Below are 57,671 nucleotides of genomic sequence, written 5' to 3' on the forward strand. Positions count from 1 at the left end.
AGAGCCTATTAATCATTTTGATTTTAACAATCTTACTTAATGCAACGTTAAGGGTAAATGTATTTAACAATATTTCTTTGTCAGACGATATAAAAGCAACACAATTTGTTAATCAATTAGAATATTTTAAATCTAAAGCGATGCGTAATCATCAATCTATTACATTGTTAATTTCAAAACATTCCTCAATTATAAAAGTAATAGAAGCACATGGTGGTCGGTACAATTACAATATTGAAGATGGAAAAATAGTTGAAGTTAAAAATTTAGGGAAAATTACTTTTAATAAAGAAGGAAGAACAAATCAGTTTGGCTCTTTAATATTGAAAATTAATCAACATCAATATAAATTAATCATTAATATTGAAAAAGGAAGAATTAGATATTTTAAAATTTAAAGCAGTGTTACTCATCGATAGTTTATTTAGCTTATATATATTCACTACTATAGTTTTTACTTTAATTCCACTACTAATCAGTTTGAATCATACATTAAAAAGAGAATACCAAATTGTTGAAATCAAGCAAACCATAATGAGTAGTATCAACCATTATGATAAAAAAACCATTTCAAAAGGTATAAATTTAGGTGATTATCATATTAAACTTTATTCCAATAAAATATGTGGACTTCACAAAGAAACTGAAATCGAATCATGCGTTAAATATTAAATTAAAATCGTTCACTTTAATAGAAATGTTAGTTTCATTATTTTTAACAACAATGATGTTAACATTTTTTCCTCAATTAATTAAATTGACTCATTCCTATTTATACGAGTCATATAATAGTTATCAAACAGAATATGCTTTTTTTCAGACAAATATAACTCAAATTATTTCGAAAAAACATCATGCCCTTATAATTAAGGATAAACATACAATTATCATTGATAATGAATCGTCTAAAGATTATATAGAATTTAAAAACAATAAACTATTTTACAAAATTAATGGAAATGGCAATATCGTTTTACTAAATAACGTCATCAATGCAGAATTTCAAATTTTACCTTCTAACATCATAAAATTAAATCTAAAAATAGGTGATAAAAACGACTACTATGAAAAAAACTTATTTTTATAAAATGAAAGGATATATAAGTAGCTATACATTATTTATTCTTAGTATATATTTGATAATTATATCTACTTATTCTGCTCAATATAGTATAAAATTAAAAACAATACATAATATTCAAATATATTATGATAGTATAATAAGTGATAAACTTAAGAGAGGTGATTAGGATGACTCATTCTTATTTACCACTTATATTAACAGGCTTTATGGGTACTGGTAAAAGTACTATTGGCGAATATTTGGCTTCAAAATTATACTATTCATATATTGATTTAGATACATATATAGAAATGAAAGAATTTAAAACAATACCAGATATTTTTAATGAAATTGGTGAAAAAGGATTTCGTAAGTTAGAGTATAAATATTTAAAGGATTGTATTGGTAAATACGATATTATATCAACGGGGGGAGGAATTATAGAAAACGATGATTCTATCTCACTTTTAAAAAATAAAACAGTTATTTGGTTAGATTGTGATATTGATATTATCTATCATAGAATTGCTAATGATCCACATAGACCAAATGCGAAAAACAAAAGTGAAAAACAATTAAAAGACTTGTATTTATCGAGAGTTTCAAGATATAATGAAATCGCATACACAAAAGTAGATAGTAGTAAAACAATTGAATGTGTATATAAAACAATTTTAAATCATATACCATGCGAATGATCAGTATTAGAGAGAATAACTTGAACTGATTCTATAGTTGTTTTGAAATTATGTCATGTTATCGCCGAAGGTGCAAGTAAACTACGAAACTCTCAGGCAAAAGGATAATACTGTTACGCAGTCCTGGATTTGTTATTTAGACAGGGTAGCTTCTGCTACTCTGCTTTTTTTATAAAAAATAGGGGGTTTTTAAATGACAAGCGAATTAAAAAAGACACCATTATATGAAACTTATGTAAATAGTGGTGCTAAAATAGTTGAATTCGGTGGGTGGGCTATGCCTGTCCAATTTACTAGTATTAAAGAAGAACATAAAGCAGTTAGATACAAAGTGGGTATGTTCGATGTAAGTCATATGGGAGAAATTTTAATTGAAGGTGAAAATGCTAGTAAATTTGTTCAATATTTACTTTCAAATGATACTACTAATTTATCTGAAACTAAAGCTCAATATACAGCTTTATGTAATGATGAGGGTGGTATTGTTGATGATTTAGTAACATATAAAATTGCTGATAACAAATACTTATTAATTGTTAATGCAGCCAATACTGATAAAGATTTCGAATGGATTCAAAAACATCAATCTAAATTTAATGCTGCTGTAACAAATGTGTCTGAACAATATGGTCAATTAGCGATTCAAGGTCCTCAAGCAAGAACTTTAGTAAGTGAACTTGTTGATGTTGATGTAAGTGAAATGAAGCCTTTTGAATTCAAACAAAATGTAACTATCTTTGGAAAAAATGTTATCTTATCTCAATCTGGATATACAGGTGAAGATGGTTTTGAAATTTATTGTAATTCAAATGATACAGTTGACATTTGGAATGGTTTTACTGATAAAGGCGTTGTACCTTGTGGTTTAGGCGCAAGAGATACACTTAGATTAGAAGCTGGTTTACCTCTTCATGGACAAGATCTCACTGAATCAATCACGCCTTATGAAGGTGGAATTGCTTTTGCCGCTAAACCTTTAATTGAAGATGAATTTATTGGTAAATCTGTTTTAAAAGATCAAAAAGAGAATGGGTCAAAACGACGTACTGTGGGTTTAGAACTTATAGATAAAGGCATTGCAAGAACGGGTTATACAGTAATGAATCTTGACGGAAAAGAAATAGGTGAAATTACTTCAGGAACTCAATCACCTTCTTCAGGAAAATCAATTGCTATGGCTATTATTGATCGTGATGAATTTGAGTTAGGTAAAGAATTACTAGTTCAAGTTCGTAAAAGACAATTAAAAGCTAAAATTGTTAAGAAAAACCAAATCGAAAAATAACTAAGGGGTGTGCAGTGTGAGTCATCGTTATATACCATTAACTGATAAAGATAAAAAAGAAATGTTAGAAACAATTGGAGCAAATTCAATTACCGAGCTCTTTGGAGATATTCCAAAAGATATTTTACTTAATAGAGATTTGAATATAGATAGTGCAGAAGCTGAAACTTCACTTTTAAGAAGATTGAATACTATTGCAAATAAAAATATTACTAAAGAAACACATGTGAGTTTTTTAGGTGCAGGAGTATATGATCATTACACACCTGCAGTAGTAGACGCTATGATTTCTCGTTCTGAATTTTATACTGCTTATACACCTTATCAACCTGAAATTTCTCAAGGTGAACTACAAGCAATTTTTGAATTCCAAACATTAATTTGTGAACTTACTCAAATGGATGTCGCAAATTCGTCTATGTATGATGGCATAACTAGCTTTGCCGAAGCTTGTATATTAGCTTTTAATCATACTAAAAAGAACAAAATTGTAGTATCTAAAGGTCTCCATTATCAGGCTCTACAAGTATTAAGAACATATATTAAAGTAAGAAAAGAATTTGAAATTGTTGAAGTTGATTTAAATGGAACGATTACTGACTTAGAAAAATTAGAACAAGCAATTGATGATGATACTGCAGCAGTTGCTGTACAATATCCTAACTTCTATGGATCAATTGAAGATTTAGAAAAAATTCATTCTTATATAGAAAATAAAAAAGCGTTATTCATTGTTTATTCTAATCCATTAGCATTAGGCGTTTTAACACCTCCCGGACAATTTGGAGCAGATATTGTTGTTGGTGATACACAACCATTTGGTATTCCTACTCAATTTGGCGGTCCTCATTGTGGTTACTTTGCTACTACTAAAAAGTTAATGCGTAAAGTTCCTGGCAGATTAGTAGGACAAACGCAAGATGATGAAGGTAATAGAGGATTTGTTCTTACTTTACAAGCTCGCGAACAACATATTCGTCGTGATAAAGCCACATCAAATATTTGTTCAAACCAAGCATTGAATGCTTTAGCATCCTCAATTGCTATGTCAGCTCTTGGTAAACAAGGTATTTATGATATTGCGGTTCAAAACTTAGAACATGCTAATTATGCTAAAAATCAATTTAAAAATAACGATTTTGAAGTCCTAGATGGTACATCTTTTAACGAATTTGTTGTTAAGTTTGATCAATCTATCAAAGATGTAAATAAAAAATTAGCAGAACATGGTTTCATCGGAGGCTTTGACTTAGGTGAAGTTTCATCAGACTTTGACAATCATATGTTAATTGCTGTTACTGAATTAAGAACTAAAGAAGAGATTGATACATTTGTTGAGAAAGCTGGTGAGCTAAATGGTAGTAAGTAAATCTAGTCCATTAATTTTTGAAAGATCTAGAGAAGGTAGATATGCATATTCTTTACCACAAAGTGATATTAAAACAGACTCTGTTGAACGTATTTTAGATGATAAATTTATTCGTAAAAATAAAGCAGAGTTTCCTGAGGTGGCAGAATTAGATTTAGTACGTCATTACACGGAACTTTCGAATAAAAACTTTGGGGTAGATTCTGGATTTTATCCCTTAGGTTCTTGTACTATGAAATATAATCCAAAAATCAACGAAAAAGTTGCTCGTATTTCTGGATTTGCAGAATCTCATCCACTACAAGAGGAAGAACAAATTCAAGGTTCATTAGAAATTATTTATAGTTTACAAGAAGAACTAAAAGAAATTACAGGTATGGATGAAGTAACTCTACAACCAGCAGCAGGCGCTCATGGTGAGTGGACAGCTTTAATGATTTTTAAAGCATATCATATAAAAAATGGTGAGGGCCATCGTAATGAAGTTATTGTTCCAGACTCTGCACATGGTACAAACCCTGCATCAGCTTCATTTGCCGGATTTAAATCAATAACTGTTAAATCTAATGAACGCGGTGAAGTTGATATCGAAGACTTAAAGCGTGTCGTTAATGAAAATACCGCTGCTATTATGTTAACTAATCCAAATACTTTAGGTATCTTTGAGAAAAACATTATGGAGATCCGTGAAATTGTTCATGAAGCAGGTGGGTTACTCTATTACGATGGAGCAAACTTAAATGCTATTATGGATAAAGTTCGTCCTGGAGATATGGGATTTGATGCTGTGCACCTAAACTTGCATAAAACATTCACAGGTCCTCATGGCGGTGGTGGTCCTGGTTCAGGTCCAGTCGGCGTAAAAAAAGAATTAGCAAGTTATTTACCAAAACCAATGGTGATTAAAGACGGTGATACATTTAAATATGATAATGATATAGAAAATTCAATAGGTCGAGTAAAACCATTTTATGGTAACTTTGGTATTTATTTAAGAGCCTATACGTATATTAGAACTATGGGTGCACAAGGATTAAAAGAAGTGTCTGAAGCAGCTGTCTTAAATGCGAACTACATTAAAGCTCGATTAAAAGATCGTTATGAAATCCCTTATGAACAATATTGTAAACATGAATTTGTCTTAAGTGGATCTAAACAAAAAGAATATGGTGTCCGTACTCTGGATATGGCAAAACGTTTACTAGACTTTGGTGTACATCCACCAACAATTTACTTCCCGCTAAATGTGGAAGAGGGTATGATGATTGAACCAACCGAAACTGAATCTAAAGAAACTTTAGACTACTTCATTGATGCAATGCTTCAAATTGCAGACGAAGTTGAAAGTAATCCTGATAACGTATTAGAAGCACCTCATACAACTATCATTGATAGATTGGATGAAACAACTGCAGCTCGTAAACCTATTCTTAAATTTGAAGATTTACATCAAGAAAAACTTTAATATTGTAAATAGTTTAATGGATGATTTAATTTCAGAAATAATAAAACTCTCAAGAAATTTCTTGAGAGTTTTATTTCTGATAATTATTTTTTAGTTTTAATTTTACCAGTCCATTTTTTATAGCCGCCTTTAAGCATGTATAAATCTTTATATCCATTTTTTTTCAAAATGCGAGCAGCACGATAACTGGCAATACCATTTGCATCACAAAGATATACAGGTTGATCTTTACGTAAACCTTGAAATCTTTGTCTAAACATAGATATTGGAATATTGCGAGCACCATTAATATGACCATAATCATAATCAACTTTTTCACGTACATCAATGACTTGGGCTTTTCTTAAACCTTTATGAAATTCGTTTTGATCTAGTTCAGTTACAGCTCGTCGATTAAGAAAGAAATTTCCAACCATGTAAAGGATTATTAAAACTATAATTATTAATGCTATAATCAAAGATACATTCATATTGCATCCTCCCTAATTAACCGATATTATTAATTATAAAGGTGTTAGCTCAATTTATCAAAATTTTTTTATTGTTTCATATTATTGATACATTCTAACGTAATATTAACGTTGAATTTATATAAATTAAGTTGTGATTGGAGTTTTTATATGACTGAAACATGGAATTTTATCAATACTGGAAGCCATGACCCCTATTATAATATGGCGATGGATGAAGCCTTATTAAACTTTGTTTCAAGAGGGGAAATTGATCCTGTAGTTAGATTTTATACTTGGGATCCTGCTACCTTATCTGTAGGTTATTTTCAAAGATTAAAAAAAGAAATTGATATCGATAAAGTGAAAGAAAAAGGATTTGGTTTAGTTCGCCGTCAAACTGGTGGTAGAGGCGTTTTACACGACAAAGAATTAACATATAGTGTTATCGTACCTGAATCTCATCCAAATATGCCTTCTACAATTACTGAAGCTTACCGTGTCATTTCAGAAGGACTTTTAGAAGGCTTTAAATTATTAGGATTTGATGCTTATTTTGCTATTCCACGTTCTAAAGAAGAAAGAGAAAAATTAAAACAACCAAGAAGTGCCGTTTGCTTTGATGCTCCAAGTTGGTATGAACTGGTCGTTGAAGGACGTAAAATTGCAGGTAGTGCACAAACACGTCAAAAGGGCGTTATTCTTCAACACGGATCACTACTTCAAGATGTAGATGTAGACGAATTATTTGATATGTTTATTTTTAAGAATGATCGCTTGAAAGAAAAAATGAAAAAAGCTTTCGTAGATAAAGCTGTAGCAATAAATGATATATCAGATAGACACATCTCTATTGAAGAAATGGAAAAAGCATTTGAAGAAGGGTTTAAAAAAGGATTAAATATTGAATTTAAACCACTATCTCTAACTGAAAATCAATTAGCCGAAGTAAAAGTGCTTGAAGAAAAATATCGTTCAGAAGAGTGGTTATATAAAAAATAGATATAAAACAAGGAGGCTTAAAAGTACTAATACTCTTGAACCTCCTTGTTTTTATTTTCGTTGTCTTTTTTTATATTTTCGAACTGCTCTTCGGTATTTTCTCTGATCTTCTGTAAGGAAGAAAAAATAATAGATAAAGTAAATAATAAGAGCAATCATTATAAGTGTGAAAATTGATTTCATGAACGACATTACAAAAATATTTAGATTTAGCAGTAAACCTATAGTTGCTATAATTAAAACGAAATAAAATATAATATTTTTCAACTAAACAACTCCTATTTTATGAACTACTAGAAACATTAATCTGTGATAACTTCATCTTACCTTGATTTATTTTCTTTTTATTATTAGATTCATAGCCATTTTTAATATCTTTAAAACCAGATTGAAGATTTTTGTTTATTTGTTTAATATTTTTGTCTTCGTTAGTATTATCATTTGATATATTACCTTTATCTGTATCACTTTTATATTTACTGTAGGCATCATCTATATCATTTGATAATGAATTTAGCTTTTCAAGATTTTGATTTTTATCATCTTTTTTAGTTTTATTTAAATCAAGTTGATTAAATTTATCGATAATCTTAGCAATATCTTGATAATAATTTGAAGAAGCTTGTAAAAAATTAGCTTCATTATTATTATCAACAGTTTTAGATACATTCTTTTTATCTTTATTTAATGCTTCTAACTGAGATTTTTGATTATTTATATCTTGATTTAGTTGTTGAATTTTTAATTTTAAATTATGATTCTCATCTCTTAAATTGGTTGTTTTATCTTCTAAAGGTCCTAAATTTTGAGAGCCACAGCCAACCAAAAACAAAGAAGCTCCTAAAATCGTTAATAATCTTTTCATGTAAATCTCCCTAAATCAAAATATCTTTAATATTTTAAGTATGTTATTATTTTAATGTATATAATAAAAATGTACAAACGTTATACAAGGAGTGGGTTAAATGGATAAATTAGCTAAAGTTCGTCATATATTAGAAAGTGAAAATCTTGATGCTCTTGTTATATTATCTGACTATAATAGACGTTATATTTCTGATTTTACCGGAACAAGTGGCGCTTTAATTATTTCTAATAATGAAAATAAGTTGATTACAGATTTTCGTTACATTGAACAAGCCACAAATCAAGCCACTCATTTTGAAATTGTAAATCGACGTAGTGGGATTATTGATGAGATAAAAGAAATTATAAAAAACAAGCAGTATAAAACAGTAGGTTTTGAAGGTCATTTAGTTAGCTATGATACGTTTCGAGAATTAAGCCAAATTGATACGAATTACGTAAGTATAGGCAATGCCATTGAAAAAATTAGAGAAGTTAAATCACCTGAAGAAATCGATAAAATAAAATATGCGGCTAAGATTGTGGATGATACTTATAACTACATTTTAAACATTGCAAAAGTTGGAATGACTGAAAGAGAGTTAAAAGCATTGCTTGAAAGCAAAATGTTAGAACTAGGCGCTGATGGTCCATCATTTGATACAATCGTTGCTTCTGGTTATAGAGGGGCTTTGCCTCATGGAGTTGCTAGCGATAAAGTAATCGAAAAAGGTGACATGATTACTCTTGATTTTGGTGCATATTATAGAGGATACTGTTCAGATATTACTAGAACATTTGCGATTGGTGAACCTGATAAAAAATTGAAAGAAATCTATAATATCGTGCTTCAGTCTCAAATAAAGGCAATTGAAGAAATCAAGTCAGGTATGACAACTAAGGAAGCTGATGCATTATCTAGAGATTATATTAAAGCACATGGTTATGGTAATGAATTTGGTCATTCTTTAGGTCATGGTATTGGTTTAGATATTCATGAAGGTCCAGTATTATCTAAAAACACTAATGATACAGTTCAAGTTAATAATTGTGTTACTATTGAACCAGGTATTTATGTAGATGGTCTTGGTGGAGTGCGTATAGAAGATGACATTTTAATTACTGAAAATGGGTGTGAAGTCTTTACTAAATGCACAAAAGACCTTATTATTTTATAGTAAGCGTATAATTGAGGAGGAAACTGAATGATTTCGGTTAATGATTTTAAAACAGGTTTAACTATTTCAGTAGATAATGGAATTTGGAAAGTAATTGATTTCCAACACGTAAAACCAGGTAAAGGTTCTGCTTTTGTTCGTTCTAAATTACGTAATTTAAGAACAGGCGCTATTCAAGAAAAAACTTTCCGAGCTGGTGAAAAAGTAGAACAAGCGATGATTGAAAATCGTCGTATGCAATATTTATATGCTGATGGAGATACTCATGTCTTCATGGATAATGAAACATTTGATCAAACAGAATTATCTGGCGATTATTTAAAAGATGAATTAAAATATTTAAAAGCGAATATGGAAGTTCAAATTCAGTCATATGAAGGCGAAACGATTGGTATTGAATTACCAAAAACTGTTGAACTTGAAGTTACTGAAACAGAGCCAGGTATTAAAGGTGATACTGCAACTGGTGCTACAAAATCTGCTACAGTTGAAACTGGTTATACTTTAAATGTACCATTATTTGTTAACGAAGGCGATGTGTTAGTTATTAATACAAGCGATGGCAGTTACATTTCAAGAGCATAATTAATAATTTTAAAAATTTAAATTAAAACAGGTTAATGCATATTTAATTATGGATTAACCTGTTTTTATATAAATGATTAAAAAGAATAATCAATATTTTAGTATCTAAGTTTTAATATAAATTTACTATATTATAATTGCTTATATACTTTTTTAATCATAAGTTAGATCTCAGTTAAATGAACACGCTTGAATTGAATTTCACACTCAAGTAAAATAGATGGGTAGATGAAAACTAAGTCGAGGAGTCATTAAATTATGAACTTTAAAGAAATTAAAGAATTAATTCAAATTCTTGATGAATCAAGTTTAACTGAAATTAATATAGAAGATAATAAAGGTAGCGTAGTTAATTTAAAAAAACAAAAAGAAACTGAAATTATTACGCCTCAATATTCACAACAACCAACAGTGATAGCATCTCAACCATCAGTACAAACACCAATGGCAAATGAAATGTCTCAAACTAGTGAAGTAAACCAAGAAAATGAAACGTCAAACTACGAAACAATTAATGCTCCGATGGTCGGGACTTTTTATAAATCCCCATCACCTGAAGAGGAAGCTTATGTACAAGTTGGGGATAAAGTCACTAATGATTCAACTGTATGTATCTTAGAAGCCATGAAATTATTTAATGAAATTCAAGCAGAAGTTACAGGAGAAATCGTTGAAATTTTAGTTGAAGACGGACAAATGGTAGAGTATGGCCAGCCGTTATTTAAGGTGAAATAATGAAAAAAGTATTAATTGCAAATCGTGGTGAGATTGCAGTTAGAATTATTAGAGCTTGCCATGATTTAGGTATTCAAACTGTTGCTATATATTCTGAGGGAGATAAAGATGCATTACATACTCAAATCGCTGATGAAGCATATTGTGTCGGTCCAACTCAGTCTAAAGATTCATATTTAAATATTCCAAACATCCTATCTATAGCAACTTCAACAGGATGTGATGCAATTCATCCAGGTTATGGATTTTTAGCCGAAAATGGGGATTTCGCTGAACTTTGTGAAGCTTGCCAATTAAAATTTATTGGACCAAGTTATCAATCCATTCAAAAAATGGGTATTAAAGATGTAGCTAAAGCTGAAATGATAGCCGCTAACGTGCCTGTAGTACCAGGAAGTGATGGATTAATTGATTCGATTGAAGATGCTAAAAAAGTGGCTAAAAAGATAGGATATCCAGTTATTATTAAAGCTACTGCTGGTGGCGGAGGTAAAGGTATTCGTGTTGCACGAAATGAGAACGATTTAGAAAATGGTTACCGTATGACACAACAAGAAGCTCAAACAGCTTTCGGTAATGGTGGATTATACTTAGAAAAATTCATTGAAAATTTCCGTCATATTGAAATTCAAGTGATTGGTGATCAATTCGGTAATGTCATTCATTTAGGTGAACGTGACTGTACAATTCAAAGACGTATGCAAAAATTAGTAGAAGAGTCACCTTCGCCAATACTTACAGATGAAAAACGTAAAGAGATGGGTAAAGCCGCTATACGAGCAGCTAAAGCAGTGAATTATGAAAATGCTGGTACTATAGAATTCATATATGATTTAAATGAAAATAAATTCTATTTTATGGAAATGAATACACGAATTCAAGTAGAACATCCAGTTACTGAAATGGTAACAGGTGTAGACTTAGTGAAATTGCAATTAAAAGTTGCTATGGGAGAACCGCTACCTTATACGCAAGATGATATTACAATAAATGGCCATGCCATTGAATATAGAATTAATGCTGAAAATCCTTATAAAAATTTTATGCCTTCACCAGGTAAAATCACACAATACCTTGCGCCAGGAGGATACGGAGTAAGAATCGAATCAGCATGTTATACAAACTATACGATTCCTCCTTATTATGACTCAATGGTAGCAAAATTGATTGTGCATGAACCTACCAGAGATGAAGCAATAATGACTGGGATTCGAGCACTAAGTGAATATTTAATTCTAGGAATAGATACAACCATTCCATTCCATCTTAAATTAATGAATAATGATATTTTTAAATCTGGAGATTATAATACAAACTTTTTAGAAAAGTATAATATTATGGCTGAGAGTGAATAGGAGGATAAAACAATGGTAAATGTAGCAGATTATTCACATGCTAATTTAGGTAAAGTAGAAATTGTACCAGAAGTTATTTCAGTAATAGCAAGTATTGCTGTTTCTGAAGTTGAAGGAGTGACTGGGCATTTTTATGAACTAAAAAAGAGTAATATTGAAAAAATAAGTCGTAAAAATTTAAATAAAAATTTAAAAGTTAATACTAAAGATGATGGTATTCATATTGATGTTTATTGCTCTATTAAACATGGAATAAAAATAGCTAAAGTTGCAAGTAAAATTCAAACTTCTATTTTTAATTCCATTAAAACAATGACTGCTATCGAACCCAAAGAAATTAACATTCATATCATGCACATCACAACTGAATAAATTAAAGTTACCATAATACAAAGGAGTTTCTTATGAGTCGCAAAGAATCAAGAAAACAAGCATTTCAGACATTGTTTCAACTAGAAATGAAAAATACAGATTTAACAATCAATGAAGCTATAAATTTTATAAAAGACGATTATCCAGACTTAGATTTTGAGTTTATTCATTGGCTTGTTACAGGAGTGAAAGATCATGAACAAGTTTTAGATCAATCAATTGAACCAAAATTAAAAGACTGGTCTATACAACGATTATTAAAAACGGATCGTATTATTTTAAGAATGGCTACCTTTGAATTGCTTCATAGTGATACGCCTCCTAAAGTCATCATTAATGAAGCAGTAGAGCTAACAAAACAATTTAGTGATGAAGGTCATTATAAATTTATAAACGGTGTCTTAAGTAATATAAAATAAACATATTTGAGTGATGAATCATGTCAGAATATTTAAGTGTCTCTACTTTAACTAAATATATTAAATATAAATTTGATCAAGATCCACACTTGCAATCTATCCTATTAAAAGGTGAACTCTCAAACTTTAAAAAACATTCTAGTGGTCATCTTTATTTTAATGTGAAAGATAAAAATAGTGTGATAAGTGCTATGATGTTTAAGGGAAATGCTTCTAAACTAACATTTGATCCTAAAGAAGGAGACGAAGTTTTATTAGAAGCTCGAGTTTCGGTTTATGAACGTAGAGGAAATTATCAAATTTATGTTAATAAAATGGAAATTGACGGTATAGGAAATTTATACCAAAAGTTAGAGCAATTAAAAGAAAAACTAAATAAACAGGGGATTTTTAATCAAAATCATAAAAAAGCAATCCCTAGATTCCCTAAAAAGATTGCTATTCTTACAGCTGATACTGGAGCAGCAATCAGAGATATTCACACTACTATAGATAGTAGATACCCTCTAGTAGAAAAAATATCAATTAGTACATTAGTACAAGGTATTAATGCTAAAAATGATATTATTGAAAAAATTAAGTATGCAGATACTTTAGGAGTAGATACCATCATTCTAGGTCGTGGAGGCGGCTCTATTGAAGATTTATGGAATTTCAATGAAGAAGAAGTTGTTCGAGCTATATATGAGTGTCATACACCAATTATCTCAGCTGTAGGACATGAAACTGATTTTACTTTAAGTGATTTTGTAGCAGATATGAGAGCAGCAACTCCTACTCAAGCTGCTGTTATCGCTACACCAGATCAGTACGAACTCATTCAGCAAATACATCAGTATCGATTTTCTCTTACTAAAAGTATTAAACAACTAATAGAAAAACAACATAAACAATTAGATTATTTATCATCTTATTATAAATTTAAGCAACCTACGTTGTTATATGAACAACAGATTCAACGAAGAGATGATTTAGAAAAAAAACTAACACAACGTTTAAACTTAAATATTGAAAAAAAAAGAAACAATATCACTGTATTGCGTCAACATTTTAATATAAGAAGATTAAATGATTCAATTGTACAATATCAAAAAATGATCCGTAATAATGAAAATAGATTAATAAATTTAACATATAACTTAATTAATCATAATAAAGCTAATTTAAAGAATAAAATTGAGCAATTAAATCAACTTAGTCCAACTAATACAATGTTAAGAGGATATTCAATTATTAATAAGGACAATAAAGTCATTACAAGCACACACGATTTAAATGAACAAGATGAAATCACATTATCAATGAAAGACGGTAATATAGACGCTATAGTTAAGAAAGTAAGGTGTGAAGATGAGTAAAGAACAACAAAGTTTTGAAGAAATGATGAAAGAATTAGAAAGTATAGTTCAAAAGTTAGATAATGAGACTGTTTCATTAGAAGAATCTCTTGATTTATATCAACGTGGTATGAAATTATCATCTGCTTGTGACAAAACTTTGAAAGATGCTGAAAATAAAGTAAATCAATTAATCAAAGAAGAAGCAAAGGATGAAGATGATGTTGAAGAAATCAATGAATGAATTGATTGAAATTATAAATAATAATCTTGACGGTATTATAAAATCGTCTCCTTTAAATACTAAACTAGAGGAGAGTATGCAATATTCACTTGATGCTGGTGGTAAAAGAATTCGTCCAGTGCTTGTATTACTCACTTTAGAAGTGTTAAATGAAAATTATAAAAAAGGTTTACAAACCGCACTGGCATTAGAAATGATTCATACTTACTCACTTATACATGATGATTTACCTGCAATGGACAATGATGATTTTAGAAGAGGAAAATTAACAAATCATAAAGTGTATGGAGAATGGAAAGCGATTTTAGCGGGAGATGCCTTACTAACAAAAGCATTTGAACTAATTGCAAATGATAAAAATATAGATGCTGAAACAAAAGTAAAAGTTATTTCAAGACTAGCACATGATAGTGGCAATCTCGGCATGGTCGGTGGCCAAACCTTAGATATGGATAGTGAGAATACTCCAATAGAATTACATACTCTAGAGCAAATTCATAAGGCAAAAACTGGGGCTCTTTTAAAATTTTCTATTTTAAGTGCTGCGGATATTGCCAATGTAAACAAAGAAATTTTAAATACATTAGATTGTTTCAGTGAACACTTAGGCCTAATGTTTCAAATAAAAGATGATTTATTAGATGTTTATGGTGATGAGAAAAAATTGGGTAAAAAAGTAGGAAGCGATGTAGAAAACCATAAAAGTACTTATGTTTCTTTACTTGGTAAATCAGGCGCTGAAGAAAAACTAAAATATCATAAAGATGCTGCAATAGATACAATTAATCAATTGAAACCACAATATGATGTTGAACCGCTTCTAGAAATTGTAGATTTATTTTATTCACGTGACCATTAATAGTTAGAGTTTTTCTCTTTAAAGATTACTAAGACAATAATCTTTAAAGAGTTTTTTGTTTTAGTAATCTACTTTTAATGATTTAAAATGCATAAATGTATATAAATTTAAATTTAATTTAAATAGAAAATATGATAATACGTATCATAAATAATAATATCATTCTTCAAATCAACCTTTCTAAAGGATAACTTTAGTAGTAGTTAAAATAACGTTGTGTTAAAATCATTGTATAAATATTCGAAACTAGGAGTGTTCATAATGGCAAAAAAATCTGTAAGACATATAAAAATAAGAGAAATTATTTCAAGTGAACAAATTGAAACACAAGATGAACTTGTAAAACGTCTAAATGAATACGACCTAAATGTTACTCAAGCGACTGTCTCTCGTGACATTAAAGAATTACAATTAATTAAAGTACCTGCTTCATCAGGACAGTATGTATACAGCCTTCCCAACGATAGAAAGTACCATCCTTTAGAAAAATTAGGTAGATACTTAATGGATTCATTTGTAAATATTGAAGGAACAGGAAACTTACTCGTACTAAAAACGCTTCCTGGTAATGCTCAATCTATCGGAGCAATCTTAGATCAAATTGATTGGGATGAAGTATTGGGAACCATTTGTGGTGATGATACCTGTCTATTAATATGCAGAGATGAAGAAGCAAGTCATACAATTAAAACAAGAATTTTCAATTTATTATAAGGATGCGATTAATCTATGTTACAAACCTTATCAATAAAGCAATTTGCAATTATAGATGAACTCGAAATTCATTTTTCTGATGGTTTAACTGTGCTTAGCGGTGAAACTGGATCTGGTAAATCAATTATTATAGATGCAATAGGCCAACTTATTGGTATGCGTGCCTCTTCTGATTTTGTAAGACATGGAGAGAAAAAAGCAATTATCGAAGGGATTTTTGATATTGATAATAGTAAAGAGGCCATTTCAGTTTTAAATGCGTTAGATATTGATATTGATGAAGACTTTCTATTAGTAAAAAGAGAAATTTTTAGTTCAGGAAAAAGTATTTGTCGTATTAATAATCAAATTGTTACGCTTCAAGATTTAAGAAAAGTGATGCAAGAACTTTTAGACATACATGGCCAACATGAAACGCAAACGTTATTAAAACAAAAATATCATTTAAAATTATTAGATGATTATGCTGAAAATCAATATAGCAGTGTTAAAGAACAATATGAAACTACATTTAATGAATATAAAGAAAAGAAAAAAGAACTTGAAGAGTTACAGTCTGCTGATCAAGCATTATTGCAACGTCTTGATTTAATGAAGTTTCAATTTGAGGAATTGCAAGAAGCCTCTCTAAAAGAAGGTGAAATTACTCAATTAGAATCTGATATAAAACGAATCCAGAATTCTGAAAAATTAAGTTTAGCATTAAACAATGCACATGTCACACTTACAGATGAACATGCTATCACTGACCGTTTATATGAATTAAGTAATCATTTACAAACTATTGATGACATTATTCCAGGTAAATTTAAAAAACTTAAAGAGGATATTGATCAGTTCTACTATACCTTAGAGGATGCTAAACACGAACTATACGATGAAATGTCAAATACTGAATTCGATGAACAATTACTTAATGAATTAGAATCTAGAATGAACTTACTGAATAATCTTAAACGTAAGTACGGTAAAACTATTGATGAACTTATTACTTATCAATCTAAATTAGAAAGTGAAATTGCTAAGATTGAAAATTATGAAGAAAGTACTTCTCAATTAAAAGAAGAAATTGACCTACTCTATGAAAAAGTAATAAAATATGGACAGTCATTATCGAAGGAAAGACGAATTGTAGCTCGAACGTTACGGGATCATATCGTGGCTGAAATTCAAAATTTACAAATGAAAGATGCTAACCTCGAAATTTCATTTCAGCCATTAGAAACTCCTACAATAGAGGGAATTGAATTTGTAGAGTTTCTCATTAGTCCTAACAAGGGCGAACCACTTAAAAGTTTAAATAAAATAGCTTCTGGAGGAGAACTTTCTCGTATTATGCTAGCGTTAAAAAGTATATTCGTTGAATCAAGAGGTCAAACTGCTATTTTGTTTGATGAAGTTGACTCGGGTGTTTCTGGTCAAGCAGCTCAAAAAATGGCTGAAAAAATGAGAGATATTGCAAAATATATTCAAGTTATTTGTATATCTCACTTACCGCAAGTAGCTTCTATGAGTGATCATCACTTATTAATTAGTAAAATGTCTAAGAATGATCGTACAACAACTCAAGTGAAAGAGTTAAAAAAAGAAGATAAAATTGACGAAATTGCCCGTATGATTTCTGGAGCAAGTGTAACTGAATTAACAAGAGAAAATGCTAGAGAAATGATTGCTCAAAATCATAAATAGTTTATAATTAAATAATTTAAATTAAGGTTGGATGTCGAAAAGAAATAGAACATATTGAGTATAATGTTATTTTTTATATTCAAATTGTTTATTCACACTTTTCAATTCTAACCTTTAAATCTGATTAATAAGGAGTAGCAAAATGTCTGAAAAACAATATGACTTAGTTGTTTTAGGTGGTGGGACAGCAGGATACGTAGCAGCGATTCGTGCTTCTCAATTAGGAAAAAAGGTAGCAATTGTAGAGAAATCTTTATTAGGTGGCACATGTTTACATAAAGGGTGTATTCCTACTAAAGCGCTACTTAAATCTGCTGAAGTAACTCGTACTGTTAGACAATCTTCAGAATTTGGTATAGACACAAACGGTTTACATATTAATTTTGAAAAAATGATGAATCGAAAAACGGATATTGTTAATCAAATGCATAATGGCGTTCAAAGTTTAATGCAAAAAAATCATATTGATATTTATAATGGTATTGGACGTATTATGGGAACTTCTATATTTTCTCCACAAAGCGGAACAATCTCTGTTGAATACGAAGATGGCAGCTCAGAGTTACTTCCAAATCAATTTGTACTTATCGCTACAGGGTCACGATCTCAAACATTACCATTTTTAAAAATTAATCATCGAAATATTTTATCGAGCGATGATATATTACAAATTGATACACTTCCAGACAGTATTGCTATTGTTGGAGGCGGCGTGATTGGCCTTGAATTTGCTTCCTTACTAACTGATTTAAATGTAAATGTTAAAGTGATTGAAGCAGGTAAACGTATATTACCTTCTGACAGTAAATCCATTTCTACATTTTTAAAAGATAGTTTAATTGAACGAGGTGTAGAATTTTTTGAAGATTGCCAACTAAGTGAAGAGAATATCATACATAAAAATGATGTCATCCAAATACATATAAATGAAAAAACTACTATTACAGTTGATAAAATATTAGTTGCAGTAGGTCGCGTACCTAATACAAGTGATATTGGTATTCAAAATACTAAAATTCAATTAGATACTCATGGTTATATCAAAGTAAATGAATTTCAACAAACGAGTGATAAGCATCTTTATGCAGCAGGTGATTGTATCGGAACATTACAATTAGCTCACGTAGCTTCTAAAGAAGGAATCACTGCAGTTGAACATATGTTTAATGATCATCCGCTTCCAGTGAATTATCATTTAATGCCCAAATGTGTTTATACTTATCCAGAAGTCGCATCTATCGGTTTAAATATAGAAACTGCTAAATCTCAAAATATTAAGGCAACAAGTTATAAAATTCCTTTTAATGCTATTGGAAAAGCAGTTATTGAAGAAACTAAAAATAAACGTGGTTTTTGTGAAATTATATTAAATAAGGACAATGGAGATATTATTGGTCTAAGTATGGTAGGCCCACATGTCACGGAGTTAATAAATGAAGTTGCTTTATTACAATTTATGAATGGATCAACATTAGAATTAGGATTAACGACTCATGCACATCCGTCATTGTCTGAAATATTGATGGAATTTGGACTAAAGGCTGAAAATAGAGCAATACACGTTTAAAGGAGGAAATAAAAATGATTGACTACAAATCTGTGGGACTTACAGATGAAGATTTGAGAGAAATATATAAATGGATGGACTTAGGACGAAAACTAGATGAACGCTTATGGTTACTTAACCGTGCTGGAAAAATACCATTTGTAGTAAGTGGTCAAGGACAAGAAGCCACTCAAATTGGTATGGCGTATGCAATGAAAGAAGGAGATATTTCATCTCCGTATTATAGAGATTTAGCTTTCGTTACATATATGGGGATTTCACCTTATGATACAATGTTAGCTTCTTTCGGTAAAAAGGATGACATTAATTCTGGAGGAAAACAAATGCCTTCTCATTTTAGTCATAGAGAAAAAGGTATTTTATCTCAAAGTTCTCCGGTAGCAACACAAATCCCTCACTCAGTAGGAGCAGCATTAGCATTAAAAATGAATCAACAATCTAATATAGCAACTGCTACTGTAGGAGAAGGTAGTTCTAATCAAGGAGATTTTCATGAGGGATTGAATTTTGCTGGAGTCCATAACTTACCGTTTGTATGTGTAATTATCAATAATAAATACGCAATTTCAGTACCAGATTCATTACAATATGCAGCAACGCATCTATCTGATAGAGCAATAGGTTATGGTATTCATGGAGAAACCGTAGATGGAAATGATCCAATTGCGATGTACAAAGCAATGAAAGAAGCAAGAGAAAGGGCACTTAATGGCGAAGGAGCAACATTGATTGAAGCTATTACCACTCGAATGACTCCTCATTCTTCTGATGATGATGATACATATCGTTCTAAAGAAGAAAGAGATGCTTTCAAGACATCTGACTGTAATCTTAAATTCAAAAATGAATTACTCGATTTAGGCATTATTGATGAAGATTGGTTAAACGAATTAGATAACGCACATAAATCTATTATAGATAAAGCTACAAAAGATGCTGAAAATGCTCAATATCCAGATGTAGAAGAAACATATCAATATGTGTATGATCCAGAAGGAGATATTTTCAATGACTAAAATGAGTTATATAGAAGCCATTCAAAATGCACAAGACTTGGCTATGGAAAAAGATAATAATATTTTTATATTAGGAGAAGATGTAGGACGAAAAGGTGGTGTATTCGGTGCGACACGTGGTTTACAAGAAAAATATGGAGAACTGCGCGTAATTGATACGCCTTTAGCAGAATCAAATATTATCGGTACTGCAATTGGTGCAGCAATGCTTGGCAAACGCCCTATAGCTGAAATTCAATTCGCAGATTTTATTTTACCAGCAGTTAATCAAATTATTAGTGAAGCTGCTAAAATGCGATATCGTTCTAATAACGATTGGCAATGTCCTTTAACTGTTCGTGCACCATTTGGTGGTGGCGTACATGGTGGTTTATATCATTCTCAAAGTATTGAGAGTATCTTTGCATCTACACCTGGATTAACAATTGTAATTCCTTCAACTCCATATGATGCGAAAGGTTTATTATTATCTTCAATTGAATCAAATGATCCAGTATTATTTTTTGAACATAAAAAAGCATATCGATTTTTAAAAGAAGAAGTACCCGATTCTTACTATACTATCCCTTTGGGTAAAGCTGATGTTAAACGTGAAGGTGATGATATTACAGTTTTCACTTATGGTTTATGTGTTAACTATTGTATTCAAGCAGCCGATATTTTAGAGGCAGATGGCATTAATGTTGAAGTAGTTGACTTAAGAACAGTTTATCCATTAGATAAAACAACGATTATTGAACGCGCTAAACGAAATGGTAAGATTTTGCTTGTAACTGAAGATAACCTTGAAGGTAGTGTCATGTCTGAAGTTTCAGCAATCATAGCTGAACATTGTTTATTCGAATTAGATGCACCAATTATGCGGTTAGCTGGTCCTGATGTTCCATCAATGCCATTTTCTCCTAACTTAGAAAATGAAGTAATGATGAATCCTGATAAGATATTAAAAAAAATGCGTGAGTTAGCACAATTTTAGGGAGGTAACATAATGGATGTTAAAATGCCAAAATTAGGAGAAAGTGTCCATGAAGGTACAATCGAACAATGGTTAGTTTCTGAAGGGGATCATGTAGATGAATATGAACCACTATGTGAAGTAGTTACAGATAAAGTAACAGCAGAAGTTCCTTCAACTATTTCTGGTACAATTACAGAGTTAATTGCTACTGAAGGTGAAACGATTGAAATTAATCAAATCATTTGTAAAATTCAACCCGATGATACATCTTTAAATTCTAATCAAGACGATACTAATGAAACACCTAGTCAAACACAAAGTAATTCTGTAAAGAGTCAGTCTAAGCCTTCTAACACAAATCAATCATCTACGAATTCGATCAATAATGGAAGATTTTCTCCAGTCGTATTTAAGATAGCTTCAGAAAACGATATTGATTTATCACAAGTACCTGGCACAGGATTTGAGGGTAGAGTAACTAAAAAAGATATTGAAACTTATATTCAAGAAAATAACCAGCAAGACTTAAAAGAAACACCTACCACTCAGATAACCAATCATTCCGAAACAAGTTCAATAAATAATAACGCTTCATCAAATGAACCATTAGACGATTATACAGTACCAGTTAAAGGCGTGCGAAAAGCAATTGCCCAAAATATGGTTACCAGTGCCACTGAAATTCCACATGGCTGGATGATGATAGAAGTCGATGCTACAAACCTTGTGAAAACTAGAAATCATTATAAGACTGTGTTTAAAAAACAAGAAGGATATAATTTAACATTCTTTGCTTTCTTTGTAAAAGCTGTAGCAGAAGCTTTGAAATCTAATCCATTACTTAACAGCAGTTGGGATGGTAATGAAATTATAATTCATAAAGACATCAATATTTCGATAGCTGTAGCTGATGAAGACAAATTATATGTTCCTGTAATTAAAAATGCAGATGAAAAATCAATTAAAGGTATTGCTAGAGAAATCAATCAACTAGCACAAAAAGCTCGAAATCAACAACTGACTCAAGAAGACATGACTGGTGGTACTTTTACAGTTAATAATACTGGGACATTTGGTTCTGTATCTTCAATGGGTATTATTAATCATCCTCAAGCAGCAATCTTACAAGTAGAATCAATTGTTAAAAAACCTGTTGTCATCGACGATATGATAGCTATAAGAAATATGGTTAATTTATGTATTTCAATTGATCATCGTATTTTAGATGGTGTTCAAACTGGACGATTTATGTCGCAAGTAAAAAATCGAATTGAAAGCTATTCAATTGAAACAACAAATATTTATTAAAAGTTTGTTATATTACAACCAACCTATTTGAACTATATGTTGGAAATTAGTAAAATGACAATAAATAATAATTGACTGAAAGGTGATTCTAAATGGATTTAAATTTTGATTTATATATGAATGGTGTTGTAGAACAAGCTAGAAATGAAATTGAATCTGCTGGTTATGAACAATTAACTACTTCAGATGAAGTTGATAAAGTATTTAAACAAGATGGTACTACACTAGTAATGATAAATTCAGTTTGTGGATGTGCAGGAGGTATAGCGCGTCCAGCCGCAAGTCACGCACTTCACTATGATAAGTTACCTAATAGATTAGTTACTGTATTTGCTGGTCAAGATAAAGAAGCAACTCAGCAAGCAAGAGACTATTTTGAAGGATACGCACCTTCAAGTCCTTCATTTGCACTTATGAAAGATGGTAAGATTACTGAAATGATAGAACGCCATCAAATAGAAGGTCATGACGTAATGGATGTTATCAATCAACTTCAAAAGTTATTTGATAAGTATTGTGAAGAAAGATAAGAGGAACAATACATGCTAACTTTAAATCCTTATAGAATTGGATTTAGAACACTTAAAACAGCTGTAGGAATTACATTAGGCGTTATTCTAGCTAAATGGATAGGACTTGATAACTATGCTTCAAGTGCTATCCTCATTGTTCTATGTATTAAACATACTAAAGTTCACTCACTACAAGCAATTGGTTCTCGATTCGTTTCGTGTTTATTAATGTTATTTTTTGGTTCATTTATTTTTAATTTACTTGGTCAAAATGCAGTCGTTTTAGGATTAATTGTTTTATTATTTATTCCACTTACAGTGATGTTGAATGTTCAAGAAGGTGTAGTGACAAGTTGTGTCATTTTACTTCACGTATTTAATGCCAAAGTTATTGGTCTTCATTTAATTATTAATGAAATTTTACTTCTTATAATTGGTTTAGGAATAGCATTTTTAATGAATTTAATTATGCCTAGTCTAGATAATACATTAGGTAATTTTAAGAAGGAAATTGAAAATGAAATTAAAGCAATATTTAAACAATATAGTGAAGCATGTTTAAATATTAATAAACAATTGTCAATTTCTTTTGATACATTAGAAAACAATATTCGTAAGGCTAAATCTATTGCGTTTAGAGACGTTAAAAATCACTTTGTGCGAAATGAAAACTCATATTATCACTATTTTGATATGAGAGAAGAACAACTAGAAATACTACGCAGAATCCAAACATTAATTCATAATACTTCATCTAATGATCCTTTGTTAGAGACTGTTGCCCATTTAATGGCTGAAATTGGAGATAATGTTAATAGTAATGATTATACTGTGTTAAGACTACATTCATTATATGAGATACGTTTAAAATTAGACGAATTGCCATTGCCAGAATCACACCAATCTTTAAAATCAAGAGCAAGTATGATGCAAATTTTAAATGAATTAGAAGAATATTTAAATATTAAATCTCAATTCGGCTCTTTAAAATTACATAGTGAAATATAACACCTAAGACTAACTTCTAATCAAAGTAAAAAGACAAACTTCCTTTATATACAACAAGTTTGTCTTTTTTATTTGCATAAATTTAAGAAGTAATAATAAAAACTATCGTCAAATTTGAATTTTTTGTCGATAGTTTCTAAACTAATTAATTTTTAATGCATGAGAGGAACAAGACTTGTAAGTAACAATGCAGCTACAACTGCAATTAACATGATAATGATAATAATCTTTAGCACTTTATTATTCAATGTAAACGCTCCTTGAAACCTTTAAAATAATTTAATTATTCGTTATATTAATAACTTATAGTATATAAAATAACCTTAAATGATTTCGATAAAAATGGCAATCAATTTATTTACTCTAATTGTCATAGTCAGTTAAAATATTATCTATATAAGAAAGGGGTTTTTATAATGATTAATAGTCGCCGTTTACTTAATACTTTTTTAGAGTTAGTGCAAATTAATTCTGAAACTGGGAATGAAGAAACGATACAACCCATTCTAAAAAAGAAATTTGTAGATTTAGGATTAAATGTTGTAGAAGATAATGCGTCTAAAAGAGAATGGTTAGGGGCAAATAATTTAATTTGTACCTTACCAAGTAGTAAAGGAAAAGAACATGTTTCTAAAATCTATTTTACTAGCCATATGGATACAGTTGTTCCAGGTATTAACGTTAAACCAATCCTTAAAGAAGATGGCTATGTATACTCAGATGGTACAACTGTACTAGGAGCAGATGATAAAGCAGGTATAGCTGTTTTGTTAGAAACGATTCAAACTATAAATGAACAACAATTACCTCATGGACAAATTCAATTTATTATCACTGTAGGAGAAGAAGCAGGTTTAAAAGGTGCTAAAGAATTAGATCAAAACTTAATAGATGCAGAGTTCGGCTATGCTGTCGATGCCAGCCAAGCGGTTGGAACAACAGTGGTGGGTGCCCCAACTCAAATGATTATCAATACAACTATATATGGGAAAAAAGCACATGCTAGTAAACCCAATCAAGGTATAAGTGCAATTCATATTGCAGCTAAGGCGATTAATAAAATGCATTTAGGTCAGATTGATCAAGATACCACAGCTAATATTGGTAAATTTTATGGCGGTTCTGCTACAAATATTGTTGCAGATAAAGTCATTTTAGAGGGAGAAGCTCGTTCGCATAATGATAAAAGTTTAGAATATCAAGTCAACCATATGAAAAAGACTTTCGAAACGACAGCAAAAGAATTAGGCGGTAAAGCAAACGTTGAAATTTCTAAGAGCTATCCTGGTTTTAGAAGAAACGATTCTGAGACGGTAACTCAATATGCTATAAAGAGTGCGAAAACTTTAGGCCTTTCAGGTAAAACTGTTATTGCTGGCGGAGGTTCAGATGGAAGTATTATTAACACATATCATATTCCAACTGTCATATTAGGTGTAGGATATGAACACATTCATACTACTTCTGAACGTATTCCTGTAGCTGCTTTAAATCAACTTACGAATCAATTGATTAAAATTGTTGAATTAGTAGCGAAATAATATTTTACTTTAGTGAAGTCATTTATATTTTTGTGATACAATACTAATGAAATTATTGAATAAGAGAGGTAAGTAATATGACTCAACAAATAGGTGTAGTAGGTTTAGCTGTTATGGGTAAAAACCTTGCATGGAATATCGAATCACGTGGTTATAGCGTATCTGTTTATAATCGTTCTAGTGATAAAACAGATTTAATGATTAAGGAATCAGAAGGTAAACAAATTCATCCAACGTATTCTTTAGAAGATTTTGTAAACTCTTTAGAAAAACCACGCAAAATATTATTAATGGTTAAAGCTGGTCCTGCTACAGATGCAACAATAGATAGCTTATTGCCTTTATTAGATGACGATGACATTTTAATTGATGGCGGTAATACAAACTATCAAGATACAATTCGTCGTAACAAAGCACTTGCTGAAAGTGGTATCAACTTTATTGGAATGGGTGTTTCTGGTGGTGAAATCGGTGCGTTAACTGGTCCATCTTTAATGCCTGGTGGTCAACAAGAAGCTTACAACAAAGTAAGTGATATTTTAGATGCCATTGCTGCTAAAGCAAAAGATGGTGCTGCATGTGTAGAATATATTGGACCAAATGGTGCAGGACATTATGTAAAAATGGTTCATAATGGTATCGAATATGCTGATATGCAATTAATTGCTGAAAGTTATGCAATGATGAAAGAATTATTAGGTATGTCTCATGAAGAAATTTCTAAAACTTTTAAAGAATGGAATGCTGGAGAATTAGAAAGTTATTTAATTGAAATAACAGGCGATATTTTCACTAAATTAGATGAAAATAATGAGCCTCTTGTAGAAAAAATTCTTGATACTGCTGGTCAAAAAGGAACTGGTAAATGGACATCAATTAATGCATTAGAATTAGGTATACCATTAACAATCATTACTGAATCTGTATTTGCACGTTTCATTTCTTCAATTAAAGAAGAACGCGTGAAGGCATCGAAAGTATTAAGTGGTCCTAAATCAAACTTTGATGGAAATAGAGAAGAATTCTTAGAAAAAATCCGTAAAGCGTTATATATGAGTAAAATTTGTTCATACGCCCAAGGTTTCGCCCAAATGCGTAAAGCGAGCAATGAAAACGAATGGAACCTTAAATTAGGTGATTTAGCAATGATTTGGCGTGAAGGTTGTATTATTCGTGCCCAATTCTTACAAAAAATTAAAGACGCATATGACAATAATTCAGGTCTTCAAAACTTATTATTAGACCCTTATTTCAAAGGTATTGTTACTGAATATCAAGATGCACTTAGAGAAGTAGTTGCTACTGGTGTTAAAAATGGCGTACCAACACCTGGTTTCTCAGCAAGTATCAGCTATTATGATAGCTACCGTTCAGAAGATCTACCTGCTAATTTGATTCAAGCACAACGTGATTATTTTGGGGCACATACTTATGAACGTAAAGATAAAGATGGTGTTTTCCATACTCAATGGACTGAAGAATAATTATTGCATGATTAAAAATCTGGGACATCATTAAGTGTCTCAGATTTTTTTATTATGATAGGTTTGTATAGATGTCTTAATACATATAGTCTTGTTATTTTAATTTATATTTAATCGATATATCCCAAGTTGACATTTAGAGACTCGATTAGTACGATAAATATAGGTGTAAACGTTTTCTAAAAAACTGGATTATCCATATATAATGTTATTACATATTATTTTATATTTCTATAAATCCAGAAAAAATTAGATTATATATTAAAGACTAACATTGACTATTAAAATAACTAACTCGAATATTATGATTTATTATTTCAAAGTTAATTTATTTACATAATATTTTCAAAGGAGCGATATAAATGGAAAAAAATTGGTGGAAAGAAGCCGTAGCATATCAAGTGTATCCAAGAAGTTTTAATGATAGCAATAATGATGGTATTGGTGATTTACCAGGGATGGTAGAAAAGTTGGACTATCTGAAAGATTTAGGTATTGATGTCATTTGGCTTAGTCCTATGTATAAATCTCCAAACGACGATAATGGTTATGATATTAGTGATTATCAAGATATTATGGAAGAATTTGGAACAATGGAAGACTTTAATCATTTGTTATCTGAGGTTCATAAGCGTGGAATGAAATTAATTTTAGACCTTGTTGTTAACCATACATCTGATGAACACCCATGGTTTATAGAATCTCGTTCTAGTAAAGATAATCCTAAACGAGATTGGTACATTTGGGCAGATCCTAAACCTGACGGTTCTGAACCTAATAATTGGGAGAGTATTTTCAATGGTTCAACATGGGAATATGATGACACAACAAAACAGTATTATTTCCATTTATTTAGTAAAAAGCAACCTGATTTAAATTGGAGTAATCCTGATGTTAGAGAAGCTGTTTTTAAAATGATGAATTGGTGGTTCGAAAAAGGAATTGATGGTTTTAGAGTCGATGCGATCACTCATATCAAAAAAACATTTGAAGCTGGTGATTTACCTGTTCCAAAAGGAAAACAATACGCTCCAGCATTTGATGTTGATATGAATCAACCAGGCATTCAAGATTGGCTTCAAGAAATGAAGGACAAATCACTTAGTCATTATGACATTATGACTGTTGGAGAAGCAAATGGCGTGAATCCAGATAATGCAAAAGAGTGGGTTGGAGAAAAAGAAGGTAAATTTAATATGATTTTCCAATTTGAACATTTAGGTTTATGGAGTACTGGAGACTCTAAATTTGATGTTTTATCTTATAAAAATGTATTAAACCGTTGGCAAAAACAACTAGAGGGTATAGGATGGAATGCACTATTTATCGAAAATCATGATCAACCTAGACGTGTTTCTACTTGGGGAGATGATAAAAAGTATTGGTTTGAATCTGCTACTAGCCATGCAGTGGTATATTTCTTACAACAAGGCACACCTTTTATTTATCAAGGTCAAGAAATTGGTATGACAAACTATCCATTTGAAAGTATTGAAACATTTAACGATGTTGCTGTAAAAACAGAATATCAAATTGTTAAATCTCAAGGTGGAAATGTTAATCAGTTATTAGATAAATATAAAATGGAGAATCGTGATAATTCTAGAACACCTATGCAGTGGACTAATGAAGTAAATGGAGGTTTTACTGAAGGTACGCCATGGTTCCCAGTCAATCCTAACTATAAAACAATAAATGTAGCACAACAATCCGAGGATTCAGATTCCGTTCTTAATTTTTATAAACGTCTAATTAAAATAAAAAAATCTGATGATATATATACTTATGGTGAATTTAATTTAATCGATGATGCGAACGAGAATATTTTTGCTTACACACGTAAACTCAATAATAAGACAGTTCTAGTTGCAGGAAATTTAACAGATCATGTTGCATCATTAAATTTACCATTCGAAGTTGAACCATCTCAAATTAAGCTACACAATTATAAAAATGATTTAGATATCACTAATATGAGACCTTTTGAAGCGTTCGTAGCCGAACTTTAATAGTAAAGCGTTAGATGACATAAGTTTAATAACTTAGTCATCTAACGCTTCTTTTATTCTATATCATAAGTTTCTTGTTTAATAGGCAGCCATAACTGTATTTTAGTGAACGGGTCCTCGAATGAGAGATCAAAAGGATAAATTTCAACATATAAGCTATTTTTTTCATAAGGTAGAGTAAGTTGTAAGCTGGATTCAATATAATACCAAGCTTCATTAACAGTATAATCCACTTGACCTTGCAAGTTAAATTTTGCATAGTGTCGCCCTGGCAACAATCGACTTTCTAAGTGAGCTGGATAACGTTCACTAGGTACGCCTACAAATAATTCTATACCTTCATCTAAAGGACATGTAATAACAAATAACTCATATGGACTTATATTATTATATCGTTTTAATTCTTTTATTTTACCATCTAAATATAAATCTTCTAAAAAATCAGGAACTTTGTAAGGGTTAGATAGTTGATTAGCCTCAATATATTTTACATAACCAACTAAAGGTGTGTCTTTAGTCGTTTCTAGTCTGTAAGGGTATGGTGCTCTTTCTGTAGTTGTTAATTTAATATACAAACGTTCATTCATTTTTAGTTCTTCTTTTTTAGTAGAAGCTTGAATAGGAGATATTCCATGAAAATCACTAAAATCATTTGCAAAGTCATTGGAACTTAGATAATTATAGCGTTTTGCTACATCAACCAATCTCGAAGAACTTTGTATCATTTCTTTAGCAGCTTCAGTCATTTTTCGAGAGTGAGCATAACTTTCAGGAGGTTGTCCAACAATCATTTTAAACGATTGATCAAGATGGTAAGGGGAAAGACCAACGTAATCACTTAAATCTTGCAAATTAAAAGGCTCTAATAAATGATCTTCTATATATACAATTGCCTGTTGTATCTGCTTGATAACGTCCAAAACCTTCACTCCAATAAATTTACAATCAATACTAATATTTTACATTATTTTATAAAAATATACATCAATAATATAAAATTAAATTAAATTTTTAAATGACTCTTTCAATATTCAATTTAAAAAGGACAAGACCTTATTTTCAATGAGTGAAAATAATATAATATGTCTTATCCTTTATACATCTATCACATGAAGCTTCTAGTATATCTGTTTATTGAATATCGTCCCACCAATGATTTCCATCTCTGCTTAATAATAAATCACTTTCGATAGGGCCATTTGTCCCTGATTTATAATTAGGGAAGTTTGGATCAATCATGGTCCAATGTTCTTGAATAGCGTCTACAAATTTCCATGTAGATTTAAGTTCTTCCCAATGTGTAAAGTTGGTTGCATCACCTTTAAGACAATCGAATAACAAGTTTTCATATGCATCTACTGTGTTCATTTTATCTTGTGCACTCATAGCATAAGACAGTTGAACAGGCTTTGTTTCGATACCTTGAATACTTTTCTTAGCATTTAAGTGTAATGAAATCCCTTCATTAGGTTGAATATTAATAACTAATAAATTAGAATCTAGTAGTCGATCCGTTTGATAATATAAATTCATAGGAACTTCTTTAAATTCTACAACAACTTGTATACATTTAGACTTCATACGCTTACCAGTACGAATGTAGAATGGTACACCAGCCCAACGGAAGTTATCGATAGTTAATCTTCCAGAAACAAAGGTTGGTGTATTGGAATCAGACGCAACACGATCTTCATCTCTATAAGCGATAACACGTTGGTCATTAATAGTCCCTTCTCCATATTGTCCACGCACAAAGTTTTGATTGACTTCTTCAGGTTTTAATTGTCTTAAAGATTTTAATACTTTCACCTTTTCAGCTCGAATATCTTCACTTTTAAGACTAATAGGTGCTTCCATTGCTAGTAATGCAACCATTTGTAACATATGGTTTTGTACCATATCTTTTAATGCACCGCTCGATTCATAATAACCTCCACGATCCTCAACACCTAGTATTTCTGAAGAAGTGATTTGGATATTAGAGATATACTTATTATTCCAAAGAGGTTCAAACATCGCATTAGCGAATCGTAGAACTTCGATATTTTGCACCATATCTTTACCAAGATAGTGATCAATTCTGTATATTTCTTCTTCTTTAAATGATTGTCGTAATTGATTATTTAATTTTTCAGCAGATTTAAAATCACTACCAAATGGTTTTTCAATTACAAGGCGTTTAAATCCTTTAGTTTCAGTTAAGCCAGAAGCTTTTAAATAATCAGAAATTGGTCCAAAGAATTGAGGTGCCATTGCTAAATAGAATAGGCGATTACCTTCTAATTTAAATGTATCATCAAGTTTATTAGAGAATGTTAATAATTCATGATAACTTTCTTCTTCATTGACATCATTTTTAAAATAGAAAACATGTTCTATGAATTCATCGAGTCGATCAGTATCTTTGACGTGCGTTTGAATAGATTGTTTAACTTGTTCACGGAAAAAGTCGTTAGTATAATCTCTTCGACCAACGCCAATAATGGCAATATGGTCATCTAAATTATCTTGTTGATATAAATGGAATAAAGAAGGAAATAATTTTCTATGACTCAAATCTCCAGTTGCGCCAAATATAGTAATTAAACAAGGGATATGTTTAGTGTGTGTGTTCAAATTCAAAACCTCAATTCTTTAATTGCTATGATTAATTCATTATAAATTAAAACTGTTTTTCTTGATATGTTTTTGCCTAAAATTGTTGATAATATTTACAACATTAAACTAAATAACATACAATTTATTTTTTATAAGTTACATTATACCCTAAATTCTGATAAATTCATTTATTTTATTTCATATGATAACAAACTTATAGACGTATGATAAAATATATTATTGAAGAAAGAGGAGGCAAATGCATGGAAGTTACATTTTTTGGAACGAGTGCGGGTTTACCTACTAAAGATCGTAATACTCAAGCGATTGCTTTAAATTTAGAACCTTATTCAAATTCAGTATGGTTATTCGATGTAGGAGAGGGGACTCAACATCAAATTTTGCATCACTCAATAAAATTAGGCAAAGTTGATCATATTTTTATTACGCATATGCATGGCGACCACATTTTTGGATTACCTGGATTATTAACAAGTCGTTCATTCCAAGGTGGAGAAGATAAGCCATTGACGTTAATAGGGCCAACAGGTTTACAACAATTTATTGAAACTGCTTTGAAATTATCTGAATCTCATTTAAACTATCCTATTACATATATTGAAATTGATAATAATTTTACATATCATCATCATGGCTTTACAGTTTCATCAAGGTTATTAAATCATGGTATACCTTCATATGGTTATCGAATTGAGGCTCCTACAACACCAGGTACAATTGATGTAACTGCATTAAAGGCAATTGGACTAGAACCGGGTCCTAAATATCAAGAAGTAAAAATGTTTGATACTTTTGAATATAATAATCAAATTTATCTTTCTAAAGACTTTAAAGGTCCAGCCAAACCAGGACCTATTGTTACTATTTTTGGTGATACGAAACCATGTGACAACGAATATATACTTGCAGAAAATGCGGATATTATGATTCATGAAGCAACATATATTGAAGGTGACAAAATTTTAGCAAATAACTATCATCATAGTCACATTGATGATGTATTTAGGTTAATTCATCAGTCTAATGTGAAGAAAAGTTTTATTACCCACCTAAGTAATCGATATAATTTAGAAGATATAGAAGAGATAAACCGTGCATTAAAAGAAATGAAAGATACACCAAACTTTGAGTTTGTTAAAGACTTCGATACATTCAAATTTTAAATAATATTAGCGTTTTATAATGATACGTAAAAACTCATAAAAAGCTATAACGATATGTATGACTTAATTTTCGTTATAGCTTTTTTTATTACTCATCTTCACTTTTAGAAAGAGCAATACTTCTATGAACTGCCGCGTCTAGACAGGCTTTAAAAATACTCTCAATATCATGTCGATCAAGTTCATTTAATCCAGCTTGTGTTGTACCACCTTTAGAGGTAATATTTTTTCTAAGTTGTTCCATACTTAAATCCGATCGTTCAATCATCTTACTTGTTCCAATAATGAGATTCTTAATGGATTCTTCAACTTGTTTCTTTTCAAGACCTAATGAGGTTCCTGCTTTAACATATTGTTCAAATACATGATATAAAAAAGCTGGTCCGCTTCCTGTAATAGCCGTCACTTGATGTAAATATTCTTCGTCAACTTCAATAACTGAGCCAAAAGCACTAATTAATTCTGTTACTTCATCTTTAGAATGAGGATCGAAATTACCAGAAAAACTAATACCTGTCACTGAATGACCTACCTGTGCATTTGTATTAGGCATAATTCTAGCAACAGGATTATTCGTTTCTAACTTTTCTCGGATATAATTTATCGATAAACCAGCCATAATAGATATAAAACGATGGTCTGATTGTATATGTGATTTAATACGTGATGCGACCTTTTCAAAATCATGAGGTTTAGTACCTAAAAAAACATAATCTGCATCTTTTAATAAAAATGCATCATTGTAACTGTATTTTACTCCTAATTCTTTCGCAAATAATTTTAAAGTATTCTCATTTGATTTATTTGTTAAATAAATATCGTTATGATTTAATATTTTAGAATCAATAATTCCTTTAAAAATGGCTTGTGCCATGTTACCAGCGCCATAAAATACTAACTTCATAAAATAGCACCATCCTTACCCTTAATTGATAAAACTATAGTAACATATTCATTATAATTATTATCAAAAATTAACTATACTTGTTAGATAGGAGAGACTCATCAGTGATTGTAGGTAAACATTTCATCGTAACTGGAGGAACTAGTGGCTTAGGTTTAGAAATAACGAAAGAATTATTAAAAAAAGGTGCATATATTACCCTCATTGTTCGTAGTACGGAGAAATTCGAAAATATTAATTTTAATCCGTACAAACATCGTGTTTCAATGATTAAATGTAATTTACAAGATACTTCACAAATAGATACTATTTCTAAATCCCTTTGTTATCCGATTGACGGAATTATTTATAGTGCAGGTTTAGGCTTTTTTAAATCAATACAATCTCATTCGTTAGAAGAAACCTTGGAGACTTATGATGTGAATGTGCTTGGTTTTATTACATTATTTAAAACTGTTAAACCATATTTAACAATGAATGCTTCTATAGTGGCTATTTCAAGTCAGGCAGCATTTGTAACGCAAGCGAACGCTGCATTTTATGGCTCATCTAAAGCTGCTTTAAATGGCGTATTAAATGCTCTAAGAATTGAGGAGCAAGGCTTTCATGTTATGACTGTTAATCCAGGTCCCATTAATACACCATTTCACAAAAAAGCAGATCCATCATTGAAGTACGCTAATAAATATGCATCACTAATGATAGATCCTAAAATACTCGCAGAAGATATCGTTAAAGGTATCATCACTCGTAAAGTAGAAATTAACAAGCCGCTATGGATGAATCCACTATTAAAACTTTACCAATTAGCTCCTAGAAAAATTGAAAAATATTTTACTTCATTGTTTAAAAATAAAATATAATTTAACCTAAAAAAATGATGAAGCATTCATCATAGATACTTCATTACTTGTACTTTACATCAACGATTGTTTATAAGAATTTATTAATTAATTACTCAAGATGCTGAGTATATTCTAAATCTTTCACGCGGTGACGTGCAGATTTAATTTGATCCAAACTTACTGTTTTATTAAAACTAGTAATATTATCTTTTAATTGTGAAACAGAACTTGCACCAACAATAATAGATCCTAATGCATCATGGGATTTTAAATATTCGAATGATAAAGCACTTAAATTACTTTCAACTTCTTTAACAGAAGCAATCGTTTCTCCTAATTCATGATAATTATAGTCAAAAATACCATCTGAGAATTTCTGATCAAGTACATTAACACTATTTGAAGTAAGTAACCCTTTAAACACGGGACCACGTGCTAAAACTTTTACGCCATGAGAATGAATGTGATTCAAAAGACGTTCTGGACGATTATCAATAAGATTAAATTGAGACATAATCGTTTCTATTTGACTATGTTTTAAATAATACTCAATCACGTTAGGTCTAATAGAAGAAATTCCATAAGCTTTGATTACACCTTCTTTTTTCAGTTCATCGAATGCACTAATCGTCTCATCTAGGGGATCATCAATTGTACCACCGTGAAGTTGATAAAGATCTAACTGTTCTAAGCCTAAACGTTTTAAAGAACTTTTAACACTTTCTTTAATATATTTTTTTGAAGGATCCCAAGTAGTACTACCATCATTAAGCGGTCTATTTCCTACTTTTGTTCCTATAACAATATCATCTCTATTTTGATATTTCTTTAAAGACTTTCCAACAATGTTTTCATTGACACCTCTATCATAAATATCTGCGGTATCAAAATATGTGATACCATTTTCAATTGCACACTCAATGATTTCCTCTGCGTGATGGTATTCTGTGCCTAAACTCATACACCCTAAACCTAGTTCCGAAATTTCAATGCCACTTTTTAATATATTTTTTTGCATGAACAATCTCCTTCCGATACACTTTAGTTAACGCATTTATCTTATCAATTTATTAACTTAATGAAAAGGGACGTGGATATAATGGACTTTAATGAAAAAACGTTTGATAGAACAGTCATTTATAATGGTAAAATTATCGATCTAGAACTACACGATGTGGAGTTACCAGACGGGAAAACTTCCAAGAGAGAAATTATCAAGCATAATGGTGCTGTGGCAATTTGCGCTATTACTCCAGAAAAAGAAGTATTATTGGTTAAACAATATCGTAAACCTATTGAAAAACCCTTGTTAGAAATTCCAGCAGGTAAACTAGAAGAAGATGAAGAAAGAGAAGAAGCAGCTAAACGCGAATTAGAAGAAGAAACTGGCTATAAAGCTAATCATCTAACATTCATCACTCATATGTATGGTTCTCCAGGATTTTCAAATGAGAAACTAACCATTTATTTTACTGATAATTTAAGTGAAGGAGAATTGAATCTGGATGATGACGAATTTGTAGAATTGCATAAAATACACTTAGATGATATCCATGCACTTTTAGAAAATCATGAAATTGAAGATGCGAAAACAATGATTGCTTTACAATATGTATTATTAAATTATAATCATTCTAAATAATACGTGATAACTACTTGATTTTCACTAAATTTATTGGTAATTTATTAATTGAAACAATTTAATTTAAAATGATTATAATTAATTGAGGAGTGATGCTCCCGTGGAAGAACGTCTTAATAGAGTAAAACAACAATTACAGCAATCTTCTTACAAATTAACGCCTCAACGCGAAGCAACAGTTCGTGTGTTAATTGAAAATGAAAAAGATCATCTAAGTGCTGAAGATGTATATTTAAAGGTAAAAGATAAAGCACCTGAAATAGGTTTAGCTACTGTTTATCGAACTTTAGAACTACTTGCTGAATTAAAAGTAGTAGATAAAATTAATTTTGGTGATGGCGTAGCACGATTTGATTTGAGAAAAGAAGGTGCTAAACATTTTCATCATCACTTAGTTTGTATGGAATGTGGTAAGGTAGAGGAAATTCATGAAGATTTATTACCAAAAGTGGAAGAACGTGTTGAATCAGAATATCAATTTAAAATTTTGGATCATCGCTTAACATTTCACGGTATATGTTCAGAATGTCAAGCTAAAGGTAAATAATAAGTTAAACCTAATAAAGTGTTGTATCAACTTTATATGCAAATGCCTAGAAAAGCTTTTCAAGATAAAAAAAGTGATATGTAATAATTAATCGATAGAAGGTGTGAAATTAAGAATCAACTTTGAATTCTATTTCATACCTTTTTTATATAAACAGAGGTGTAATATGAATACGATTATTGAAGAATTCTTAAAATTTATTCAAATTGAAAAGGGATTGAGTGACAATACTATCGGCGCATATCGACGCGATTTAGCTAAATATGAAGAGTACATGAAAGAACATAAAATTGCTCATATCGATTTTATTGATCGCCAAGTCATCCAAGAATGCTTAGGATATTTAATAGACCAAGGTGCTTCAGCTAAATCAATGGCGCGTTTTATCTCTACAATTCGCAATTTTCATCAATTTGCACTTAGAGAAAAATATGCCGCTAAAGATCCAACAGTCTTAATTGAGACTCCGAAATATGAGAAGAAGTTACCCGATGTTTTAGAAGTTGAGGAAGTACTTCAACTTTTAGAAACACCGGACTTAAATAAGAAAAATGGGTATCGTGATCGTACAATATTAGAATTATTATATGCGACTGGCATGCGTGTTTCGGAACTGATACAAATTAATATTGAGGATATCAATCTTATTATGGGATTTGTTAGAGTATTTGGTAAAGGTAATAAAGAACGAATTATACCATTAGGAGACACTGTGATTGAATTTCTAGATACGTATTTAGAAAAGGTACGTCCTCAACTTTTAAAAAAGACTATTACGAATGTATTATTTTTAAATATGCACGGTAGACCTTTAACTAGACAAGGAATATGGAAAATGATTAAACAATATGGTTTGAAGGCCAATATTAATAAAACTTTAACCCCTCATACGTTGAGACATTCATTTGCTACACATCTTTTAGAAAATGGGGCAGATCTAAGAGCAGTTCAAGAAATGCTTGGTCATTCAGATATTTCAACGACACAACTTTATACACATGTGTCTAAATCCCAAATAAGACAAATGTATAATCAATTTCATCCTAGAGCTTAAAATAAAAGAAAGAAAAGTGAATTATTTAACTTTTCTTTCTTTTATTTTTAAGTGCTTTTTTTCTAGCTGCAATGATATCGCTTCTATCTCTTAGACGATGACAATGAACAATCATGTCATCATTGTTAATTTGTTTCTTATATTCATAATTAGGATATAAATTGATAAGTTCCCTTTCTATTGAAGATGTAATTGGCAACTGTATTGGTTGAAATGTCTGATCATGTTTCACTTTTTCTATTTGATTTTGAATCAATAAAGTAAATTCATTGACCTTTAAACCTAGTGTATCCTTATCCTTTGCATGCTTAAATGTATATAACGCTTTTTTAAAGCTTTTTAATGCACCTAACTTATTACATCGTCTATAGTGATACATGGCAGTTGAAAATAGTATTAAACTCACTATAGCATCTTTCTTAGAAAAATTAGGGTTAGACTTCCATAATTCTTCTAAAATATCATGACATAAAAAATAATGTTGGTGTGTATGAAATTGATAGTAGAATTGACTTAATGCTTTATTCATGAATCCTCCCCCTTAATTTAATTCTAATATATATTCATGCTATAATATTTAGGTGAATTATGCACAATTTAGATTTTATAATACAAGGAAGTTAATTTATGTACGAAGTTAAATTAGATGCTTTTAATGGCCCATTAGATTTACTTCTTCATTTAATTCATAAATATGAAATAGATATTTATGATATACCAATGAAAGCTTTAACTGAACAATATATGCAATATGTTCATGCAATGAAGGAAGTTGAAATTAATATTGCAAGTGAATATTTAGTGATGGCTTCAGAATTATTAATGATAAAAAGTAGATTATTATTGCCACAACAAGAAACTGAAAATGACTTAGAAGAAGATCCTCGTGAGGACCTTGTAGGTCGTTTAATCGAATATCAAAATTATAAAGAATATTCTTTACTATTAACAGAATTAAAAAAAGAACGAGAATTATATTATACTAAATCACCAGCTGATTTATCTCACTTGGAAAAAGAAACGCATTGGGACAAAAATCAAACGATTGATTTGACTCAACTGATTGTTGCATACCAAAGAGTAAAAAATAGAGTAGCATTAAATACGCCAAAAGCAGTTGAAATTTCAAAAGATACTTTTACAATTCAACAAGCTACTGAAGTGGTTGCTAAACATTTAGAGAAACAAACAGCATTTAACTTCTTTAGTTTATTTAACTTTAATGAACCTGTGAGTAAAGTCGTTACACATTTCTTAGCAATATTAGAAATGGCTAAAGCAGGTCTTATTAATATAGAACAGTCAAATAACTTTGAAGACATCAATATCATTAGAGGAGTGAACTATGCGATTGGATAACCTTGGAATTATAGAGTCCTTATTATTTACTGTAGGCGATGAAGGACTGGAAGCACGTCAGCTTGCAGATATTTTAAAAATGGATTTAGATGAACTTGATCAATTAATTTCGACGTATCATTCAAAAGGTCTTGAAATACAAAGATATGGTTCCATTTATATGTTAACCTCCAAAAAAGAGTGTGCACCTTTTATCGAAGTACTAGTGAAGCAAAAAGCAAACATGAAATTATCTCAAGCTGCTATGGAGACACTATCAATTATTGCTTATAATCAACCATTAACTAGAAGTGATATCGAAATAACAAGAGGTATCAATTCTGATGGTGCAGTGAGAACATTAATTGCTAGAGGACTTATTGAAGCAAAAGACATGGAGAATTCGCGGAGTCATTTACTCATGACTACTGATTTATTTTTAAATGTTTTTGGAATGAAATCAATAGAAGAATTACCATCTACTGAAGAAGATAACGAAGAGATTGAGAATTTCTTTAGTACACTTACAGATCAAAAGGAGAAATAAAATGAATAAAGATTTAGAAAGACTTCAAAAACGAATTGCTAACAGTGGATATACCTCTCGAAGAAAGGCAGAAACTTTAATCACTGAAGGTAAAGTGAAAGTAAATGGTCAAGTAGTTACAGAACTTGGAACGAAAGTTAAATCTTCAGACACTGTTGAAGTTGAAGGAATTAAAATTGAGCAAGAAGATAAAATTTATATTCTGTTCTATAAACCAACGCAAGTTATTACTAGTGTTTCAGATGATAGAGGTAGAACGGTTGTAACAGATTATTTTAAAGATTTAGAAGCAAGAATTTATCCAGTTGGACGATTAGACTATGATACTTCAGGGTTATTATTACTTACAAATGATGGTGAATTTACTAATCTAATGACTCATCCCAGATATCATATTCAAAAAAAATATGTTGCAAAATTAAAAGGGTATTTAATGAGAGAAGAAGTTAAAGCATTAGAACAAGGAATTGAATTAGAGGATGGTTTTACACAACCTGCTCAAGTTAAAATAAAAAATCAAAATAAAGAAAAAAATACGACACTGGTTGAAATAACTATTAGCGAAGGTAGAAATAGACAAGTTAGACGTATGTTCGAACATTTTAATCACACCGTCGATAAATTAATACGAATCGAATTTGGAAATCTTAATTTAAAAGGATTAAATGCAGGTGAAGGTAGAGTATTAACACCTCATGAGGTGAAAATATTAAGACATATGGCTGAAAATGGTAATTAATTCGAAATAACTTAACAATACAAAGTATTTTCTCAATTACAATGTGTATTCTTTTTTTATTTATTCACTGTAATAATAAATCATAGGTTCTACATTAAAAAAGATATTTTGATATTTTTTTCACAAAGTCAATTGAATAGAAAGCTTTAATATAGTGAATATGCTATAATTAAAACGGTATAGAGCATGTGTAGGAGGTATATTGTAATGACGAATGAAATATTAATTGTAGACGATGAAGATAGAATCAGAAGATTATTAAAACTTTACTTAGAAAGAGAATCGTTTACTATCCATGAAGCAAGTGATGGTAAAGAAGCATATGAACTTGCTATGGAAAATGACTATGCGTGCATTCTTTTAGATTTAATGTTACCTGAAATGGATGGTATTGAAATGTCGTCAAAATTACGTGAGCATAAAGATACGCCTATTATTATGCTTACAGCTAAGGGCGAAGAAACTAATCGTGTGGAAGGGTTCGAATCAGGTGCAGATGATTATATAGTGAAGCCTTTCTCTCCCCGAGAAGTCGTATTAAGAGTGAAAGCATTACTACGTAGAACTCAAACATCTAAACCAGAACAAAGCGAACCACATGCAAGAGATGTCATTGAGTTTAATCATCTTATTATCGATAATGATGCGCATCGTGTATTAGCGGATCAACAACAAGTGAATTTAACTCCAAAAGAATATGAGTTATTAATATACTTAGCAAAAACACCTAATAAAGTATTTGATCGTGAACAACTATTAAAAGAAGTTTGGCATTATGAATTTTATGGTGATTTAAGAACTGTAGACACACATGTTAAACGATTAAGAGAAAAATTAAATCGAGTTTCTGAAGAAGCAGCATATATGATTCAAACCGTTTGGGGTGTCGGTTACAAATTTGAGGTCAATACAAATGATGAATCGTCTAAATAGTGTTGTTATAAAACTGTGGTTAACTATAATATTTATAGTAACGACAGTTTTAATTTTATTAAGTGCAGCATTAATTACATTTATTCAATATTATTACACCCAACAAACAGAAAATGCTATAAGAGAAGATGCTTCAAGGATTAGTCATCTTGTTGAAAAAGCTGATAACAAGTCACTTGCCATACAACATAGTCAGGAATTAATTGATGGTACAGGTGGCGTTATTATTATGTCTAATAAAAATATGTCAGCAGAAAAATCATATAATCTGATTAAAAAAAGAATGTTAAAAGAAATTCAAAACAACAACAACTTTAATAAAGTATTTAATACAGGGAAATCTGCCACACAAAATGTCACAATAAGTGAAAAAGGGGCCTCTCATTCTTATATTCTTTTAGGATACCCGATGCAATCTCAAGATCGTAAACATGCTAAGTTTAGTGGCGTATTTATATATCAAGATTTAAAAACAATTGAAGATACTAATAATGCAATTACTATTATTATTTTAATTACTGCTATTGTATTTTTTATTGTTTCAACGATTTTTGCGTTCTTTTTATCTAATCGTATCACTAAACCACTTAGAAAATTAAGTACACAGGCAATCAATGTATCAAATGGAGATTACTCTCAAAAAACAACAGTAAATACAAAAGATGAAATTGGTGAACTTTCTTATACTTTTAATAATATGAGTCATAAAATTCAAGAACACATTGAAGCTTTATCTACTCAAAAAAATATTCGTGATCGTTTATTTAATTCTATGATTGAAGGTGTAGTGGGTTTAAATGATAAAAGTGAAATTATTTTATCTAACAAAATGGCAGACCAAATACTACCGACAATTGATAAATCTATTTATTCAGAAATTAAAAATCAAATTAATGCCACGTTTCATTCGAAAGGCACAGAGTTTAATGAATATGCAATAAACTCTAAGTATTATGTATTTATAATGAGTTATATTGATCGTATTCAACAAGATGGTCGTAGTGGAATTGTAATCATCATAAGAGATATGACAAATGAACATAATCTTGATCAAATGAAAAAAGATTTTATCGCAAACGTATCCCATGAACTCCGTACACCGATTTCGTTATTACAAGGTTATACTGAATCGATAGTTGATGGCATTGTAACAGAACCTAACGAAATCAAAGAATCACTATCAATTGTATTAGATGAAACAAAACGACTTAATCGCCTTGTCAACGAGCTTTTAAATGTTGCAAGAATGGATGCGGAAGGATTAACCATTAATAAAGAAATACAGCCCATAATGCCATTATTACGCAAAATACAACTTAAATACCGTCAAGAAGCACAAGATTTAGAACTAAACATAGACTTGTTACCAAATATTAATGAAGATGATTTATGGAATTACGATGCTGATCGAATTGATCAAGTACTCACAAACTTAATTGATAATGCAACACGCTATACACACCCTGGAGATTCAATTACGATTACTGCTAATAAAGATAGTCAGTATCAAATTTTAAATATAAACGACACAGGTAGCGGTATTGCTCCTGAACATCTTGATCATGTATTTGATCGTTTTTATAAAGTAGAAGCTTCTAGAACTAGGGGTAAACAAGGAACTGGTTTAGGATTATTTATTAGTAAGATGATTATTCAAGAGCATGGCGGAATTATTTCTGTAGAAAGTACAGTGAATAAAGGCACAACCTTTATTATTAAATTACCTAAACCTTCTATAGATTCTAAATAATTAACTTTCAACAAAATAGGATTAAATATCCAAATTTTTTGAGATTATGTTCTTCAAAGTTAAAGATAAAACTTTGAAGAGCATTTTTATATCTATAGTTTTTTAAATATAATATTTCATGTCATATTAATTTAAAATCAGTCGATGAAACATATCTCTCATTTTTATAAATAAACAGACACATTGCAATGAAAGATTTATTCGTGTAATATAAATTTTAAATGATAAATTCAATAATTCATCTTCGGGGTAGGGTGTAATTCCCAACCGGCAGTAATTTGAGCCTGCGACCCGCTTCAATAGAAGTGGCTGATTCAGTGTAAATCTGAAGCCGACAGTATAGTCTGGATGGGAGAAGGTGGAGGTTTTTTTGTTGTGTAAACGTATCCTCCAATTCTTAGTAAGATGAATGGAAGGAGAAAACTGAATATGCAACAAAATAAACGTTTAATTACCATAAGTATGTTGAGTGCAATTGCATTCATATTAACACTTTTGAAATTTCCGTTACCATTTTTGCCTCCATACTTAACATTAGATTTTAGTGATGTACCGACTTTATTAGCTACTTTTATTTTTGGTCCTTTATCTGGTCTTCTTGTAGCATTAATTAAAAATATATTAAATTTCTTATTTAATATTGGCGATCCTGTTGGGCCTGTGGCAAATTTTTTAGCTGGAGCTAGTTTTTTACTAACAGCTTATTTTGTTAGTCATCGTAAACAATATTCATCTCGTCGTTCACTAATTATAGGATTAGTTGCCGGTACTATTGCAATGACTATCGTTTTAAGTATTTTAAATTATTTTGTCTTACTACCTTTATATGGTATGATATTTAATCTTGGTGATGTGTTTACTAATTTAAAAGTAATCATTTTATTTGGTATTATTCCTTTTAATATTATTAAAGGATGTGTCATATCGATCATTTTTATCTTGCTATATCGCCGTTTAAAAAAAGTATTGAAATAAAATTAAAACCTCCGATGACTTCTAAGTAGGAATCATCGGAGGTTTTATATTATAATTATGGTAATACAATTTTATTTACAGATTTATTCAAATTTTAAGGCATCTCCATCAAAAGGCTCTTCTTCAATTTTAATTGAATCAGTTGGACAGCCTTCAAGAGCATCTTCCATATCTTCATATAATTCTTCTGGTACTTCTGCAGTACCTTGATTATCGTCAAGGATTACGAAAGCAATACCTTCGTCATCATAATCGTAAATATCTGGTGCAGCAGCGCCACAAGCACCACAAGCAATACATGTATCCATATCAACGATTGTGTACTTTGCCATTTTATTCGCCTCCTTTGATAAAAATGCTACACTAGTCATAATAAATAATTTTATTATATTCTAGATATAAAAGTTCTATAAAAGAGGAGTTCACTCATGCAAGAAATGATTAGTTATGTTAAACATCACTCATTCAATTATAAAACTAATAAAAGTATATATAATATTTTAAGTGGAAAAAAGTCACATCAAACGTTTTTTGATGCGAGCTCTCAACAACTTTTATCATTATATCATAGTTTACCTAAATTAAAATATCAGACATTTGAACGACTTTTGAATAAAAATGATATAAAAGAATTAAATATCAAGGTGCATCCTCGGTTCACTTATGACAGTCTTAATAATACTTTTAAATGTATTCAATTATTAATTCAGACGATATCTCAATACCTCCATCATCAACTTAAATTCGTACCAATGAACCAACAAGTTATTATTCAAAATAAAGTTAAAAAGATTTATGGAACTATTATTAAAAATGATTTAATAAAAGATTTTGAAAATGAAGTGACTGATTTATTTCAAGCAATCAGTTTAAATAATAATAATAAGTGCTACCTTCATTATTATTTGCATGGTTATGATGAGCCTATGTATACAAGACAACAGGTAAGTTTGATTGAGAATATTTCTATTTCAAAATTATATACATTAGAATTGAATAATTTAGTCACCTTAGGAAGTGAAATTGAAAATAAACAACGTTATCCTATATTGTCTGAATGTATTATTCTTTCATCATTATTAAATAAAACATCTATTACTCAACAATATCTTCATCAAGGTTTGAGTTTAAATGAAATTGCAATTGCACAGAATGTTAAACTCAATACAATAGAAGATCATATTTTAGAATTATTTATTAAAGGTTATGAGAAAAATTACGAAAATTACGTAGAGAAAAAAGATGTTTTTCAATTTACTCAATACTATACAGAGCATAAAGGAGAAAGATTAAAAATATATAAACAAAAGTTTAACCATTTATCATACTTTGAAATTAAACTCATGATTGTTGGGATAGAAAGAGGTGAAATCAATGTTAGAGAACAATCTTAAACAATGGTTTGGACATGAAAGTTTTCACCCAGGTCAGAAAGAAGTTATAGAAAGTGTGTTACAAGGCAATCATACACTTGGTGTTTTGCCAACAGGTAGTGGGAAAAGTCTGTGTTACCAATTTCCAACTTATATGCAACAAAAACCTACTCTTATTATTTCACCGCTAATTTCTTTAATGGACGATCAAGTGATGCAACTTAAATCTCAAGGTGAACGAAAGGTTGTATGTATTCATTCAGGTATGGATGAACAAGAAAAGAAGGAAAATATCAATTTATTAAATCAAAGTCGTTTTATATTTCTAAGTCCTGAATTTATTCTTCAATCTCATCATTTCAATTTAATTAAAAACATCCCATTTGGTTTAGTAGTATTAGATGAAGCGCATTGCTTATCAGAATGGGGATATGATTTCAGACCGCATTACGCACTTATCGGTCAAATCACTCATCATTTTAAATTAGCGACTATTTTAGCATTAACTGCTACTGCACCGCCACATTTAACAAGTGATTTAGAATATATTTTAAAAGTTAAATTAAACACTATACAAACTACTATGAATCGTAAAAATATTTCGTTATCACATTTTAATTTCAAGGATGACGACGAAAAAATAGAATGGTTATTGAAATTTATTGAATCTTCAGGTCCCACAATTATTTATGTATCATCTAAGAAAATATGCTTACAACTCGCAAAACTCATTTATCAACATGGATATTTAACTGGTATTTATCATGGAGATTTAACTTATCAAGAACGTCAAACTGTTCAAAATCAATTTATTAATAATTTTATTCCAGTTATTGTAGCTACTAGTGCTTTTGGAATGGGGGTTAATAAAAATGACATTCGGACTGTGATTCATTTTCATTTATCATCTAGTCCTTCAAATTATTTACAAGAAATTGGAAGAGCTGGGAGAGATGGAAAACAAAGTCAAGCGATTAGTCTATATCAACCAGACGATGCTTATATTTTAGAGACGTTACTATTTAATGATGCTATCGTAACAGAAGATGTCGAAACTTTTGAGCTAGGCGCATTCCTTCCACCTAATAAAGAAGAAATTTTAACAGTATTACACCAAAATTATACATTTAAAGAATTGAAACACATTTTTAAAACCTCATATATACGTAAACAAGCTGGTTATAAAAGAATCATAGGTTATACTCGTATAGATCAATGTAGAAGAAAATTTTTATTGGAATTTTTTGGAGAATCTCCTAATCAACCTAATGAATGTTGTGACAATGATTCAGATTTAAGTAAAATTGAGTGTTACAACAGAAAAAAAGTTAAAAGACAATTTACTTTCAATGAAAAAATTAAAAATTTATTTAGAGTTTAGTGACTTTACTTTACTAAAATATTTTATACAGGATATAATTAAATTACATAGTGATTTATAAGAAATTTAAAAATGATACATATTTATGCGTGACTTGGGTATAAATAATGTGACAATTAAAATAAGAAAAAGAGAGGATGTTGACTATGTCTAGAGATAATTTTAAGGATGATTTTGAAAAAAATCGACAATCGATAGATTCAAACGATCAATTCGATCGTGTAAATAATGAAACTAACGATGAAATAGACAATTTTAACAATGAAACCGATCAACAGTTTCCACCAAGAAATGCACAAAGACGACAAAGAAGAAGAAACCAATCTTCTAGTCGTAACAAAAAATTTAACGATCAGGTTAATGATTATGAAGAAGGTTCATTAGATGACCGTTATGATGAGGAGACATTTGACAAAGTACATCACGATAATAATTCTCATCATAATCACGAGAATGATGAGAATTATCAACGTTCCGATGTAGATGAGCGTTATGATGAACATAATCGTCATTCTAATCATCGTCTTGAGGACGATAGTTATGAAAATGATGATAATAGTGATGATAGAATGAATAGTGATCATCGTCGTCATCGTGATTTTGATCAAGATAACGATAGACATGAAGCTCATCATTCAAAAATCGGAAAAGACGCAACAATTGCTGGAGGAGCTGCTGCTACAGGAGCTGTTGGAGCAAAAGCATCACGTAATAAAAAACGTAAAAATAATCGTCATGATGATGAAAGTTATAGAGATAATGAAAATAGAAGTGTTCAACATAACAGCGAAGATAATAATGAACTAGATAATAAACATCACAGAAAAAAAGGTAATAAAGGCAAAAAAGCTGCTGCAGTCGGTGCTGGCGTAGCTGGAGCAGGTGCTGCTGGTGCTGCCGCTTCTAAACATAAACAACATGATGAACATAACAATCTAAATCATCATGATGCTGATAAACATCGTGAATACGAAGATAATGATGGTTTCCAAGCACATAACGGTAATAAAAAACGTGGTTTAATGGGAATTTTACTTCCACTCATAGCTTTATTACTTATTTTAGCTGCTCTAGCTATTTTTATTGGCATGTATCTTAACAATGACCATAAAGAAAAAAACAATAACACTGCTGATAATAAAACAGAACAAACTGAGAACAAAGATAATGCTAAAGACAAAGCTACAAATGAAAAAGACCAATCAAATGAAAAAGTAGCAACAAAAGAAGATAAATCAAGCGAATCAGATAATAGCACTAAAGATAATAGCACTAAAAAAGATAGTAATGAGTCAAATGAAGTAGCTACAACAGAAAACAGTACATCAAACAATAATAATGATAAAAATTCTACTGAAAGTGCAACATCTGAAAATGATAACAATAAATCAAATGTATATAACAATTCATCAAGTTCAGACAATAACTCAAATTCTCAATCAACTCAAAATAGAACACAATCAAGTAATAGTGCTGGCCAACAAACTCACGTAGTATCTGGTAATGATAATTTATATCGTATTGCAATTCAATACTATGGTGAAGGTACAGTTGAAAATGTAAATAAATTAAAACGAGCTAACGGCTTAACTAGTAATAATATTGTAAATGGTCAAAAATTAGTTATTCCTCAATAATATCTGAATGTATTAAAAAAGGTACACCTAAAATGGTGTATCTTTTTTATGTTCATTTGAAGATAAGTAAATAACAATGTAAATATTTTTATTTAGAAATATATCTGTAAACTGATATAATATGTTAGTGATTAAAGGAGGCCATTAAACATGCAAACAATTGAAAGTATTATTATTGGTGGAGGCCCATGTGGTTTAAGTGCAGCAATTGAGCAAAAGAAAAAAGGCATAGAAACACTAGTAATTGAAAAAGGTAATATTGTAGATGCCATTTATCATTATCCTACGCATCAAACTTTTTTCTCTTCTAGCGATAAATTAAGTATTGGAGATGTGCCATTTATTGTAGAGGAAAGTAAACCTCGTCGTAACCAAGCACTTGTCTATTATAGAGAAGTAGTAAGATTTCATCAGTTGAATGTACATCCTTTTGAGGAAGTATTAACAGTTAAAAAAATTGGAAATAAATTTACAATTACAACAACTAAAGACGTGTATGAATGTAAATTTTTAACAGTTGCGACTGGTTATTATGGTCAACATAATACTTTAGATGTTAAAGGTGCGGATTTATCTAAGGTTAAACATTACTTTAAAGAAGCACATCCATACTTCAATCAAGATGTCGTGGTTATTGGAGGTAAGAATTCTGCAGTAGATGCAGCTTTGGAATTGGAAAAGGCTGGGGCAAATGTGACTGTATTGTATCGTGGAGATCGATATTCAGCAGCAATTAAACCTTGGATTTTGCCAAACTTTGAATCTTTAGTTAACCATGAAAAAATCGATATGGAATTTGATGCAAATGTTACTGAAATCACTCAACATTCAGTAACTTATGAAAAAAATGGTGAAACAGTAACAATACCAAATGACTTTGTTTTTGCAATGATTGGTTATCATCCAGACTATGAGTTTTTACAATCTATTGGTATAGATATTCATACTAATGAATTTGGAACAGCTCCAATTTATAATAAAGAAACGTATGAAACAAATGTGGAAAACTGTTATATTGCTGGTGTTATAGCAGCTGGTAATGATAATAATTCAATTTTCATTGAAAACGGTAAATATCATGGTGGCATTATCGCTCAAAGTATTTTAAGAAAAAAACAAACTCCACTAGAAAGTTAAATTTCATTTATTTTAATTAAAAGAGAGAAACAATGAGGTTTCTCTCTTTTTTAAGTTTCAAAGTATTCTTTCAATTCTTTATGATTCATATGGTTACTTAAACCAATTAAAAGTTTTAATCTTGCTTTAGGGCCATTTAATCCGTTAGAAAAAATAAGACCCTCTTCAGCTAATCGAAAACCTCCACCTTCATAATCATATACTGGACTTACAATGCCATTAAATGAGCGAGACACGAGTACGATAGGAATATCTTTTTTGACACATGATTCAATACCTTTTAAACAACTTGGAGGTAAGTTACCTTGGCCTAACGCTTCAATAATTATACCTTGAACGTTTTGTTGAGCATAAAATTCTAAAACATCCTTAGTCATTCCCATATACGCTTTAATTAATGGCACATTTAAACTTTCATCTATTCTTGGAAATACTTTTTGTCGATATGGACGATTATAAAATTGAACACGATCTTTAGTTAAGATACCTAAAGGGCCTTGATTAGGACTCTGAAAGGTATTGATATTCGAGGTATGTGTTTTAGTAACATTTCTCGCAGTATGTATTTCGTCATTAAATACGACCATCACGCCTTTATCAGAAGCTTCTAATGAAGTTGCAACTCTAATTGCTGAGATAAAGTTATATAGCCCATCTGAACCAATCTCGTTTGATGAACGCATTGCACCTGTTATAACTATAGGTTGACTTATATCGATTGTTAAATCGAGCAAATAAGCTGTTTCTTCTAACGTATCTGTGCCATGTGTAATCACACATCCATCATAATGATTCTTAGAAAATTCCTTCATAATGATATCTTTTAACTTTATGACATGAGAAAGTGTGATATGTGGTGATGGCACATTAAAGGGACTTATTTCATATACATTTGCATATTGATCTATGATGTTTTTATGCAATGAAATAGGATTGATATCATTTGTAACGACCTGATTGAGTTGATTTTGAGACATACTAATTGTTCCACCTGTATGAATAACAAGTATCTTTTTCATTAAACTCCTCCTATTTTTAAAATATATATTTATGATAAAATAATACAGATAAAACAACAAGAAAGGAAAAATGTTATGAATCCAATTAATATTGCATTAGATGGTCCTGCTGCTGCTGGGAAAAGTACAATTGCAAGACAAGTAGCTAGTAAATTATCAATGATTTATGTCGATACTGGTGCAATGTATCGTGCAATAACGTATAAATATTTAAAGCAAGATGCTCCTGAAGATTTTCAAAATTTAATTAATCATACTTCTTTAGAATTAACTTATAATCCATCAAAAGGTCAACGAATTATTTTAGATAACGAGGATGTGACAGACTATCTAAGAGAAAATGATGTCACACAACATGTTTCATATGTTGCATCAAAAGAACCTGTACGCACCTACGCCGTACAAAAACAAAAAGAATTAGCAATAAAAAAAGGAATTGTGATGGACGGTAGAGATATTGGTACCGTCGTTCTTCCAGATGCTGAGTTAAAAGTATATATGATTGCCTCTGTAGATGAAAGAGCGGAAAGAAGACAAAAAGAGAATGAATTACGTGGCATTCCTTCCACTTTAAGTCAATTAAAAAAAGAGATTGAAGAAAGAGATCATTACGATATGAATCGTGATATTTCACCTTTAAGAAAAGCGGAAGATGCTATAACAGTGGATACAACGAGTAAAACTATAGAAGACGTAACTGAAGAAATATTAAAGTTAGTAGAGAATCTGTAATTTTCGTACATAGCTATTTAATTTAATTCGTCAAATGACTAATGTATAAGCGAATTATTTTAAATAGCTATTTTAGTTATATATAATTAATTATGAAAATATAAACAATAAATTTTCTTAGTCTTATATTCAATCATAAGTTTCGATTTTTATCGATATTAATAAATATATTTTTCTATTGCATAATATTAAATAATTTTAAAAAATGATATATTTTTTAAAAACTTATGAAACTAAAGGGGTATTTCTTGACAATTCCTCGTGTTTATAAGATGTTATAGTTATGTAGTGTATAAGGAGGCAAACATGATGACTGAAGAATTCAATGAATCAATGATTAATGATATTAAAGAAGGTGACAAAGTCACTGGAAAAGTTCAACAAGTTGAAGATAAACAAGTAGTAGTTCATATTGATGGGGCTAAATATAACGGAATTATTCCAATTAGCCAACTTTCAACTCATCACATTGAAAATCCTAGTGAGATTATTTCAGAGGGTGATGAAATTGAAGCATATGTAACCAAAATTGAAATTGACGAAGAAAATGAATCAGGCGCTTACATTTTATCAAAACGTCAACTTGAAACCGAAAAATCATATGAATATTTACAAGAAAAGCTTGATAATGACGAAGTAATTGAAGCTAAAGTTACTGAAGTAGTTAAAGGTGGCTTAGTTGTGGATGTGGGCCAAAGAGGATTCGTTCCTGCGTCACTCATTTCAACTGATTTCATTGAAGATTTCTCTGTATTTGAAGGACAAACCATTCGTCTTAAAGTAGAAGAATTAGATCCTGAAAATAATAGAGTCATTTTAAGCCGTAAAGCAGTTGAACAAGCTGAAAATGACGTTAAAAAAGCATCGTTATTAGATTCACTTAATGAAGGAGACATTATCAAAGGAAAAGTTGCGCGTCTTACTAACTTTGGTGCTTTTGTAGATATTGGTGGCGTTGATGGATTAGTTCACGTATCAGAATTATCACATGAGCATGTTCAATCTCCTGAAGACGTGGTAAGCGTTGGACAAGAAGTGGACGTTAAAGTTAAATCTGTTGAAAAAGATTCTGAACGTATTTCTTTATCTATTAAAGATACTTTACCAACTCCATTCGAAAATATTAAAGGTAAATTCCACGAAAACGACGTTATCGAAGGTAAAGTAATTCGCTTGGCTAACTTTGGCGCTTTTGTGGAAATTGCTCCTGGTGTTCAAGGACTTGTACACATTTCAGAAATTGCTCATAAACATATTGGTACACCAAGTGAAGTGTTAGAACCAGGACAACAAGTGAGCGTTAAAATTTTAGGTATTGATGAAGAAAATGAGCGTATTTCTTTATCTATTAAAGCTACATTACCAAATGAAGATGTGATTGAAAGTGACGAAGCTACAACTCAATCATATTTATCTAATGAAACAGATGAAGACAATCCAACTTTAGGTGACGTTTTTGGTGATAAATTTAAAAACTTAAAATTCTAATATTAAATATTTTATTATTTAATTTAATGATGAGAGCAAGAAAAGATATTCAAATAGAATTCTTTCTTGCTCTTTTTTTATTTATCTTTACTCACTATCTATCGTATGACAATATATACTTGTTTTTAAATCATCATTGCGTATGATAAAATTATAGAGATTTTAGAAAGAGAGGAAGTTAGCTTATGACTAAACCTATTGTAGCAATTGTAGGTAGACCTAATGTGGGGAAGTCTACAATTTTTAATAGAGTAGTAGGTGAACGTGTATCAATTGTTGAAGATACTCCAGGTGTTACGCGTGATCGTATTTATTCTTCAGGCGAATGGTTAACACATGAATTTAATATCATTGATACTGGAGGCATCGAAATCGGAGATGCACCTTTCCAAACACAAATAAGAGCTCAAGCAGAAATCGCTATTGATGAAGCAGACGTTATTATCTTTATGGTAAATGTGAGGGAGGGTCTCACTCAAAGTGATGAAATGGTGGCTCAATTACTTTATAAATCAAAAAAACCTGTTGTTTTAGCAGTAAATAAAGTAGATAATCCTGAAATGAGAAGTGATATTTTTGATTTTTACTCTTTAGGTTTTGGCGATCCTTATCCAATTTCTGGTTCACACGGTTTAGGTCTAGGTGATTTATTAGATGAAGTCGTTAAATATTTTAAAGAAGAATATAGTGATCCATATGATGATGACACTATTCGTTTATCTATTATTGGCCGTCCAAATGTGGGTAAATCTAGTTTAGTAAATGCCATTTTAGGTGAAGAACGTGTTATTGTATCAAATGTAGCAGGTACAACTCGAGATGCTGTAGATACTGAGTATAGCTATGATGGACAAGATTACGTGTTAATAGATACAGCAGGTATGAGAAAAAAAGGTAAAGTATATGAGTCAACTGAGAAATACTCTGTATTAAGAGCCTTAAAAGCAATTGAGCGTTCAAATGTGGTGTTATTAGTTATTGATGCCGAAGAAGGAATTATTGAACAAGATAAGCGCGTTGCTGGATATGCTCATGAAGAAGGAAAAGCAATGGTGATTGTTGTAAATAAATGGGATGCTGTAGAAAAAGATACTAATACTATGAAAAAATTTGCTGATGATGTACGTAATCAATTTCAATTTTTAGATTATGCACCTATCGCTTTCGTATCGGCAAAAGAGCGACTACGATTAAAAACACTTTTCCCTTATATAAGAGAAGCAAGTGAAAATCACAAAAAACGTGTTCAAAGCTCAACACTTAACGAGGTAGTGACGGATGCAATTTCAATGAATCCTACACCTACAGATAAAGGTAGACGTTTAAATGTCTTCTATACTACTCAAGTGGCTATTGAACCACCAACATTTGTGGTTTTTGTAAATGATGTTGAGTTAATGCATTTTTCTTATAAACGCTATCTTGAAAATCAAATTAGAGATGCATTTGGTTTTGAAGGAACGCCTATTCATATCATCCCTAGAAGAAGAAACTAAGAGGAGAGATTAAGATGACTAAGATTACAGTTTTTGGTACAGGAAGTTTTGGTACTGCATTAGCAAATGTTTTAGCAGAGAATGGCCATTCAGTTTTAATGTGGGGAAAAAATGAAAATACTGTAGATGAAATTAATCAATCTCATCAAAATAAACGGTACTTGAAAGATGTAACATTAATTGAAACAATTAAAGCAACAAGTCAATTAGAACAAGCAGTTAATTTTTCAGATATATTTTTAATTGCTTTACCTACAAAAGCAATTAGAGACGTTGTGACTGAAATTAATCAACATATTAAAACTAAAAAAACATTTATTCACGTTGCAAAAGGTATTGAAAATGAAACATTTAAACGTGTATCAGAAATGATTGAAGATTCAGTATCTAAGAACCATAAAAATGGTGTAGGGGTACTATCTGGACCAAGTCATGCTGAAGAAGTTGTAATTAAACAACCTACAACTGTTGCAGCTTCGTCAAAAGATGAACGTATAAGTAAACTTATTCAAGATTTATTCATGAATGATTACTTACGAGTATATACTAATAATGATTTGATAGGTGTAGAACTAGGTGGTGCACTTAAAAACATTATTGCTGTAGCAAGTGGTATTGTTGCTGGAATGGGTTATGGTGATAATGCTAAAGCTGCTTTAATGACAAGAGGTTTAGCTGAGATTAGTCGACTAGGTGAAAAGCTAGGGGCTGATCCTATGACTTTTCTAGGTCTTGGTGGCATTGGTGATTTAATTGTAACGTGTACGTCTACTCATTCAAGAAATTATACTTTAGGATATAAATTAGGAAAAGGTAAAACGACTGAAGAAGCACTTAACGAAATGAATATGGTTGTTGAAGGAATTTATACAACAAATTCAGTATATCATTTAGCAAAAGCTCAAAATGTTGATATGCCAATAACCAATGCTTTATACAAAGTATTATTTGAAGATAAACCAGTGAAAGATAGTGTGAAGGATTTAATGGGACGAGATAAAAAAGCTGAATAAAGTGTAATTTTGCTATTTAACGCAAATATTTTATAAAATTATTCACGAAATACTGATAATTCAACGTTTTAAGTATATAAATCGTTGCGGTAAAGGGAATTATTGTGTTAAAGTCATACCATAATGATATAAATTTATCATTATCATTCATCTGGAGGTGAACTCATAATGAATAAAACTGACTTAATCAATGCGGTTGCAGAACAAGCTGATTTAACTAAAAAAGAAGCTGGTTCAGCAGTAGACGCTGTTTTCGAATCAATTCAAAACTCACTTTCTAAAGGTGAAAAAGTTCAATTAATTGGTTTCGGAAACTTCGAGGTACGTGAACGTGCTGCACGTAAAGGACGTAACCCTCAAACAGGTAAAGAAATCGAAATTCCTGCAAGTAAAGTTCCAGCATTCAAAGCTGGTAAAGCATTAAAAGATGCTGTAAAATAATTTACTTAAAAAAGCCCTATAAGGGCTTTTTATTTTATATATTGTTTAATTCTAAATACATATGTTTTATTTATAATTGTACAATTCACTGTGAAGCGTCTGTGAAGTTATTTTCGTCATAAGCACTATATTTTATTTTTATGAATATAATGTTAATATGTATATTGATACTAACGTGAGGTGTGAACATGGAAAGAACATTAAGCAAATTAAATAGACAAATTACTCAAAGGCTTAAAGGAATTAATGAATATGAAGCAATTCACATTAATAAAGGATTAAGTGATGTTTTAGATCATTTTAATATTCCAGAAAATGCTAAACTTGCCTGCCTCACTATTGATACTTCAATGAAGCATCTAGATGATATTTCTAAAAATAAATTATCTAAGAAATCAATTCTAATTGGTGACTTATTAAGTGCTCATTTTTATACTTTAATATCTGAAATTGGTGATGTGTCATATCAAAAGCTAATGAGTGAAGCGATTATAAAATCTAATGAGCTTAAAACTTCATTGCATCATCATTCACTCGAGCGTCATGATATATATAAGGCTGTGTTAGATATAGAAACACTTTTCCCTTTTATAACTATTTCTCATTTTACAGATATTGAGATCTCTCAATATGAAATATTTGAAAAATTATTTAGTGGGGTACATCAATATTATCCCTCTTATTTAAGTGAATATGATGAAGATGAAATAAACCAATTTATTAAACATATAAAGCAAAGCGATAAAGAGAAAAGTAGAGGTAATAATTAATGACTGAAAATAATGCAAAAAAAGAACAAGTTCATACGGTTTTTCAAAATATTTCTAAAAAATATGATCGATTGAACAATATAATAAGCTTCGAACAACATAAAATATGGCGTAAACATGTAATGAAAGATATGAATGTGTTACCTGGAAGTAAAGCACTTGATGTATGTTGTGGTACAGCAGATTGGACTATTGCTTTAAGTAGAGCAGTAGGACCTAATGGAGAAGTTACAGGTTTAGATTTCAGTGAAAATATGCTTGAAGTTGGTAAAGAAAAAACTAAATCTATGCCTAATATTCACTTAGTGCACGGCGATGCTATGAATTTACCATTTGAGGATAAAACATTCGATTATGTAACCATTGGTTTCGGTTTAAGAAATGTGCCTGATTATTTAGCAACATTAAAAGAATTAAATCGCGTATTGAAACCAGGCGGTATGATTGTATGTTTAGAAACAAGTCAACCAACATTACCCGTATTTAAACAAGTTTATAAACTTTACTTTAAATTTGTGATGCCTATTTTCGGGAAATTGTTTGCTAAATCTAGGGAAGAATATGAATGGTTACAACAATCTACATTCAATTTTCCAGATAAAACTAAATTAAAGCGTTTATTTGAGCAGGCTGGTTTCAGTCATGTAAAAGTTCGTAGCTTTACAGGTGGCGTTGCTGCAATGCACCTTGGCTATAAATAGAAAGTTCTACTAAATAAAAGGTGATTAATGTGGCAAAGTTAAGTATGAATAGTGAAATTAAAAATGTTGAAAAGCGTTTAAAAAATGCTATTAAAAGTAATGATTCTGTATTACAAGAAGCAGCATTTCATTTATTATCTTCGGGTGGCAAACGAGTGCGTCCAGCATTTGTTCTTCTTAGTAGTCAGTTTGGACCAAAGAAAATTACTGAAGATACGTATCATGTTGCAGTAGCTTTAGAATTAATTCATATGGCAACACTTGTGCACGATGATGTGATTGATAAAAGTGACAAACGTCGTGGTAAATTGACTATTGAAAAAAAATGGGATGTCACTACTGCTATCCTAACTGGCAATT

The 57,671-nt window shown here is 30.5% G+C and carries 60 protein-coding genes and 2 riboswitches (2 of these 62 only partly in view); of the genes, 49 read left to right on the top strand and 11 right to left on the bottom strand.

Annotation, left to right across the window (positions count from 1 at the left end; translation table 11 throughout):
• From comGD to gcvPB, 5 genes are all read left to right on the top strand, one after another.
• Positions 1 to 398: the 3' portion of a competence type IV pilus minor pilin ComGD gene (comGD, locus tag HMPREF2953_RS05750; RefSeq protein WP_002449773.1), read on the top strand. The gene continues 37 nt to the left of window position 1, outside the view; only the last 398 of its 435 coding nucleotides appear in the window; its start codon lies beyond the left edge, outside the window; its stop codon occupies positions 396 to 398.
• Between the two features lie 853 nt (positions 399 to 1,251).
• On the top strand, positions 1,252 to 1,761 hold the full coding sequence (locus tag HMPREF2953_RS05765) for a shikimate kinase (protein ID WP_070672219.1): 510 nt from the start codon (positions 1,252 to 1,254) through the stop codon (positions 1,759 to 1,761).
• Positions 1,758 to 1,879, top strand: a riboswitch (glycine riboswitch). It overlaps the preceding gene by 4 nt.
• A gap of 75 nt (positions 1,880 to 1,954) precedes the next feature.
• Positions 1,955 to 3,046 (top strand): glycine cleavage system aminomethyltransferase GcvT, encoded by a 1,092-nt coding sequence (gene gcvT, locus HMPREF2953_RS05770; RefSeq protein WP_070672221.1) that lies wholly within the window; start codon positions 1,955 to 1,957, stop codon positions 3,044 to 3,046.
• A gap of 16 nt (positions 3,047 to 3,062) precedes the next feature.
• Positions 3,063 to 4,415 (top strand): aminomethyl-transferring glycine dehydrogenase subunit GcvPA, encoded by a 1,353-nt coding sequence (gene gcvPA, locus HMPREF2953_RS05775; RefSeq protein ID WP_070672223.1) that lies wholly within the window; start codon positions 3,063 to 3,065, stop codon positions 4,413 to 4,415.
• Positions 4,402 to 5,880: an aminomethyl-transferring glycine dehydrogenase subunit GcvPB gene (gene gcvPB, locus HMPREF2953_RS05780; protein WP_049336121.1), complete on the top strand. Its 1,479-nt coding sequence runs from the start codon at positions 4,402 to 4,404 to the stop codon at positions 5,878 to 5,880. The genes gcvPA and gcvPB overlap by 14 nt, the downstream gene beginning before the upstream one ends.
• An 83-nt stretch (positions 5,881 to 5,963) precedes the next feature.
• On the opposite strand, the gene HMPREF2953_RS05785 is transcribed toward gcvPB, so the two are convergent.
• Complete coding sequence (locus tag HMPREF2953_RS05785) at positions 5,964 to 6,350, bottom strand: rhodanese-like domain-containing protein (RefSeq protein ID WP_002449897.1); 387 nt, start codon at positions 6,348 to 6,350, stop codon at positions 5,964 to 5,966.
• Between the two features lie 150 nt (positions 6,351 to 6,500).
• Here HMPREF2953_RS05785 and HMPREF2953_RS05790 point away from each other — a divergent pair, with 150 nt between their 5' ends.
• Positions 6,501 to 7,331 carry a lipoate--protein ligase family protein gene (locus HMPREF2953_RS05790; protein ID WP_002449762.1) on the top strand — a complete coding sequence of 277 codons (831 nt, stop codon included), beginning with the start codon at positions 6,501 to 6,503 and terminating at the stop codon, positions 7,329 to 7,331.
• A 51-nt stretch (positions 7,332 to 7,382) separates the two neighbouring features.
• Here the strand turns inward: HMPREF2953_RS05790 and HMPREF2953_RS11655 are convergent, their stop codons facing one another.
• Together HMPREF2953_RS11655 and HMPREF2953_RS05800 are read right to left on the bottom strand one after the other, a co-directional pair.
• Positions 7,383 to 7,598 carry an SA1362 family protein gene (locus HMPREF2953_RS11655; RefSeq protein WP_070672226.1) on the bottom strand — a complete coding sequence of 72 codons (216 nt, stop codon included), beginning with the start codon at positions 7,596 to 7,598 and terminating at the stop codon, positions 7,383 to 7,385.
• Positions 7,599 to 7,614: 16 nt separating this feature from the next.
• Positions 7,615 to 8,196 carry a putative periplasmic lipoprotein gene (locus HMPREF2953_RS05800; RefSeq protein WP_049418407.1) on the bottom strand — a complete coding sequence of 194 codons (582 nt, stop codon included), beginning with the start codon at positions 8,194 to 8,196 and terminating at the stop codon, positions 7,615 to 7,617.
• 100 nt (positions 8,197 to 8,296) lie between these two features.
• On the opposite strand from HMPREF2953_RS05800, the gene HMPREF2953_RS05805 reads away from it, so the two are divergent.
• The 17 genes from HMPREF2953_RS05805 to HMPREF2953_RS05885 all read left to right on the top strand — a co-directional run bounded on the left by HMPREF2953_RS05805 (position 8,297) and on the right by HMPREF2953_RS05885 (position 24,033).
• Positions 8,297 to 9,355 carry a M24 family metallopeptidase gene (locus HMPREF2953_RS05805; protein WP_070672228.1) on the top strand — a complete coding sequence of 353 codons (1,059 nt, stop codon included), beginning with the start codon at positions 8,297 to 8,299 and terminating at the stop codon, positions 9,353 to 9,355.
• A gap of 27 nt (positions 9,356 to 9,382) precedes the next feature.
• Positions 9,383 to 9,940 (top strand): elongation factor P, encoded by a 558-nt coding sequence (gene efp, locus HMPREF2953_RS05810; RefSeq protein WP_002449752.1) that lies wholly within the window; start codon positions 9,383 to 9,385, stop codon positions 9,938 to 9,940.
• Between the two features lie 258 nt (positions 9,941 to 10,198).
• Complete coding sequence (gene accB / locus HMPREF2953_RS05815) at positions 10,199 to 10,675, top strand: acetyl-CoA carboxylase biotin carboxyl carrier protein (protein WP_070672230.1); 477 nt, start codon at positions 10,199 to 10,201, stop codon at positions 10,673 to 10,675.
• A complete protein-coding gene (gene accC / locus HMPREF2953_RS05820; protein WP_070672232.1) occupies positions 10,675 to 12,030 on the top strand; it encodes an acetyl-CoA carboxylase biotin carboxylase subunit in 1,356 nt (451 codons plus the stop codon). Before accB ends, accC begins: the two co-directional genes overlap by 1 nt.
• A 12-nt stretch (positions 12,031 to 12,042) precedes the next feature.
• The gene (locus tag HMPREF2953_RS05825; protein ID WP_049336135.1) at positions 12,043 to 12,402 is read left to right on the top strand and encodes an Asp23/Gls24 family envelope stress response protein; all 360 of its coding nucleotides are present in this window, start codon (positions 12,043 to 12,045) and stop codon (positions 12,400 to 12,402) included.
• A gap of 32 nt (positions 12,403 to 12,434) precedes the next feature.
• On the top strand, positions 12,435 to 12,821 hold the full coding sequence (gene nusB, locus HMPREF2953_RS05830) for a transcription antitermination factor NusB (protein WP_002449711.1): 387 nt from the start codon (positions 12,435 to 12,437) through the stop codon (positions 12,819 to 12,821).
• Positions 12,822 to 12,841: 20 nt separating this feature from the next.
• Positions 12,842 to 14,179 carry an exodeoxyribonuclease VII large subunit gene (gene xseA / locus HMPREF2953_RS05835; protein ID WP_070672234.1) on the top strand — a complete coding sequence of 446 codons (1,338 nt, stop codon included), beginning with the start codon at positions 12,842 to 12,844 and terminating at the stop codon, positions 14,177 to 14,179.
• Positions 14,172 to 14,402 (top strand): exodeoxyribonuclease VII small subunit, encoded by a 231-nt coding sequence (locus tag HMPREF2953_RS05840; protein ID WP_002449791.1) that lies wholly within the window; start codon positions 14,172 to 14,174, stop codon positions 14,400 to 14,402. Before xseA ends, HMPREF2953_RS05840 begins: the two co-directional genes overlap by 8 nt.
• A complete protein-coding gene (locus tag HMPREF2953_RS05845) occupies positions 14,380 to 15,261 on the top strand; it encodes a polyprenyl synthetase family protein (RefSeq protein ID WP_070672236.1) in 882 nt (293 codons plus the stop codon). Before HMPREF2953_RS05840 ends, HMPREF2953_RS05845 begins: the two co-directional genes overlap by 23 nt.
• A gap of 261 nt (positions 15,262 to 15,522) precedes the next feature.
• Entirely contained in the window at positions 15,523 to 15,975 is a 453-nt protein-coding gene (ahrC, locus tag HMPREF2953_RS05850; RefSeq protein WP_002449839.1) for a transcriptional regulator AhrC/ArgR, read from the top strand.
• 15 nt (positions 15,976 to 15,990) lie between these two features.
• The gene (gene recN, locus HMPREF2953_RS05855) at positions 15,991 to 17,664 is read left to right on the top strand and encodes a DNA repair protein RecN (protein ID WP_049336142.1); all 1,674 of its coding nucleotides are present in this window, start codon (positions 15,991 to 15,993) and stop codon (positions 17,662 to 17,664) included.
• 142 nt (positions 17,665 to 17,806) lie between these two features.
• Positions 17,807 to 19,231, top strand: coding sequence for a dihydrolipoyl dehydrogenase (lpdA, locus tag HMPREF2953_RS05860; RefSeq protein ID WP_070672238.1), 1,425 nt, complete (start codon positions 17,807 to 17,809; stop codon positions 19,229 to 19,231).
• Positions 19,232 to 19,245: 14 nt separating this feature from the next.
• Positions 19,246 to 20,247, top strand: coding sequence for a thiamine pyrophosphate-dependent dehydrogenase E1 component subunit alpha (locus HMPREF2953_RS05865; RefSeq protein ID WP_002455307.1), 1,002 nt, complete (start codon positions 19,246 to 19,248; stop codon positions 20,245 to 20,247).
• Complete coding sequence (locus tag HMPREF2953_RS05870; protein WP_002449713.1) at positions 20,240 to 21,223, top strand: alpha-ketoacid dehydrogenase subunit beta; 984 nt, start codon at positions 20,240 to 20,242, stop codon at positions 21,221 to 21,223. Before HMPREF2953_RS05865 ends, HMPREF2953_RS05870 begins: the two co-directional genes overlap by 8 nt.
• A gap of 12 nt (positions 21,224 to 21,235) precedes the next feature.
• Positions 21,236 to 22,513, top strand: a complete 1,278-nt coding sequence (locus tag HMPREF2953_RS05875; protein WP_070672240.1) for a dihydrolipoamide acetyltransferase family protein — start codon at positions 21,236 to 21,238, stop codon at positions 22,511 to 22,513.
• Positions 22,514 to 22,605: 92 nt separating this feature from the next.
• Positions 22,606 to 23,043: a bacilliredoxin BrxB gene (brxB, locus tag HMPREF2953_RS05880; RefSeq protein WP_017176260.1), complete on the top strand. Its 438-nt coding sequence runs from the start codon at positions 22,606 to 22,608 to the stop codon at positions 23,041 to 23,043.
• A 12-nt stretch (positions 23,044 to 23,055) separates the two neighbouring features.
• Entirely contained in the window at positions 23,056 to 24,033 is a 978-nt protein-coding gene (locus HMPREF2953_RS05885; RefSeq protein ID WP_049336154.1) for an aromatic acid exporter family protein, read from the top strand.
• A 152-nt stretch (positions 24,034 to 24,185) separates the two neighbouring features.
• Here HMPREF2953_RS05885 and prli42 read toward each other — a convergent pair whose 3' ends face one another.
• Entirely contained in the window at positions 24,186 to 24,281 is a 96-nt protein-coding gene (gene prli42, locus HMPREF2953_RS11470) for a stressosome-associated protein Prli42 (RefSeq protein WP_017176262.1), read from the bottom strand.
• A 168-nt stretch (positions 24,282 to 24,449) separates the two neighbouring features.
• On the opposite strand from prli42, the gene HMPREF2953_RS05890 reads away from it, so the two are divergent.
• From HMPREF2953_RS05890 to HMPREF2953_RS05900, 3 genes are all read left to right on the top strand, one after another.
• Positions 24,450 to 25,574, top strand: coding sequence for a M20/M25/M40 family metallo-hydrolase (locus HMPREF2953_RS05890; RefSeq protein ID WP_049336157.1), 1,125 nt, complete (start codon positions 24,450 to 24,452; stop codon positions 25,572 to 25,574).
• Positions 25,575 to 25,651: 77 nt separating this feature from the next.
• Entirely contained in the window at positions 25,652 to 27,058 is a 1,407-nt protein-coding gene (gene gndA, locus HMPREF2953_RS05895; protein WP_049336159.1) for an NADP-dependent phosphogluconate dehydrogenase, read from the top strand.
• Positions 27,059 to 27,420: 362 nt separating this feature from the next.
• Complete coding sequence (locus HMPREF2953_RS05900) at positions 27,421 to 29,067, top strand: glycoside hydrolase family 13 protein (protein ID WP_070672242.1); 1,647 nt, start codon at positions 27,421 to 27,423, stop codon at positions 29,065 to 29,067.
• A gap of 53 nt (positions 29,068 to 29,120) precedes the next feature.
• Here HMPREF2953_RS05900 and HMPREF2953_RS05905 read toward each other — a convergent pair whose 3' ends face one another.
• Both HMPREF2953_RS05905 and zwf read right to left on the bottom strand, forming a co-directional pair.
• Positions 29,121 to 29,987 carry an AraC family transcriptional regulator gene (locus HMPREF2953_RS05905; protein WP_049336161.1) on the bottom strand — a complete coding sequence of 289 codons (867 nt, stop codon included), beginning with the start codon at positions 29,985 to 29,987 and terminating at the stop codon, positions 29,121 to 29,123.
• A 211-nt stretch (positions 29,988 to 30,198) separates the two neighbouring features.
• Complete coding sequence (gene zwf / locus HMPREF2953_RS05910) at positions 30,199 to 31,683, bottom strand: glucose-6-phosphate dehydrogenase (protein WP_049336163.1); 1,485 nt, start codon at positions 31,681 to 31,683, stop codon at positions 30,199 to 30,201.
• Between the two features lie 245 nt (positions 31,684 to 31,928).
• Between zwf and rnz the strand changes: the two genes are divergently transcribed.
• A complete protein-coding gene (gene rnz / locus HMPREF2953_RS05915) occupies positions 31,929 to 32,849 on the top strand; it encodes a ribonuclease Z (RefSeq protein ID WP_002449876.1) in 921 nt (306 codons plus the stop codon).
• A gap of 88 nt (positions 32,850 to 32,937) precedes the next feature.
• On the opposite strand, the gene proC is transcribed toward rnz, so the two are convergent.
• A complete protein-coding gene (gene proC, locus HMPREF2953_RS05920) occupies positions 32,938 to 33,753 on the bottom strand; it encodes a pyrroline-5-carboxylate reductase (protein WP_070672245.1) in 816 nt (271 codons plus the stop codon).
• Between the two features lie 104 nt (positions 33,754 to 33,857).
• On the opposite strand from proC, the gene HMPREF2953_RS05925 reads away from it, so the two are divergent.
• Positions 33,858 to 34,616 carry an SDR family NAD(P)-dependent oxidoreductase gene (locus tag HMPREF2953_RS05925; protein ID WP_080978516.1) on the top strand — a complete coding sequence of 253 codons (759 nt, stop codon included), beginning with the start codon at positions 33,858 to 33,860 and terminating at the stop codon, positions 34,614 to 34,616.
• A gap of 91 nt (positions 34,617 to 34,707) precedes the next feature.
• Here HMPREF2953_RS05925 and HMPREF2953_RS05930 read toward each other — a convergent pair whose 3' ends face one another.
• Positions 34,708 to 35,616: an aldo/keto reductase gene (locus tag HMPREF2953_RS05930; RefSeq protein WP_070672247.1), complete on the bottom strand. Its 909-nt coding sequence runs from the start codon at positions 35,614 to 35,616 to the stop codon at positions 34,708 to 34,710.
• 81 nt (positions 35,617 to 35,697) lie between these two features.
• Here HMPREF2953_RS05930 and HMPREF2953_RS05935 point away from each other — a divergent pair, with 81 nt between their 5' ends.
• The 3 genes from HMPREF2953_RS05935 to xerD all read left to right on the top strand — a co-directional run bounded on the left by HMPREF2953_RS05935 (position 35,698) and on the right by xerD (position 37,841).
• Positions 35,698 to 36,240: an NUDIX domain-containing protein gene (locus HMPREF2953_RS05935; RefSeq protein WP_002449742.1), complete on the top strand. Its 543-nt coding sequence runs from the start codon at positions 35,698 to 35,700 to the stop codon at positions 36,238 to 36,240.
• A 100-nt stretch (positions 36,241 to 36,340) separates the two neighbouring features.
• Positions 36,341 to 36,787, top strand: coding sequence for a ferric iron uptake transcriptional regulator (locus HMPREF2953_RS05940; protein WP_002449777.1), 447 nt, complete (start codon positions 36,341 to 36,343; stop codon positions 36,785 to 36,787).
• Between the two features lie 166 nt (positions 36,788 to 36,953).
• Positions 36,954 to 37,841: a site-specific tyrosine recombinase XerD gene (xerD, locus tag HMPREF2953_RS05945; RefSeq protein WP_002449900.1), complete on the top strand. Its 888-nt coding sequence runs from the start codon at positions 36,954 to 36,956 to the stop codon at positions 37,839 to 37,841.
• 25 nt (positions 37,842 to 37,866) lie between these two features.
• Here the strand turns inward: xerD and HMPREF2953_RS05950 are convergent, their stop codons facing one another.
• On the bottom strand, positions 37,867 to 38,370 hold the full coding sequence (locus tag HMPREF2953_RS05950; RefSeq protein WP_002449814.1) for a DUF309 domain-containing protein: 504 nt from the start codon (positions 38,368 to 38,370) through the stop codon (positions 37,867 to 37,869).
• A 98-nt stretch (positions 38,371 to 38,468) separates the two neighbouring features.
• On the opposite strand from HMPREF2953_RS05950, the gene HMPREF2953_RS05955 reads away from it, so the two are divergent.
• From HMPREF2953_RS05955 to HMPREF2953_RS05980, 6 genes are all read left to right on the top strand, one after another.
• On the top strand, positions 38,469 to 39,200 hold the full coding sequence (locus tag HMPREF2953_RS05955; RefSeq protein WP_019835226.1) for a segregation and condensation protein A: 732 nt from the start codon (positions 38,469 to 38,471) through the stop codon (positions 39,198 to 39,200).
• The gene (gene scpB, locus HMPREF2953_RS05960) at positions 39,193 to 39,726 is read left to right on the top strand and encodes an SMC-Scp complex subunit ScpB (RefSeq protein ID WP_049336615.1); all 534 of its coding nucleotides are present in this window, start codon (positions 39,193 to 39,195) and stop codon (positions 39,724 to 39,726) included. The genes HMPREF2953_RS05955 and scpB overlap by 8 nt, the downstream gene beginning before the upstream one ends.
• A gap of 1 nt (position 39,727) precedes the next feature.
• Positions 39,728 to 40,465, top strand: coding sequence for a pseudouridine synthase (locus tag HMPREF2953_RS05965; protein ID WP_017176278.1), 738 nt, complete (start codon positions 39,728 to 39,730; stop codon positions 40,463 to 40,465).
• A 207-nt stretch (positions 40,466 to 40,672) separates the two neighbouring features.
• The gene (locus tag HMPREF2953_RS05970; RefSeq protein ID WP_049336172.1) at positions 40,673 to 41,398 is read left to right on the top strand and encodes a response regulator; all 726 of its coding nucleotides are present in this window, start codon (positions 40,673 to 40,675) and stop codon (positions 41,396 to 41,398) included.
• Positions 41,382 to 43,148: an ATP-binding protein gene (locus HMPREF2953_RS05975; protein WP_049336617.1), complete on the top strand. Its 1,767-nt coding sequence runs from the start codon at positions 41,382 to 41,384 to the stop codon at positions 43,146 to 43,148. The genes HMPREF2953_RS05970 and HMPREF2953_RS05975 overlap by 17 nt, the downstream gene beginning before the upstream one ends.
• Before the next feature lie 236 nt (positions 43,149 to 43,384).
• A riboswitch (FMN riboswitch) is annotated at positions 43,385 to 43,512 on the top strand.
• Between the two features lie 65 nt (positions 43,513 to 43,577).
• Positions 43,578 to 44,123, top strand: a complete 546-nt coding sequence (locus tag HMPREF2953_RS05980; RefSeq protein WP_070672250.1) for an ECF transporter S component — start codon at positions 43,578 to 43,580, stop codon at positions 44,121 to 44,123.
• A gap of 83 nt (positions 44,124 to 44,206) precedes the next feature.
• On the opposite strand, the gene HMPREF2953_RS05985 is transcribed toward HMPREF2953_RS05980, so the two are convergent.
• Positions 44,207 to 44,455, bottom strand: coding sequence for a ferredoxin (locus tag HMPREF2953_RS05985; RefSeq protein WP_002449743.1), 249 nt, complete (start codon positions 44,453 to 44,455; stop codon positions 44,207 to 44,209).
• Positions 44,456 to 44,551: 96 nt separating this feature from the next.
• Between HMPREF2953_RS05985 and HMPREF2953_RS05990 the strand changes: the two genes are divergently transcribed.
• From HMPREF2953_RS05990 to ypdA, 4 genes are all read left to right on the top strand, one after another.
• Entirely contained in the window at positions 44,552 to 45,517 is a 966-nt protein-coding gene (locus tag HMPREF2953_RS05990) for a helix-turn-helix domain-containing protein (protein WP_049336177.1), read from the top strand.
• The gene (locus tag HMPREF2953_RS05995) at positions 45,498 to 46,877 is read left to right on the top strand and encodes a RecQ family ATP-dependent DNA helicase (RefSeq protein WP_070672252.1); all 1,380 of its coding nucleotides are present in this window, start codon (positions 45,498 to 45,500) and stop codon (positions 46,875 to 46,877) included. Before HMPREF2953_RS05990 ends, HMPREF2953_RS05995 begins: the two co-directional genes overlap by 20 nt.
• Positions 46,878 to 47,023: 146 nt before the next feature.
• The gene (gene ebpS / locus HMPREF2953_RS06000) at positions 47,024 to 48,514 is read left to right on the top strand and encodes an elastin-binding protein EbpS (protein WP_070672254.1); all 1,491 of its coding nucleotides are present in this window, start codon (positions 47,024 to 47,026) and stop codon (positions 48,512 to 48,514) included.
• Positions 48,515 to 48,664: 150 nt separating this feature from the next.
• Positions 48,665 to 49,651 carry a bacillithiol disulfide reductase YpdA gene (gene ypdA / locus HMPREF2953_RS06005; protein WP_019835230.1) on the top strand — a complete coding sequence of 329 codons (987 nt, stop codon included), beginning with the start codon at positions 48,665 to 48,667 and terminating at the stop codon, positions 49,649 to 49,651.
• A gap of 50 nt (positions 49,652 to 49,701) precedes the next feature.
• On the opposite strand, the gene HMPREF2953_RS06010 is transcribed toward ypdA, so the two are convergent.
• Positions 49,702 to 50,670: an asparaginase gene (locus HMPREF2953_RS06010; protein WP_002449857.1), complete on the bottom strand. Its 969-nt coding sequence runs from the start codon at positions 50,668 to 50,670 to the stop codon at positions 49,702 to 49,704.
• Positions 50,671 to 50,745: 75 nt separating this feature from the next.
• Between HMPREF2953_RS06010 and cmk the strand changes: the two genes are divergently transcribed.
• From cmk to HMPREF2953_RS06050, 8 genes are all read left to right on the top strand, one after another.
• Entirely contained in the window at positions 50,746 to 51,402 is a 657-nt protein-coding gene (cmk, locus tag HMPREF2953_RS06015) for a (d)CMP kinase (protein ID WP_070672256.1), read from the top strand.
• A 309-nt stretch (positions 51,403 to 51,711) separates the two neighbouring features.
• Entirely contained in the window at positions 51,712 to 52,890 is a 1,179-nt protein-coding gene (gene rpsA / locus HMPREF2953_RS06020) for a 30S ribosomal protein S1 (protein ID WP_070672258.1), read from the top strand.
• Between the two features lie 185 nt (positions 52,891 to 53,075).
• A complete protein-coding gene (gene der, locus HMPREF2953_RS06025) occupies positions 53,076 to 54,386 on the top strand; it encodes a ribosome biogenesis GTPase Der (protein WP_070672260.1) in 1,311 nt (436 codons plus the stop codon).
• Positions 54,387 to 54,400: 14 nt separating this feature from the next.
• Entirely contained in the window at positions 54,401 to 55,399 is a 999-nt protein-coding gene (locus HMPREF2953_RS06030) for an NAD(P)H-dependent glycerol-3-phosphate dehydrogenase (RefSeq protein WP_049336188.1), read from the top strand.
• A 168-nt stretch (positions 55,400 to 55,567) separates the two neighbouring features.
• Positions 55,568 to 55,840 carry an HU family DNA-binding protein gene (locus tag HMPREF2953_RS06035; RefSeq protein WP_002449794.1) on the top strand — a complete coding sequence of 91 codons (273 nt, stop codon included), beginning with the start codon at positions 55,568 to 55,570 and terminating at the stop codon, positions 55,838 to 55,840.
• Between the two features lie 188 nt (positions 55,841 to 56,028).
• Positions 56,029 to 56,610, top strand: a complete 582-nt coding sequence (locus HMPREF2953_RS06040) for a hypothetical protein (protein WP_002449710.1) — start codon at positions 56,029 to 56,031, stop codon at positions 56,608 to 56,610.
• Complete coding sequence (locus HMPREF2953_RS06045; RefSeq protein WP_002449836.1) at positions 56,610 to 57,311, top strand: demethylmenaquinone methyltransferase; 702 nt, start codon at positions 56,610 to 56,612, stop codon at positions 57,309 to 57,311. The genes HMPREF2953_RS06040 and HMPREF2953_RS06045 overlap by 1 nt, the downstream gene beginning before the upstream one ends.
• 29 nt (positions 57,312 to 57,340) lie before the next feature.
• Positions 57,341 to 57,671: the 5' portion of a polyprenyl synthetase family protein gene (locus tag HMPREF2953_RS06050; RefSeq protein ID WP_070672263.1), read on the top strand. It continues 626 nt past the right edge of the window; only the first 331 of its 957 coding nucleotides appear in the window; it begins with the start codon at positions 57,341 to 57,343; its stop codon lies off the right edge, out of view.

This window comes from Staphylococcus sp. HMSC072E01, assembly GCF_001814125.1.
Classification (GTDB): Bacteria; Bacillota; Bacilli; order Staphylococcales; family Staphylococcaceae; genus Staphylococcus; species Staphylococcus hominis.

Coding starts and splice junctions, on each gene's coding strand:
- HMPREF2953_RS05765 (WP_070672219.1), top strand. CDS start 1,252: ATGACTCATTCTTATTTACCACTTATATTAACAGGCTTTATGGGTACT.
- gcvT (WP_070672221.1), top strand. CDS start 1,955: ATGACAAGCGAATTAAAAAAGACACCATTATATGAAACTTATGTAAAT.
- gcvPB (WP_049336121.1), top strand. CDS start 4,402: ATGGTAGTAAGTAAATCTAGTCCATTAATTTTTGAAAGATCTAGAGAA.
- HMPREF2953_RS05785 (WP_002449897.1), bottom strand. CDS start 6,350: ATGAATGTATCTTTGATTATAGCATTAATAATTATAGTTTTAATAATC.
- HMPREF2953_RS05790 (WP_002449762.1), top strand. CDS start 6,501: ATGACTGAAACATGGAATTTTATCAATACTGGAAGCCATGACCCCTAT.
- HMPREF2953_RS05800 (WP_049418407.1), bottom strand. CDS start 8,196: ATGAAAAGATTATTAACGATTTTAGGAGCTTCTTTGTTTTTGGTTGGC.
- HMPREF2953_RS05805 (WP_070672228.1), top strand. CDS start 8,297: ATGGATAAATTAGCTAAAGTTCGTCATATATTAGAAAGTGAAAATCTT.
- efp (WP_002449752.1), top strand. CDS start 9,383: ATGATTTCGGTTAATGATTTTAAAACAGGTTTAACTATTTCAGTAGAT.
- accB (WP_070672230.1), top strand. CDS start 10,199: ATGAACTTTAAAGAAATTAAAGAATTAATTCAAATTCTTGATGAATCA.
- accC (WP_070672232.1), top strand. CDS start 10,675: ATGAAAAAAGTATTAATTGCAAATCGTGGTGAGATTGCAGTTAGAATT.
- HMPREF2953_RS05825 (WP_049336135.1), top strand. CDS start 12,043: ATGGTAAATGTAGCAGATTATTCACATGCTAATTTAGGTAAAGTAGAA.
- nusB (WP_002449711.1), top strand. CDS start 12,435: ATGAGTCGCAAAGAATCAAGAAAACAAGCATTTCAGACATTGTTTCAA.
- xseA (WP_070672234.1), top strand. CDS start 12,842: ATGTCAGAATATTTAAGTGTCTCTACTTTAACTAAATATATTAAATAT.
- HMPREF2953_RS05840 (WP_002449791.1), top strand. CDS start 14,172: ATGAGTAAAGAACAACAAAGTTTTGAAGAAATGATGAAAGAATTAGAA.
- HMPREF2953_RS05845 (WP_070672236.1), top strand. CDS start 14,380: ATGTTGAAGAAATCAATGAATGAATTGATTGAAATTATAAATAATAAT.
- ahrC (WP_002449839.1), top strand. CDS start 15,523: ATGGCAAAAAAATCTGTAAGACATATAAAAATAAGAGAAATTATTTCA.
- recN (WP_049336142.1), top strand. CDS start 15,991: ATGTTACAAACCTTATCAATAAAGCAATTTGCAATTATAGATGAACTC.
- lpdA (WP_070672238.1), top strand. CDS start 17,807: ATGTCTGAAAAACAATATGACTTAGTTGTTTTAGGTGGTGGGACAGCA.
- HMPREF2953_RS05865 (WP_002455307.1), top strand. CDS start 19,246: ATGATTGACTACAAATCTGTGGGACTTACAGATGAAGATTTGAGAGAA.
- HMPREF2953_RS05870 (WP_002449713.1), top strand. CDS start 20,240: ATGACTAAAATGAGTTATATAGAAGCCATTCAAAATGCACAAGACTTG.
- HMPREF2953_RS05875 (WP_070672240.1), top strand. CDS start 21,236: ATGGATGTTAAAATGCCAAAATTAGGAGAAAGTGTCCATGAAGGTACA.
- brxB (WP_017176260.1), top strand. CDS start 22,606: ATGGATTTAAATTTTGATTTATATATGAATGGTGTTGTAGAACAAGCT.
- HMPREF2953_RS05885 (WP_049336154.1), top strand. CDS start 23,056: ATGCTAACTTTAAATCCTTATAGAATTGGATTTAGAACACTTAAAACA.
- HMPREF2953_RS05890 (WP_049336157.1), top strand. CDS start 24,450: ATGATTAATAGTCGCCGTTTACTTAATACTTTTTTAGAGTTAGTGCAA.
- gndA (WP_049336159.1), top strand. CDS start 25,652: ATGACTCAACAAATAGGTGTAGTAGGTTTAGCTGTTATGGGTAAAAAC.
- HMPREF2953_RS05900 (WP_070672242.1), top strand. CDS start 27,421: ATGGAAAAAAATTGGTGGAAAGAAGCCGTAGCATATCAAGTGTATCCA.
- rnz (WP_002449876.1), top strand. CDS start 31,929: ATGGAAGTTACATTTTTTGGAACGAGTGCGGGTTTACCTACTAAAGAT.
- proC (WP_070672245.1), bottom strand. CDS start 33,753: ATGAAGTTAGTATTTTATGGCGCTGGTAACATGGCACAAGCCATTTTT.
- HMPREF2953_RS05930 (WP_070672247.1), bottom strand. CDS start 35,616: ATGCAAAAAAATATATTAAAAAGTGGCATTGAAATTTCGGAACTAGGT.
- HMPREF2953_RS05935 (WP_002449742.1), top strand. CDS start 35,698: ATGGACTTTAATGAAAAAACGTTTGATAGAACAGTCATTTATAATGGT.
- xerD (WP_002449900.1), top strand. CDS start 36,954: ATGAATACGATTATTGAAGAATTCTTAAAATTTATTCAAATTGAAAAG.
- HMPREF2953_RS05950 (WP_002449814.1), bottom strand. CDS start 38,370: ATGAATAAAGCATTAAGTCAATTCTACTATCAATTTCATACACACCAA.
- HMPREF2953_RS05955 (WP_019835226.1), top strand. CDS start 38,469: ATGTACGAAGTTAAATTAGATGCTTTTAATGGCCCATTAGATTTACTT.
- HMPREF2953_RS05965 (WP_017176278.1), top strand. CDS start 39,728: ATGAATAAAGATTTAGAAAGACTTCAAAAACGAATTGCTAACAGTGGA.
- HMPREF2953_RS05970 (WP_049336172.1), top strand. CDS start 40,673: ATGACGAATGAAATATTAATTGTAGACGATGAAGATAGAATCAGAAGA.
- HMPREF2953_RS05975 (WP_049336617.1), top strand. CDS start 41,382: ATGAATCGTCTAAATAGTGTTGTTATAAAACTGTGGTTAACTATAATA.
- HMPREF2953_RS05980 (WP_070672250.1), top strand. CDS start 43,578: ATGCAACAAAATAAACGTTTAATTACCATAAGTATGTTGAGTGCAATT.
- HMPREF2953_RS05985 (WP_002449743.1), bottom strand. CDS start 44,455: ATGGCAAAGTACACAATCGTTGATATGGATACATGTATTGCTTGTGGT.
- HMPREF2953_RS05990 (WP_049336177.1), top strand. CDS start 44,552: ATGCAAGAAATGATTAGTTATGTTAAACATCACTCATTCAATTATAAA.
- HMPREF2953_RS05995 (WP_070672252.1), top strand. CDS start 45,498: ATGTTAGAGAACAATCTTAAACAATGGTTTGGACATGAAAGTTTTCAC.
- ebpS (WP_070672254.1), top strand. CDS start 47,024: ATGTCTAGAGATAATTTTAAGGATGATTTTGAAAAAAATCGACAATCG.
- ypdA (WP_019835230.1), top strand. CDS start 48,665: ATGCAAACAATTGAAAGTATTATTATTGGTGGAGGCCCATGTGGTTTA.
- HMPREF2953_RS06010 (WP_002449857.1), bottom strand. CDS start 50,670: ATGAAAAAGATACTTGTTATTCATACAGGTGGAACAATTAGTATGTCT.
- cmk (WP_070672256.1), top strand. CDS start 50,746: ATGAATCCAATTAATATTGCATTAGATGGTCCTGCTGCTGCTGGGAAA.
- rpsA (WP_070672258.1), top strand. CDS start 51,712: ATGACTGAAGAATTCAATGAATCAATGATTAATGATATTAAAGAAGGT.
- der (WP_070672260.1), top strand. CDS start 53,076: ATGACTAAACCTATTGTAGCAATTGTAGGTAGACCTAATGTGGGGAAG.
- HMPREF2953_RS06030 (WP_049336188.1), top strand. CDS start 54,401: ATGACTAAGATTACAGTTTTTGGTACAGGAAGTTTTGGTACTGCATTA.
- HMPREF2953_RS06035 (WP_002449794.1), top strand. CDS start 55,568: ATGAATAAAACTGACTTAATCAATGCGGTTGCAGAACAAGCTGATTTA.
- HMPREF2953_RS06040 (WP_002449710.1), top strand. CDS start 56,029: ATGGAAAGAACATTAAGCAAATTAAATAGACAAATTACTCAAAGGCTT.
- HMPREF2953_RS06045 (WP_002449836.1), top strand. CDS start 56,610: ATGACTGAAAATAATGCAAAAAAAGAACAAGTTCATACGGTTTTTCAA.